45 protein-coding genes (2 of these 45 only partly in view) are annotated in these 57,671 nt (G+C 48.2%); 33 read left to right on the forward strand and 12 right to left on the reverse strand.

Going from position 1 to position 57,671, the window contains the following annotated elements; translation table 11 throughout:
* The 6 genes from ABWV76_RS00580 to ABWV76_RS00605 form a co-directional block, all read left to right on the forward strand.
* Positions 1-1,402 carry the 3' portion of a DUF8614 domain-containing protein gene (locus ABWV76_RS00580; protein ID WP_020411706.1) on the forward strand. 317 nt of this gene lie to the left of the window's left edge, so only the last 1,402 of its 1,719 coding nucleotides appear in the window; the start codon falls outside the window, past its left edge; the stop codon is at positions 1,400-1,402.
* Positions 1,403-1,751: 349 nt separating this feature from the next.
* The gene (locus tag ABWV76_RS00585; RefSeq protein WP_353374956.1) at positions 1,752-2,405 is read left to right on the forward strand and encodes a glutathione S-transferase family protein; all 654 of its coding nucleotides are present in this window, start codon (positions 1,752-1,754) and stop codon (positions 2,403-2,405) included.
* Positions 2,406-2,739: 334 nt separating this feature from the next.
* On the forward strand, positions 2,740-3,291 hold the full coding sequence (locus ABWV76_RS00590) for a hypothetical protein (RefSeq protein WP_020411709.1): 552 nt from the start codon (positions 2,740-2,742) through the stop codon (positions 3,289-3,291).
* A gap of 49 nt (positions 3,292-3,340) precedes the next feature.
* Positions 3,341-3,676, forward strand: a complete 336-nt coding sequence (locus ABWV76_RS00595) for a YnfA family protein (RefSeq protein ID WP_020411710.1) — start codon at positions 3,341-3,343, stop codon at positions 3,674-3,676.
* Between the two features lie 486 nt (positions 3,677-4,162).
* The gene (locus ABWV76_RS00600; RefSeq protein ID WP_282951264.1) at positions 4,163-4,975 is read left to right on the forward strand and encodes a right-handed parallel beta-helix repeat-containing protein; all 813 of its coding nucleotides are present in this window, start codon (positions 4,163-4,165) and stop codon (positions 4,973-4,975) included.
* A gap of 517 nt (positions 4,976-5,492) precedes the next feature.
* Complete coding sequence (locus ABWV76_RS00605; RefSeq protein ID WP_282951263.1) at positions 5,493-6,458, forward strand: hypothetical protein; 966 nt, start codon at positions 5,493-5,495, stop codon at positions 6,456-6,458.
* Positions 6,459-6,979: 521 nt separating this feature from the next.
* Here the strand turns inward: ABWV76_RS00605 and ABWV76_RS00610 are convergent.
* Positions 6,980-8,308, reverse strand: coding sequence for a serine hydrolase domain-containing protein (locus tag ABWV76_RS00610; RefSeq protein WP_353374957.1), 1,329 nt, complete (start codon positions 8,306-8,308; stop codon positions 6,980-6,982).
* Positions 8,309-8,703: 395 nt separating this feature from the next.
* A complete protein-coding gene (locus ABWV76_RS00615) occupies positions 8,704-11,292 on the reverse strand; it encodes a thrombospondin type 3 repeat-containing protein (protein WP_353374958.1) in 2,589 nt (862 codons plus the stop codon).
* A gap of 632 nt (positions 11,293-11,924) precedes the next feature.
* Here ABWV76_RS00615 and ABWV76_RS00620 point away from each other — a divergent pair.
* From ABWV76_RS00620 to ABWV76_RS00655, 8 genes are all read left to right on the forward strand, one after another.
* On the forward strand, positions 11,925-13,391 hold the full coding sequence (locus ABWV76_RS00620) for a DNA-3-methyladenine glycosylase 2 family protein (RefSeq protein ID WP_353374959.1): 1,467 nt from the start codon (positions 11,925-11,927) through the stop codon (positions 13,389-13,391).
* Positions 13,388-13,909, forward strand: coding sequence for a methylated-DNA--[protein]-cysteine S-methyltransferase (locus tag ABWV76_RS00625; protein WP_020411716.1), 522 nt, complete (start codon positions 13,388-13,390; stop codon positions 13,907-13,909). The genes ABWV76_RS00620 and ABWV76_RS00625 overlap by 4 nt, the downstream gene beginning before the upstream one ends.
* Before the next feature lie 97 nt (positions 13,910-14,006).
* On the forward strand, positions 14,007-14,543 hold the full coding sequence (locus ABWV76_RS00630) for a gamma carbonic anhydrase family protein (protein WP_282951260.1): 537 nt from the start codon (positions 14,007-14,009) through the stop codon (positions 14,541-14,543).
* Positions 14,536-14,751: a DUF1289 domain-containing protein gene (locus tag ABWV76_RS00635; RefSeq protein WP_020411718.1), complete on the forward strand. Its 216-nt coding sequence runs from the start codon at positions 14,536-14,538 to the stop codon at positions 14,749-14,751. Before ABWV76_RS00630 ends, ABWV76_RS00635 begins: the two co-directional genes overlap by 8 nt.
* 58 nt (positions 14,752-14,809) lie before the next feature.
* On the forward strand, positions 14,810-18,328 hold the full coding sequence (dnaE, locus tag ABWV76_RS00640; RefSeq protein WP_282951259.1) for a DNA polymerase III subunit alpha: 3,519 nt from the start codon (positions 14,810-14,812) through the stop codon (positions 18,326-18,328).
* Between the two features lie 93 nt (positions 18,329-18,421).
* Entirely contained in the window at positions 18,422-19,378 is a 957-nt protein-coding gene (locus ABWV76_RS00645; RefSeq protein WP_020411720.1) for an acetyl-CoA carboxylase carboxyltransferase subunit alpha, read from the forward strand.
* A gap of 353 nt (positions 19,379-19,731) precedes the next feature.
* Positions 19,732-21,063 (forward strand): sugar MFS transporter, encoded by a 1,332-nt coding sequence (locus ABWV76_RS00650; protein ID WP_353374960.1) that lies wholly within the window; start codon positions 19,732-19,734, stop codon positions 21,061-21,063.
* 390 nt (positions 21,064-21,453) lie between these two features.
* Positions 21,454-24,477, forward strand: coding sequence for a di-heme oxidoredictase family protein (locus tag ABWV76_RS00655; RefSeq protein WP_353374961.1), 3,024 nt, complete (start codon positions 21,454-21,456; stop codon positions 24,475-24,477).
* Between the two features lie 338 nt (positions 24,478-24,815).
* Here ABWV76_RS00655 and ABWV76_RS00660 read toward each other — a convergent pair whose 3' ends face one another.
* Both ABWV76_RS00660 and ABWV76_RS00665 read right to left on the reverse strand, forming a co-directional pair.
* Positions 24,816-25,664, reverse strand: a complete 849-nt coding sequence (locus ABWV76_RS00660; protein WP_020411722.1) for a LytR/AlgR family response regulator transcription factor — start codon at positions 25,662-25,664, stop codon at positions 24,816-24,818.
* Positions 25,661-26,833, reverse strand: coding sequence for a sensor histidine kinase (locus ABWV76_RS00665; RefSeq protein ID WP_020411723.1), 1,173 nt, complete (start codon positions 26,831-26,833; stop codon positions 25,661-25,663). Before ABWV76_RS00665 ends, ABWV76_RS00660 begins: the two co-directional genes overlap by 4 nt.
* Before the next feature lie 441 nt (positions 26,834-27,274).
* On the opposite strand from ABWV76_RS00665, the gene ABWV76_RS00670 reads away from it, so the two are divergent.
* Together ABWV76_RS00670 and ABWV76_RS00675 are read left to right on the forward strand one after the other, a co-directional pair.
* Entirely contained in the window at positions 27,275-28,606 is a 1,332-nt protein-coding gene (locus tag ABWV76_RS00670) for a sugar MFS transporter (protein ID WP_353374962.1), read from the forward strand.
* A 320-nt stretch (positions 28,607-28,926) separates the two neighbouring features.
* Positions 28,927-31,509, forward strand: coding sequence for a glycoside hydrolase family 3 protein (locus tag ABWV76_RS00675; RefSeq protein ID WP_353374963.1), 2,583 nt, complete (start codon positions 28,927-28,929; stop codon positions 31,507-31,509).
* A gap of 455 nt (positions 31,510-31,964) precedes the next feature.
* Here the strand turns inward: ABWV76_RS00675 and ABWV76_RS00680 are convergent, their stop codons facing one another.
* Positions 31,965-34,550 (reverse strand): glycosyl hydrolase family 18 protein, encoded by a 2,586-nt coding sequence (locus tag ABWV76_RS00680; RefSeq protein WP_353374964.1) that lies wholly within the window; start codon positions 34,548-34,550, stop codon positions 31,965-31,967.
* Positions 34,551-34,767: 217 nt separating this feature from the next.
* Between ABWV76_RS00680 and ABWV76_RS00685 the strand changes: the two genes are divergently transcribed.
* Positions 34,768-34,947 carry a hypothetical protein gene (locus ABWV76_RS00685; RefSeq protein WP_157533316.1) on the forward strand — a complete coding sequence of 60 codons (180 nt, stop codon included), beginning with the start codon at positions 34,768-34,770 and terminating at the stop codon, positions 34,945-34,947.
* A gap of 158 nt (positions 34,948-35,105) precedes the next feature.
* On the opposite strand, the gene ABWV76_RS00690 is transcribed toward ABWV76_RS00685, so the two are convergent.
* Positions 35,106-35,312, reverse strand: a complete 207-nt coding sequence (locus tag ABWV76_RS00690; protein WP_020411727.1) for a transposase — start codon at positions 35,310-35,312, stop codon at positions 35,106-35,108.
* Positions 35,313-35,730: 418 nt separating this feature from the next.
* Here ABWV76_RS00690 and ABWV76_RS00695 point away from each other — a divergent pair, with 418 nt between their 5' ends.
* From ABWV76_RS00695 to rpoS, 14 genes are all read left to right on the forward strand, one after another.
* Entirely contained in the window at positions 35,731-35,913 is a 183-nt protein-coding gene (locus ABWV76_RS00695; protein WP_353375457.1) for a carbohydrate-binding protein, read from the forward strand.
* The gene (locus ABWV76_RS00700; protein WP_353374965.1) at positions 35,856-36,080 is read left to right on the forward strand and encodes a carbohydrate-binding protein; all 225 of its coding nucleotides are present in this window, start codon (positions 35,856-35,858) and stop codon (positions 36,078-36,080) included. The genes ABWV76_RS00695 and ABWV76_RS00700 overlap by 58 nt, the downstream gene beginning before the upstream one ends.
* A gap of 337 nt (positions 36,081-36,417) precedes the next feature.
* Entirely contained in the window at positions 36,418-37,728 is a 1,311-nt protein-coding gene (gene tilS / locus ABWV76_RS00705) for a tRNA lysidine(34) synthetase TilS (RefSeq protein WP_353374966.1), read from the forward strand.
* A 125-nt stretch (positions 37,729-37,853) separates the two neighbouring features.
* Positions 37,854-39,488: a CTP synthase gene (gene pyrG / locus ABWV76_RS00710; RefSeq protein ID WP_282951248.1), complete on the forward strand. Its 1,635-nt coding sequence runs from the start codon at positions 37,854-37,856 to the stop codon at positions 39,486-39,488.
* A gap of 56 nt (positions 39,489-39,544) precedes the next feature.
* Positions 39,545-40,390 (forward strand): 3-deoxy-8-phosphooctulonate synthase, encoded by an 846-nt coding sequence (gene kdsA / locus ABWV76_RS00715; RefSeq protein WP_020411730.1) that lies wholly within the window; start codon positions 39,545-39,547, stop codon positions 40,388-40,390.
* A 142-nt stretch (positions 40,391-40,532) separates the two neighbouring features.
* Complete coding sequence (gene eno / locus ABWV76_RS00720; RefSeq protein WP_353374967.1) at positions 40,533-41,819, forward strand: phosphopyruvate hydratase; 1,287 nt, start codon at positions 40,533-40,535, stop codon at positions 41,817-41,819.
* A gap of 85 nt (positions 41,820-41,904) precedes the next feature.
* Entirely contained in the window at positions 41,905-42,192 is a 288-nt protein-coding gene (locus tag ABWV76_RS00725) for an FtsB family cell division protein (RefSeq protein ID WP_020411732.1), read from the forward strand.
* The gene (ispD, locus tag ABWV76_RS00730) at positions 42,189-42,908 is read left to right on the forward strand and encodes a 2-C-methyl-D-erythritol 4-phosphate cytidylyltransferase (protein WP_020411733.1); all 720 of its coding nucleotides are present in this window, start codon (positions 42,189-42,191) and stop codon (positions 42,906-42,908) included. Before ABWV76_RS00725 ends, ispD begins: the two co-directional genes overlap by 4 nt.
* Entirely contained in the window at positions 42,908-43,393 is a 486-nt protein-coding gene (ispF, locus tag ABWV76_RS00735) for a 2-C-methyl-D-erythritol 2,4-cyclodiphosphate synthase (RefSeq protein ID WP_353374968.1), read from the forward strand. Before ispD ends, ispF begins: the two co-directional genes overlap by 1 nt.
* Positions 43,386-44,348 (forward strand): tRNA pseudouridine(13) synthase TruD, encoded by a 963-nt coding sequence (truD, locus tag ABWV76_RS00740; protein WP_353374969.1) that lies wholly within the window; start codon positions 43,386-43,388, stop codon positions 44,346-44,348. Before ispF ends, truD begins: the two co-directional genes overlap by 8 nt.
* A 53-nt stretch (positions 44,349-44,401) precedes the next feature.
* Positions 44,402-45,073, forward strand: coding sequence for a protein-L-isoaspartate(D-aspartate) O-methyltransferase (locus ABWV76_RS00745; RefSeq protein ID WP_020411736.1), 672 nt, complete (start codon positions 44,402-44,404; stop codon positions 45,071-45,073).
* A complete protein-coding gene (locus tag ABWV76_RS00750; protein WP_020411737.1) occupies positions 45,070-46,032 on the forward strand; it encodes a DUF368 domain-containing protein in 963 nt (320 codons plus the stop codon). Before ABWV76_RS00745 ends, ABWV76_RS00750 begins: the two co-directional genes overlap by 4 nt.
* Before the next feature lie 254 nt (positions 46,033-46,286).
* Positions 46,287-46,991 carry a peptidoglycan DD-metalloendopeptidase family protein gene (locus ABWV76_RS00755; RefSeq protein WP_353056844.1) on the forward strand — a complete coding sequence of 235 codons (705 nt, stop codon included), beginning with the start codon at positions 46,287-46,289 and terminating at the stop codon, positions 46,989-46,991.
* A 202-nt stretch (positions 46,992-47,193) separates the two neighbouring features.
* Entirely contained in the window at positions 47,194-48,243 is a 1,050-nt protein-coding gene (rpoS, locus tag ABWV76_RS00760; protein ID WP_040628155.1) for an RNA polymerase sigma factor RpoS, read from the forward strand.
* A 93-nt stretch (positions 48,244-48,336) separates the two neighbouring features.
* Here rpoS and ABWV76_RS00765 read toward each other — a convergent pair whose 3' ends face one another.
* From ABWV76_RS00765 to ABWV76_RS00785, 5 genes are all read right to left on the reverse strand, one after another.
* Positions 48,337-48,663 (reverse strand): YdbL family probable chaperone protein, encoded by a 327-nt coding sequence (locus ABWV76_RS00765; protein WP_020411740.1) that lies wholly within the window; start codon positions 48,661-48,663, stop codon positions 48,337-48,339.
* Positions 48,664-48,674: 11 nt separating this feature from the next.
* Positions 48,675-48,869: a YnbE family lipoprotein gene (locus ABWV76_RS00770; RefSeq protein WP_353374970.1), complete on the reverse strand. Its 195-nt coding sequence runs from the start codon at positions 48,867-48,869 to the stop codon at positions 48,675-48,677.
* Between the two features lie 186 nt (positions 48,870-49,055).
* The gene (locus ABWV76_RS00775; protein ID WP_502914759.1) at positions 49,056-51,992 is read right to left on the reverse strand and encodes an intermembrane phospholipid transport protein YdbH family protein; all 2,937 of its coding nucleotides are present in this window, start codon (positions 51,990-51,992) and stop codon (positions 49,056-49,058) included.
* Positions 51,993-52,248: 256 nt separating this feature from the next.
* Positions 52,249-52,389, reverse strand: coding sequence for a hypothetical protein (locus ABWV76_RS00780; protein WP_353374972.1), 141 nt, complete (start codon positions 52,387-52,389; stop codon positions 52,249-52,251).
* 132 nt (positions 52,390-52,521) lie between these two features.
* Entirely contained in the window at positions 52,522-52,821 is a 300-nt protein-coding gene (locus ABWV76_RS00785) for a hypothetical protein (RefSeq protein WP_353374973.1), read from the reverse strand.
* Between the two features lie 169 nt (positions 52,822-52,990).
* On the opposite strand from ABWV76_RS00785, the gene pepN reads away from it, so the two are divergent.
* Positions 52,991-55,624, forward strand: coding sequence for an aminopeptidase N (gene pepN, locus ABWV76_RS00790; protein ID WP_020411744.1), 2,634 nt, complete (start codon positions 52,991-52,993; stop codon positions 55,622-55,624).
* A 182-nt stretch (positions 55,625-55,806) separates the two neighbouring features.
* Here the strand turns inward: pepN and ABWV76_RS00795 are convergent, their stop codons facing one another.
* Positions 55,807-56,844, reverse strand: a complete 1,038-nt coding sequence (locus tag ABWV76_RS00795) for an AraC family transcriptional regulator (protein WP_353374974.1) — start codon at positions 56,842-56,844, stop codon at positions 55,807-55,809.
* 179 nt (positions 56,845-57,023) lie between these two features.
* Between ABWV76_RS00795 and ABWV76_RS00800 the strand changes: the two genes are divergently transcribed.
* On the forward strand, positions 57,024-57,671 hold the 5' portion of the coding sequence (locus ABWV76_RS00800; RefSeq protein WP_020411746.1) for a DUF3604 domain-containing protein. 1,269 nt of this gene lie beyond the right edge of the window; 648 of the gene's 1,917 nt are visible here — the first part of the coding sequence; its start codon is at positions 57,024-57,026; the stop codon falls past the right edge of the window.

Raw genomic sequence — 57,671 nt, forward strand, 5'->3', positions numbered from 1 at the left:
CGCAGAAGTACTGCTGCCGGAAATCGAAGATAGCCGCGCGCGCAAGTTCGCCGATATTAACTATGGCCCCTGGGATCGTCTAAACGACAACAAACCGTTTATTGTTGGCTATGGCTCTAAACCCCTCGGTGCGAACTTCTATCCAGCGGATATGACGCGTGAGGAGTTTGAGGACTGGGATCAGCCTGGCAAAGATGGCCTCTATTCCCTGGTCCGTCGCAATGATGCCGGCAAGCTGGAGCTGATTCCTTACAACAAAGCGTATAACGCGGAATTGAAAAAAGCCGCTGATATCCTGCGCCAGGCTGCCGCACTGGCTGAGAGCAAGGAGTTTGCACACTACCTGACCATGCGCGCCGATGCGCTGTTGACGGATAATTTCCGTCCCAGTGATATGGCCTGGATGGACATGAAGGAAAATGAGATCGACGTAGTCATCGGCCCCATTGAGAACTACGAAGACCAGATGTTTGCTTACCGCACCGCTTATGAGTCTTATGTATTGTTGAAGGATAAGGAGTGGAGTGAAAAGCTGGCTAAGTTTGCCGCACTGCTGCCTGAGCTTCAGAAAGGCCTGCCAGTTGAAGAGAAGTACAAATCGGAAGAGCCGGGCACTGATTCTGACCTGAATGCTTACGATGTACTTTTCTATGCAGGGCATAGCAATGCTGGTTCCAAGACCATTGCCATCAACTTACCCAATGATGAAGAAGTGCAGCTGGCCAAGGGCACCCGTCGTTTACAGTTGAAAAATGCCATGCGCGCTAAGTTCGACAAGATTCTGGTGCCTATCAGCGATGTACTGATTGCTCCTGAGCAGCGCAAGCATATTACTTTCCCAGCTTTCTTCGCCAATACCATGTTCCATGAAGTAGCCCATGGCCTCGGGATCAAGAAAACCGTTGATGGTGGTGCGAATGTACGCACTGCATTGAAGGAAACCTCCTCCTCCCTGGAGGAAGGCAAGGCGGATATTCTGGGTCTGTATATGGTCACCCGCCTGCATGAGAAAGGTGAAATCGAAGATGGCGAGCTGATGGATAATTACGTTACCTTCCTCGCCGGGATCTTCCGCAGCGTACGCTTTGGTGCGGCAAGTGCGCATGGTAAGGCGAATATGATGCGCTTCAACTTCTTCAAGGAGCAGGGCGCTTTTACCCGTGATCCTGAGACTGGGCAATACAGTGTAGACTTCGAGAAGATGCAGCAGGCAATGACTAATTTGTCTCGCCTGATCCTTACCATCCAGGGTGACGGTAACTATGAAGAAGCTAAAGCGCTATTGGCCAAGCAGGGCGTGATTGGTCCCGAATTGCAAGGTGACCTGGATCGGTTGTCTGAAGCGAACATTCCTGTAGATGTTACTTTTATCCAGGGGAAAGAGGTACTAGGCCTTAAATAACAGAGTTTTAGGACTGGAATTAAAAGCCCGGCATCGCCGGGCTTTTTTATTCTTTCTTAAAGCAGATCATTGATTTTGAAGTAAAAGCTATTAAATAATTTTTTCTACTTTGATAACAAATGTTATCTAGAGCTTTCAGTGATTCTCTTCTCCCCCAGGCTTTACTTGTAGTTCTCATTAAGCTTGTTCAATCAAGTCAAACCTGTTGCACTTTGGCTTAAATTTGTTGGTACGTTTGTGCCCTTAAACTGATAGAAAATAAATAGCTTTTTGCATTCTTTCGTTGCTAAATAAGCGCCGGTTATTATGAGGTGGAAATTACTAGTCTTCAGTTAGGTGGAGAGAAAGGATGCGCCGTATTTTATACACCGGTACAAAAAATGCCTCCTCTTGGGCATTCCGCGCTTGGCTCGCTATGCGGGAGCTTGGTATTCAATTTGAAGAGCGAGTGGTGGATATAAGAAAGCCCCAGAGGTTCGAAAATCTGCGGCGAATTGGAGAAATATCACCATCTGCATCCGTACCAGTGTTGGTTGATGGCGATAACATCATCTTTGACTCTTTGGCAATTATGGAATATGCCAATGAAGTAGGTGGGGATGCCCTGCTCCCCGCTGAGCCTTTAGCCAGGGCAAGGGTCCGCTCATTTCTGAGCTGGCAACATGCCGGGTTATCGGGGCTCTGTCCCCGCCTGTCATTTGAAAGTGCTTTTTATCCCAATAAGCGTGAGATGACCTCGGATGAGCATAAGGATACGGAGAGATTATTTTCTGTGTGGGAGTCGGAACTGAAATCCAATGGTGGCCCTTATCTATGTGGGGAGCTTTCTCTGGCCGATCTGGTACTGGTGCCTACAGTTATTCGGATTTACTCACATTCTCCCCAACTGAATACCTGGCCCCTAACTCACCAATGGATAGTGAAACTGCTGGCAAGAGAGAGTGTGGAAGAGTGGGTGTCCCAAGCCAGGTCTTTACCGCCCGTGATTTTGGACAATTATTGACTGCCAGCACATTGATTAACGAGTTTGGAGCTGGGCTGGCGTTGTTTATTTCGTCAATAACTGGTCACTATTGGAACTGATGCTGGCCTTCCTTTACTGCCCCTTCATATTTTTAGGTACTGATGAACTGGCAGTTACTACCTTTTATCTGTTTATGGCGTTTATAGCTTGTAAAAAGAGGGACGCCGCGTACATTTTGCAGGAAATTCCTCAAATGTGAACCTATAGAAACTCGGTTGTAAAAAGGCGACTAAAATATCCTTGGGGTAAAGGAAGGTTTGCCCGCTGGAATTGGGCGGCCAATATAAAAATGTTAAGGATAAACATTGGAACAATGAAAATACCAGCCTTGATTCTCGCCTTTGTATTCTGCCAAAGTGTGCAGGCCTCTTGCCAACTGGAGGAGTATGAACGTTTCCTGAATACGCAAAGCCTGGTGATGTTGGAAGCTTCCGTTAAATTGTTCGAAGAAGATAAAGATAAGTTCAAAACAATAAAACCATTCGTGAAGCTGGAAGTCAGGAATAACAAGCTGAAGGTATATATTGCCAGAAAACTGAGTGAGCTGAATCCAGAGGTACTCAATCTAACCGGGCCAATTGCCAATCTGGTTCCCAGTGTGTCGGTGCAAATTATGCCTGACGGGTCCATAAGGGATAAGGTGGATTTGGCGATGTCTGCAGATTCCCACTACCGACAAGAAAAGGCAGCAATGAAGCCTGTAGAACAGTTATATCTGTATCATGAAGGAATGACAGAGTCAGAAAAAAAGCGTTTTCTTGTCGCCAGAAGCTCATTGAGTAAACTTATGGAGACCAATGAGCAATTTGAATTTATGAAGCGTGCATTTACTACTTCGCTTGAAAGTCTTTGTCCCGTTGATTAGTAATCGCTAGTGAACTTTTGGTGATAAGGAAAGCGGTAAATCTCCGGTAATGTTTGAATTAAAAACAATAGCTTTGTTTTTTGTAACTGCACTTGCTGAAATTGCCGGCTGTTATCTTCCTTATCTCTGGATCAAGCAGGGAATGAGTGCTTGGCTTTTGCTACCTGGCGGCATTAGTCTCGCGCTATTTGTCTGGCTGTTAACACTTCACCCGACCGCGGCAGGGCGGGTTTACGCAGCTTATGGCGGTATTTATATCTTTACGTCCATTATGTGGCTATGGTTGGTGAATGGAGTCAAGCCAACTGTCTGGGATATAACCGGTGCCAGTGTGGCAGTGGTGGGGATGAGCATTATTATGTTCTCCCCGCGACAAATGCATTAATATAATGGATTTGCTGTAATAGTATCCGATTTTTTCTTCATAAGAATAAGTTTTATATATAAATCAAGTTTCGTTTGTATTCTGGTTAACATATAAATCTTTAATGAATTGACGCTTTAGCTGTTTTATGGTTTTCAGTGCTTCTGTTTTTTGCTGTAAAATGGTGCGCTTATCTTTTTATGGCTGTCGTGTTGTTTTACGTTTTATGCCCGGAATAAAAGTTTTTCTCATAGGCTTATAATTTTTTTAATCTTCCTAATTTACCTGGGGTCGGGCATTCTACTTACCTGGGCCAATTGAAAAATAGTAAATGGTTATAACAGTATCTGTTGGGGATATTGATTGTTTTGGCTGTTGATAATCCAGGTTGTTTTGCTATCTATTTAGGAAAAATTTCCTATGGCCCTTTCTCAAACCTAGGTCAAACTCTCCTTGGCTTTGGGTGTACTCTCCTTTGAAACAATCAATAAATGAAGGGAATCTAATATGAAAAATGTAAGTGTTAATCCTTTAAAAGCAGTACTGCTCACCGTTGCCGGAGCCGCCAGTATTTCGGTGTCGGGTATAGCTTCAGCTGTCAGCTGTGGTGATGTTCTTACATCCGCAACTGTTCTGTCTGGGGATATTCTTTCATGCGCGATAAATCCTGCAGTAACGTTAAAAGAAGGTGCAAGCCTGGATTTAAATGGTTATACCATTAGTTGTGATACTCCCGTTGGAATCGGAGTGAGGTTAGTTGGAGCAGGCAGGGTTCTTGAGGATACTGCAGGCGGTGGAAGCATTGAGGGTTGTGCCACTGGAGTATCTGCAGAGGGTGATGGTGGCCATTTTATTATGGGAGTAAGTACCACTCTCAATAGTTTGTCCGGAGTTACCCTTTGGAGCACTGGCAACACCTTGGAGGCTTCTTACGCGAATGGCAATACAGGCATGGGTATTCGTCTGATGGGTGACGGAAGCCAGGTGAGAACTACTGAGGCGACAGGAAATACTCTTATGGGAGTAAAAATTGTCGGTAACAATTCATTGTTGAGAGATAATGATACCAGCTCTAATGGGGCGAGTGGCATCGTAGTTGCCGAAGGAAATGGCGGTATTATTGCAGAGAACTTATCAACAGATAATGGTGTAAATGGAATCATGATGCAGCCATTTGCTCAGACAGGATGGCTTATTATCGGAAATGATGCGGCAGGTAATACAGGAAATGATCTTATGGATCAGAATGTTCCTGCCTGTACTGGCAGTGTTTGGGTACTTAACACTTTTGATAATGCAAACGACGCCTGTATTCAGTAGATGTAAAATCTAATCTTTGGATGGGCCTATGTATTGAGATCGTATTTGATATGTAGGTCCATTATATCTAAATTTGACTTTTCATTCGTTAGCGGTTTGACTTAAGATGGCCAGGCCGCGACATTTGACTGTATTTATACTTGGTAAATAGTCAGTCTATATTGCACCTCCCTTTGTTACGCTCTAAATCTTCACACCTTTATTTTGTAATCTGGCTGGGCGATTACACCATTGTGTAATATTTTTTCCTGATTTTGAAAGCTTTCTTCAAGGTCTTAATCTACCTGGGTATTTTTTCCTATATTTTCGGTACTTATCTCCTATTGCGCAAGCACGGCCTGGCTACAAAACTCATCACAGCATCAAGCTGTGGCCATATATAAGAAGTAACTCGTTGTGTGTTTCTACTGTGAGGAAATTTACAAGGATAGTTGCCAGAGTATCGGTACAACTTTTGTTGAGTATTACGCAGGAAACCCCTTTAAGCATTTGGCGTTTGCTTTTGTGCTAGGGCGTGATGTTGATTAGATTCATCTTTAAAGCAGTAACAAGAAGTTTAAGTTTGCTAATTTCATTTCCTAAGGAGATAAACGTGAAAAGATGTACCCCCATAGCAGCCGCTGTTTTGTTCGCTATTGCCAGTCAAGGTGTTTTTGCTGACAATAACACTGCTATTGTTAACCAAAGTGGCAATGCGCACACTAGTGTTGTGGATCAGGTGGACCCAACAGTTACCCATAGCTTGATTTCCCAAACCCAGATTGGCACCAGTAACAGTGCCTTTGGCCAGCAGATAAATAGCACCTCATTTGCTTCTATATTTCAGCTTCAGGATGGGCAGTCAAATACAGCTAATTCTGTTCAGGATTTTGCCACTCTTGGAACGACTGCCGGTATTGCGCAAGTTGGTAACAACAATACCGCAACAACATCTCAGATTACTGCAGAAGCCACTGTAGCGACGATCAACCAGTTTCAGCAAAGTAATACAGCGACAATTATTCAAGCAAATACTTTCGGTGGTACTACTGCGGTAGCTACTCAAGTAGGCACTTCCAATGTAGCCACGATTGGGCAGTTTGTTGTTGTAAGTAGCTCTGCGGATTCAAGTCAAGTTGGTAATACCAATACAGTAAATATCAATCAGTCCAACCTTACAGGTGGATTTATTGATGCGGATCAGTTAGGAAATAATAACTTGTTGAATGCCTCACAGGTTGGCATTGGCCATATTGCCTTTGTTAGACAGGAGCAGGAGTCGAACACTCTGAATCTCTTGCAAACTGGTACTTCTAACTTTGCAAACTCCTTCCAGCTTGGAACCAGTAATACGGGACTCTTAGCCCAGTTTGGAATGATGAATGTTGCAGTTGCTTCGCAGAATGGGCAAAGTAATAATTTTAGTGTGACTCAAACCGGCACTATGGATACTGCAACAGTCGGACAAATTGGTAATAACCATAACAGTACAATAGTACAATAGTTAATCCTTGCCTCAAGAAGTCCCTGGCAATTTTTAGTTTAATTGTTAGGGATTTCTTATTGTTGTGATCTATATTTGATAGCCCATTTCTTGTTGGGCTATTTTTTTACCTGAAAGTAAAGGTTAAGGTTGATTTGGGAAGTTGAGCTCTTTGCTATTTCCTTAAATCCTGGTTGATATGGTTTCTTTAATGTTAGGGTTGAGGGTTTATTTGCTAATGCTCATTGATAGTTGGAAGAAGAGGTTTTAAGAAATAGCTTTGTAGTGTATTTTTCTAATCGGGAGGGAGTTCTCTTATAAGGTCTAAAAAGATAATTTTTTCTGATCATAAACCAGAGAATCTTTTTTTTTAATTTCAGTTAATTGTTGAAGCTATTGTTGCTTCATATACTGAAGAGGGGGTGAGGTCAGAATGGTGATCTATATTTATAGTTTCCGACACTCACCGTAGTGCTTGCTGTATACTCCTAAGAACAACCTACATTATAAGTCGAAGGCCGTTACTTAAAGAGATAGTTATACTATTGTATGCTTGTTTGTAGCCCTGAGGCGGCTTCGAAGAGTTTAGTTATGAGTTTGTTGACTTTGATTTTGTTGATATTCTCAAGGTTGCTGTTAGCCAATAAAACTACTCCAATTTTATCAGCTGGATTATAGAGTAAGTAAGAAAAAGAGCCTGGATCCCTACCATTGTGGCCATTAAGTTTGTGATTTTTTCCATTGTAATTCCATAGAAAATCAAGACCCCAGAAAATGCCGAAACCATCTTCAATTGGTGTCAACATATTAGAAACAGTTTCAGCCTCTAGAATTCTACTGCCCTGTTTTCTTGATACTAATTCACCACCATTCATAATAGTGGTGAGGAATAGTGCCATATCATAGGCGCTACTCCTTAATCCTCCATCTGGCCAGGTTGCAAGGTCGTAGTGTGGTATAGGTGTTAAATTATTTTCGATTGCATAGTGTGGGCTGGCGATATTTCCTGGGATAAAGTCGGGGAGCTTCCAGCTTGTGTTAATCATACCTAGAGGGGTAAATATTTCTCTATCCGCATAGTCAGCGAGAGAAAATCCGCTGGTGAGTTCCAAAGTATATCCAGCTAAGGCTGCTCCTATATTAGAATATTCATATGCTTCTCCAGGTGTCTGCGAGAGAAAGTTGTGCTCTAAATCATAAAACTCTCCCTCGCTGTCGAGGTACGCTCCTAAAAAACCGGCCAAGGTGATTGGGCTGTCTTCTGGACAGATTCCAGGCTCTTTGAGGTTCATCAGTTTTGAGTGGGTACCATCTCCATGATTGATATAGTAACTACATTGATATGCGGGGCCATCATTAATGCCAGATCTATGGGTGACAAGATGCTGGAGTGTAATAGGTTGTGAGCCGGGGTTATCAATGTTGAAATAGCCCCCAGCAAGAAGGTTTTGTACTTCCTGATCCAGGCTCAGGATTCCGTCTTCTTGCGCTTTTGCAATCGCTGTTCCCATAACAATTTTACTCACTGATGCTAGCCAAAAGGCCGTATTCCGGGTAACCAGGCCACCCTCCTCCAGGCTTTTTACTCCATACCCTTTAGACCATATGATTGGCATTTCAGGTCTGGCAACCAAGGCAATAGCCATGCCGGGAATTTCGATATCCCGCATGGTGTTTTTAACGGCTTCATCAATTTTGGTGTGGTCAAAAATGCGAGGTTTATTTGTATAAGTTACTGTGGAATCAGCTTTAGTGTATTCAGTGTAGTTGCTGGTATCACTAGCATCCATTGCATTTGTAAGCACGGTTATAGATAGACTCGCACAAATAAAAAGATTAGACAGAATTGAAGTTATCTGTTTTCCTTTCATGGTAAAACCTCCTTGATTTATTTTTGGTTTGGTTACTCCAGTTTTTTACGTCCGCTGTCTATTTTCCTATATTTTTGCTGAAAAAAATTGGAATCAAACAGCGGTTTAATGCTTCAGAGGATTGTTTCTTTCCTGCTATAGAAGAGGTAACCCTTCCAGGAAGGGTGTTGCCAGTATGTGAACCGCTGACTTAACCTGTGCTGAATAAGATAGGTTTGAAATTATTCTGGCGGATTTATCTATTAATTAGGCGTAACTGCAGGCTTAATAGTAATCGGCGATTAAATTAAGCTAATACCTTGAAGGGGCTGTGTAGAAAAAATGAAAGGTACTTTTTATGGCGATAGTGAAAGCAGCAGCCCTTTTTAGGGCTGCTGCTTCGATGATTAATAAGCTTATGGTTGCTGGTCAATCGGTACCGCGCAGGCTAGATAAACATCCAGCTTGTTATTAATAGAGTTCAGGCCTTTCAGGCTTAGGCGAACCTGATCAAAGTCAGCCTGGGTATTTGCTAGGAGTAGACGGTGATAGTGCGCTCCGTTCACTTTGAAGGGGGCGAGCATATAACCGCTTGTAGTCTCGCCAGTGGCTATGCCATCCAGGTAAGTACCGATAACAATGCTGTTCAGTTCGATCTCATCGAGCGGTGAATTGCCATTTTCCACCAGGAAGCCAATCATGTAGCGGCCGCTCTTAATATTGTCGTGATTTATCTGGATATAGGCGCTGCCTCCAGCACCGCTAACTACCTCTATTCTGGCTGCATCGGAGAGTATTCCGTTGGTTACCTTGTCGATAGATGTTACTGAACATCCATCGCAAGGTGAGGTTATGCCGTTGACCAACTCAGCACTCACACCATCCATAACTTCAAGACCTTCGAAAGAGGTACAGGAAAGTACACTATCAAAGTCACAGGCATCTCCTACGCCATCATTATCTGAGTCTTCCTGGTGAGGGTTGATGGTTTGTGGGCAGTTATCGATATCATTTTCTACACCGTCATAATCCACATCCGGGTCGCAGGCATCTCCCAGACCGTCACCGTCAGTATCAGTCTGGTTTGGGTTGGGAATAGTGGGGCAGTTATCTGCGCCGTCATCTGAGCCGTCGTTATCCTGGTCATGATCACAGGCATCACCGACACCATCGTTGTCGCTATCTTCCTGCCCACCATTTGGTACTGCTGGACAGTTGTCGACATTATCTTCAATGCCATCTCCATCAACGTCATCATCGCAGGCATCACCAGTACCGTCGTTGTCACTGTCGGTTTGGTCATTTGGAGTCAGAGGGCAGTTATCGAGATCGTTGATTACTCCGTCGCCGTCGCGATCGTTATCACAAACGTCGCCGATATTGTCTCCATCTTGGTCTGCTTGATCGGGATTTGCATCTGCCGGGCAATTGTCCTCACCATCGTCATGGCCATCGTTGTCGCTATCACTGTCCAAGTCACAAGCATCACCAATACCATCGCCGTCCTGGTCCTCCTGCAGTGTATTGCTGACAAGGGGACAGTTATCGACCTCATTTAATATGCCGTCGCCATCTAGGTCGGAATCACAGGCGTCACCAATGCTATCGCCATCGGTATCTGTTTGATCGGAGTTGGGAACAAGCTGGCAGTTATCGGTGAGGTCATCAACGCCGTCATTGTCATCGTCGGAATCGCAAATGTCTCCCTGGCCATCACTATCATTATCCGCTTGATCCTGGTTGGGAATATAGGCGCAGTTATCGCTATTGTTGTCGACGGTATCTCCATCGAGATCGCTATCACAGGCGTCGCCTACGGTGTCACCATCCAGGTCTAGCTGGTCGGGGTTGGGTACATTAACGCAGTTGTCGATACTATCTGGAATTAGGTCCCCGTCGCTATCGGTATTGTCGTCACAGGCATCACCGTAGCCATCTCCGTCTGTGTCGGTCTGGTCTTCATTGGGTTCCAGCGGACAGTTATCATTGCTGTTTTCTACACCGTCATTATCGCGGTCGCTGTCACAGATATCTCCGGTGCCGTCATTGTCGGTGTCGGTCTGGTCCTCATTGGCATCTGCGGGGCAGTTGTCGGAGTCATCGTCAATACCGTCAGCATCATCGTCGCTGTCACAGGCATCCCCTTCGCCGTCAGAGTCGATATCACTTTGGTCGGGGTTGCTAATAGAAGGGCAGTTGTCGGTATCGTTTTCAGTGCCATCATTGTCGAGGTCGGAGTCGCAAGTGTCACCAATACCATCGTTATCCTGGTCATCCTGCGAAGCGTTGGGGACATTCGGGCAGTTGTCAGAGTCGTTATCAAAGCCGTCGCCGTCTCTATCGCTATCGCAGGCATCGCCTATGCCGTCTCCATCGGCGTCTTTCTGGTCGGGATTTGGTGTATGTGGACAATTGTCGGCGCCATCGTCCAGGCCGTCATTGTCACTATCACTATCGGCATCACAGAGGTCGCCAATGCCATCATTATCCTGATCCGCTTGGTCGGGATTGGCTGTATCCGGACAGTTGTCCAGGCTATTGGTGTAATCGTCGCCATCACGGTCATTATCGCAGGCATCACCGACGCTATCGTTGTCTATATCGCCCTGCTCATGATTTGCGTCAGCGGGGCAGTTATCGCTGTCATTATTAATTTCATCGCCGTCAAGATCTTCATCACAGGCATTGCCAATGCCATCGCCATCACTATCTGCTTGGTCAGAATTGGCTGTTAGCGGGCAGTTGTCGTCGGAGTCTGAATGGGTATCACCGTCGTCATCGCTATCGCATGCGTCACCATTGCTGTCTTTATCGGTGTCATCCTGGCTGGAATTGCTGATGCTTGGGCAGTTATCCCTGCTGTCTTCAATCCCGTCTCCGTCAGTGTCCACAATACTGGCGCCTGGCAATAGATCTTCGGCAGCATCTCCCCGGCCACCGTCGGATCCACAGGCACTTAAAAATAATATTGAGAGAAAAAATATAATTAGCGGTATTTGGGGCATGGTTAAAGTCTCCGAAAACAAATTTTATTTTTGTTATCTGTCGGAGAAGAAGAGATGGATCTCGTCGGTTAACGTCGGAAAAGTATAAAAATTATTTTCACTAGTTTCCCGGTCTCTACTTCCCTGTAGATAGTTCCGGGGTCGTGCAGATAAATCGCTAATACTTTTGTATGTAACTACGGCACCGGACTTTGTGCCGTTTAATATGCGTTGTTTTGGTGTTGGATGTGTGAAGGTCGATGAAAAAATGGCGGGCTATTTTCTGGTTTATATCTCTTGTAATTTTAAAAAATAAAACTCCGCCATTTGGTTGGGAATGTTCGCGCAGATGTTGTGTTAAACATGTTTAGGCAAAAGTGTCAGGCAGATATAAGAAAAGGACTATGAGTCGAAGATACTTTTAAATTCATACTTGTATTGTTATTTATGCTTTAGCCTGATTTTTTCCAGTAAGCGAAAAAATTTATGCATTCTCTGCGCAAGTGTTACTGCCGTTATTGCTACTGATATATAAGCCTGCTTCCAATTGAGTGAGACCAGTTAGTCAGTTTTTTAAAAATGGCCAGTTCCGTTTTTGACTAGTTCCATGGGCGTGGAATCCATACACTGGTAGTCAGAAACGGGAGGGGTTTATGAAAATTGATGCTGCAGTTTGCTCCAGTGCGCGACTGGCTCGCGATCGTCGTTTCGATGGACGTTTTTTTACAGCGGTGAAAACCACCGGGATTTTTTGCCGTCCCATCTGCCCCGCACGCCCCCCCCTCGAGCAGAACGTTACTTACTTTGCCACTGCGGCAGAGGCCGCGAGTGCTGGCTTCAGGCCCTGTTTACGCTGCCGGCCAGACTCTGCCCCAGGCAGTCCGGCCTGGGAACTGGTCTCTACCACCGTACAGCGGGCACTGAAGTTGATGCGCAGCGAACGGGAGCCTCATTCAGTGGAACGGCTGGCGGAGCGCCTTGGGGTCAGCAGTCGTTACCTTCGACGTTTGTTTGCTGAGCACTTGGGTGTGAGCCCTTTGTCGGTATGGCAGACTGAGCGGGCGCTTTTTGCCTTTCGTTTATTGCGTGATACCAATTTGCCGGTAGCAGAAATTGCTTATGAATCGGGATTTAACAGCTTGCGTCGATTTAATGGTGTGTTTAAACAGATTTACCAACGCACACCATCCGAGGTGCGCAGGGAGGGCCATAATAGGCGGCTGAAATATGGTGTTTCTACAAAAGTACGGCTCTATCTCGATTACCGCCCACCATTGGATTGGCAGCAATTGCTGGCATTCCTCCGTACCAGAGCCCTGACGGGGGTAGAGCAGGTAAGGGACTGCGAGTATTTACGCAGTTTTGCGTTGGAGGGGGGGCGTGGAGTGATGCGGGTGACCCACGATCCAGAGAGAAACCGCTTGGTAGTGGAGGTATCCGGGCAGGAGGGTGGTACCGGCTTGTACCTGCTTAATCAGCGTCTTCGTCGATTGTTTGACCTGGATGCTGATACAGCGGAGATCCAGGCAGTGTTAAATGAAGACCCCTTGCTGAAGAGACAGCTGGCACAGCGACCGGGCCTGCGCTTACCCGGAGCCTGGGACCCATTTGAATACGCTTTGCGGGCAATACTTGGGCAGCAAATCAGTGTGGCAGCGGCTACCACGATTGCGGAGCGCCTGGTGGCTCGCTATGGGGAGTCCTTTGTGGATGACTCTGGAGTTGAGAGGTTCCTGTTTCCCACTGCAAAACAACTTGCTGAGGCGGATTTTACCGGCTTGGGGCTGACACGTACCCGGGCCAATACTTTGCGAGAGTTTGTTGACGCAACACTTGATGGCCGGGTTAATTTTGGCGAGCAGTCCTTGGAGGATTGGTGTACGCAGGTCACTGCATTGCCGGGTATCGGCGATTGGACAGCACAATACATTGCCATGCGCGGGCTATCCATGCCGGATGCCTTCCCATCTTCAGACCTGGGAATTTTGCAAGCACTGGGCAGTAAAGGTCTAAAGGCAAAACCAAAAGAAGCCCTGGCGAGGGCTGAAAAGTGGAGGCCCTGGCGGGCTTACGGGGCAATCCTGCTGTGGCAGTCCCTGAAATCTGGAGAGCAGAAATGATTTTTTATGAGAGTTACACCACAGAACTGGGTGAAGTTGCCATAGCGGCCTCTGGTCAGGTAAATGAGGGTGAAGCCAGGGGTATTGTTTCGTTGCAGTTTTACGATAGTGAGCGCCCGCTTCGCGCTGGGCCGGGTTGGAAAAGAGAAACCTCTGATCTTATCGAAAAAGCTGCTCAGCAGTTGCGAGAATATATTGCCGGGAAGCGGAAAAATTTCGATCTGCCCCTGGCCCCGCGGGGGACCGAATTCCAACGGCGAGTATGGGACGCCCTGTTGCAGATTCCCTTTGGTGAGACCCGCAGTTATAGCCAGCAGGCACAGCTCTTAGGGCAGCCTCGTGCTATTCGCGCGGTAGCGCGGGCCAATGGTGCCAACCCGGTAGCGGTGATAATTCCCTGTCACCGGGTAATTGGTGCGAATGGCAGCCTTACCGGTTATGCCGGAGGCCTGCCACTGAAGGCTCGGCTTTTGAAGCTGGAAGGAGCCAACTTTGTAAGTCAGGGTGAGTTGCTTTAGTGCTCGGAAAGTGAAAAGCACAAGTGCCACCTGCTAGCCATAGGCCCTTTGGCGCGGGATAATAAACGGTTCATAATCATATTGAGCCGGAGGCCAAATGCTGTACAGATTGGGGGATAAACAGCCGCAACTGGAAGGTGAGGGCCACTATATCGCGCCCGGTGCCCATGTGATTGGCGATGTGCGTATGCTAGCGAACAGCTCTGTGTGGTTTAATGCGGTGGTGCGTGGTGACTGTGCGCAGATCACCATCGGTGAAAATAGTAATGTGCAGGATGGCTCTGTGCTGCACGCCGATCCGGGTACGCCGCTGACAATCGGTACCGGTGTCACTGTAGGCCATAAAGTGATGCTGCACGGCTGTGATATTGGTGATTACAGCTTGATAGGTATCAACGCCGTGATCTTAAACCGGGCCAAAATCGGTAAGTGCTGTATTATCGGCGCCAATGCGCTGGTGACTGAGGGCACGGTGATTCCCGACTATTCGATGGTTGTGGGTACTCCCGGTAAGGTGATAAAAACTCTCGATCCCGCTGCCTATGCGCTGCTGAAAGCCAGCAGCGATCACTATGCGGCCAACGGTAAATATTTTGCCAGCGAGTTGGCTCTGCTCGAGGCTGAGGATGTCTGAACAATCTGTAAAAACTGCGGTGCCTGAAGAGCACCCGGTTAAGTCCCCCTGTATTTCCGTATGTGCACTCAACGACCAAGATGTTTGCGAGGGTTGCTTTCGCAGTGGTATGGAGATCAGTCGTTGGGGCTCCATGAGCAACGATGAGCGCCGTGCAGTTCTGAAGCTCTGCACCGAGCGAGCGCGGCAAATGGGCCGACTCTGGTAAATCATTGAATGCGCTTTGCGGGGGCCTAGCTCCGCAGGGCCTGGAATCAAACGCGAATATGACCCAACCTTTTGTCCATTTAAGAATCCACTCTGAATTCTCTCTGATTGATGGCCTGGTACGTATTAAGCCGGCAGTTGCACGAGCGCAGGAGCTCGAAATGCCTGCCCTGGCTCTTACCGATCAGTGCAATCTGTATGGCCAGATAAAATTCTACCGGGCCTGCCTCGGGACCGGCATTAAACCTATAACTGCTGCAGATTTCTGGCTCAGTGAGGGCGGCGAGGGTAAGCCTACGCTGATCACCCTCTATGCCATGAACGGCGATGGCTATCGCAATATCACTGAACTGATTTCCCGCGCCTGGATGGAAGGGCAGTACCACGGCAATGCCTATATCAAACGTGAATGGGTGAAAGAGTACAGCGAAGGGGTGCTCATGTTGTCCGGGGCCAAGTACGGCGATGTGGGCCGCGCCCTGGTTGCCGGACGCCGTGCTCAGGCTGAGGAACTGGCCAGTGAATGGGCGGAACTATTCCCTGGTCGCTATTACCTGGAGCTGCAGCGCACTGGTCGCGCCGGGGATGAAGATTACCTGCACGCTGCAGTGGAATTGGCCCGGGCCCTGAATTTACCTGTGGTTGCCACTAACGACGTGCGCTTTATGGAAGAGAGCGAGTTTGAGGCCCATGAAGTGCGTGTATGCATCCATGAAGGCCGTGCTCTTGATGATCCACGCCGTGAGCGCCGTTATTCCGCCGAGCAGTATTTCCGCACATCGGAAGAAATGTGGGAGCTGTTCAGCGATATTCCCGAAGCTTTGCAAAATACTGTAGAGATCGCTAAACGCTGTTCCGCACCGATTCAGCTGGGTAAGTACTTCCTGCCTGAGTACCCGATTCCCGAGGGCATGACTGAAGACCAGTTCTTTGAGAAGGTGTCCTATGAGGGAATGGAGCGGCGACTGGAGAAGATCCTGGATAAGACCGCTGCCGATTACGCCCAGCGGCGCCAAGTGTATGAGGATCGCCTGCGTTTTGAACTGGATATCATCATCCAGATGGGATTCCCCGGCTATTTCCTGATCGTGATGGACTTTATCCAGTGGGCCAAGGACCACGATATCCCGGTGGGGCCGGGGCGTGGTTCCGGTGCAGGCTCCCTGGTGGCCTACTCTCTGGATATTACCGATCTTGACCCGCTGCAATACGATCTGCTGTTTGAGCGATTCCTCAACCCGGAACGGGTTTCGATGCCCGACTTCGATATCGACTTCTGTATGGAGAAGCGCGACCGGGTTATTGGTTATGTAGCGGATAACTACGGCCGCCAGGCGGTGAGCCAGATTATTACTTTCGGCACCATGGCTGCAAAGGCAGTGGTGCGTGATGTGGCGAGGGTGCAGGGCAAGTCCTACGGCCTAGCCGACAAGCTGTCTAAGATGATCCCCCCCGATGTGGGTATGACATTGCAGAAGGCCTACGATCAGGAGGATGTACTCAGGGAGTTCCTGGAAAGTGACGATGAGGGCCAGGAAATCTGGGAGATGGCCCTGCAGCTGGAAGGGGTTTCGCGCAATGTGGGCAAGCACGCCGGTGGTGTGGTTATCGCCCCCACCAAGCTCACTGATTTTGCTCCGCTTTATTGTGATGAGACCGGCGCTGGCCTGGTAACCCAGTTCGATAAAAACGATGTGGAAGATGCCGGCCTGGTGAAGTTCGACTTCCTCGGCCTGCGGACACTGACCATTATCGACTGGGCCAAGCGCATGGTGGATGAGACGCGCGCGCGCGAGGGGTTGGAACCTCTGGATATCGCCGCGCTGCCGCTGGACGATGATGAAACCTTCAAGATGCTCAAGCGGGCAGAAACTACAGCGGTGTTCCAGTTGGAATCCCGGGGTATGAAGGATCTGATCAAGCGCCTACAGCCGGACAACCTGGAAGATATGATCGCCCTGGTGGCCCTGTTCCGTCCGGGTCCGCTGCAATCGGGCATGGTGGACGACTTTATTAACCGGAAGCACGGTCGCGCCCAGGTGGCCTACCCGGATGCCAAATACCAGCATGAAAAGTTAAAGCCGATCCTGGAGCCCACATACGGGGTAATCGTTTACCAGGAACAGGTCATGCAGATCGCCCAGGAGTTGGCGGGGTATACCCTTGGTGGCGCTGACCTGCTGCGCCGGGCAATGGGTAAAAAGAAACCGGAGGAAATGGCCAAACAGAGGGCCACTTTTGAAAATGGGGCAAAAGAGCAAGGAATTGACCCCGAACTTGCGATTAAGATCTTCGACCTGGTAGAGAAGTTCGCGGGTTACGGTTTTAACAAGTCTCACTCGGCAGCTTACGCCTTGGTGTCTTATCAGACTGCCTGGCTGAAAGCGCACTACCCAGCCCAGTTTATGGCTGCGACCATGTCTTCGGATATGGATAAGACCGATAAGGTGGTGACCTTTATCGAAGAGTGCCGTGCCATGGAGCTGGTGTTGGTGCCGCCCGATGTGAACCTGGGTAGCTTCCAGTTCTCGGTGGATATCGACAACCGAATTATCTACGGTCTTGGTGCCATTAAAGGGCTTGGAGAGGGGCCTATCGAGAATATTATCGCGGCGCGGGAGGAGGGTGGGCCCTTTAGTGATCTGTTCGACTTCTGCTCGCGGGTTGATCCTCGCAAGGTAAACAAGCGTGCTCTGGAGGCGTTGGTTCGCTCTGGTGCTCTAGACAGTATTGGGCCGGATACCGGCGGCAATGATGGTCTGGATTATTCTCGTGCGGTGCTGTTTAACGCCCTGGACGAGGCAGTGAAGGCTGCTGAACAGCAAAAGGCCAATGCCAATGCAGGCATGATGGACCTTTTTGGTGAAGTGGTACCCCAGGCATCCGATGGTGATGTTTACGAAGATTTTCGTCGCACCCGTTGCTGGAGTATTCGTGAGCGCCTGGAGGGTGAAAAAAATACTCTGGGACTTTACCTGACGGGCCACCCTATTGATGAGTACGCTGATGAGCTGCAGCACTTGGTTAAGGCGCGCATTGCCGACCTGAAGCCGGGGCGCGAATCGCAAAAAGTGGCGGGGTTGGTTGTCGCTTTGCGAGTGATGAAGACCAAGCGTGGCGACTCCATGGCAATTGTCACCCTGGACGACCGCAGTGGCCGTATTGAGGCGGCTATGTTCAGCGAGGCTTTTGGTGAGCATCGGGAAAAGTTAGCCAAGGATGCGCTGCTGGTGCTGGACGGGCCTGTGGCGAATGATGATTACAGTGGCGGTCTGAAAATGACGGTCAATGGAGTGTCAACTCTGGATGAATTGCGCCAGAGCAGCGTGAGTGGTTTGCGTTTACAGGTTGTCAGTGGCACTGCGACGCCGGGTTTGGCAAAACGATTGGCCTCCTGCTTGCAGCCTTATACCGGTGGTAAATGCAGGGTCAGCCTGGAAGTCGTGCGTCACGATGCGCGAGGTCTCTACCGCCTTCCACCCGAGTGGAATGTTGAGCCGAATGACCAGATGGTTCAGTCCCTGCGAGAGTTGTTGGGAAGAGAGCAGGTGGCGCTTCAATACGCTGAAAGGCGTTAAAGTCCACCGGACTCGACTGGTCGGTTCTGTACAGTTAAGCTATGCCGCTGTGAATGCCCGGTGGCGTTGGAAAGAGTTAAAGGCGCAGATTTCATGAATTTCAACTTTCTCGAGTTTGAGCAGCCAATTGCAGAGCTGGAAAGCAAAATTAAAGAGTTGCAGCTGGTCGGTGACGACAACGAACTGAATATTGCCGAAGAGGTTACCCGGCTGAGGGAAAAAAGCAGAAACCTGACTGAGTCTATCTACTCTGAGCTCACCCCCTGGCAGGTTGTGCAGGTAGCGCGTCACCCACAGCGTCCCTATTCCAAGGACTATATAGAGCGCTTATTTACCGACTGGGATGAGCTGCATGGCGATCGCCACTTTGGCGACGATAAGGCAATTATTGCCGGTATCGCCCGCCTAAACGGCAAACCGGTGGCGGTGATTGGGGAAGAGAAAGGCCGCTCCGTCAATGAAAAAGTTGCGCGCAATTTTGGTATGCCGAAACCAGAGGGTTACCGCAAGGCTCTGCGTATCATGGAAATGGCCGAGCGCTTCAAAATGCCGGTGCTCACCCTGATTGATACCCCGGGAGCTTACCCCGGTATTGATAGTGAAGAGCGCGGTATTAGTGAAGCCATCGCCCAGAATTTAGCTGTGATGTCCCGTTTGCGCACGCCGATTATTTGTACCGTGATTGGTGAAGGCTCTTCAGGTGGTGCATTGGCTATTGGCGTGGGAGACCAGCTCAATATGCTGCAATACTCCACTTACTTTGTGATCTCCCCGGAGGGCTGCGCCAATATTATCTGGAAAACGGTGGAAAAAGCCCCGTTAGCTGCTGAGGCTATGGGGGTGACCTCCAGTGTGCTGGAAGAGCTGGGTATCGTAGATGAAACAATTCCCGAGCCCCTCGGTGGTGCACACCGCGACCCCGATGCCATGGCTTTGAGTCTGAGAGAGCGTCTCGGTGAACAGCTGGATCAGCTGAGCAGTATTCCAATTGATGAATTGTTGGAGAAACGTTATCAGCGCCTGATGAGCTACGGTAATATCGTTTCCTAACCCCTTAAGAAAAGAGTTTTGTGGCCGGCGTCTTACTGGAGAATCGAGGGCCGGCTACAGACCTTCCCCTTCTTTTTTTTCCTCTGTTAATGGCCCTTAGCTAGCTTCTCAGCTTGCAACTTGGCGTTGTCTTTTGATTGTTTCCCAAGACATTAAGCCGCTGGTTTTGTCTTCCTCCAAACGATCTGCTCCTTAACTTGCTGGTTTCAATTGCTTTTGAGCGCTTTTCTTAAGCAGCTGGGTATGGCTAGCGGAATAGTTACCTGCGTGTCCACATTGCCCCTGTTTTGACCCCCCTTATCGAAAAGACCTGCGGAGTTGATGTAGCTCCATGTTAGAAAGCTGGAAGAATAATGAGTGGTTTGATTGGCAATGATCTCCAGCTATGGGTGGGCGATATTGCTGAGGTCTGTGGAACAATAATTATGGCAATTTTGCAGAGTAATACAGCAACGGATACCGAGCAGTTGCAAACTGGTGAAAAACCTGGAAATAGTTTTGCGTTGGTGGCTTTAACCTCCCTGTTTTTTTTGTGGGGGTTTATTACCTGTTTGAATGATATTCTGATTCCCTACCTCAAAGAAATATTTAGTCTGAGTTATACCCAGGCAATGTTAGTGCAGTTCTGTTTCTTTGGGGCCTATTTCCTGGTTTCCTTACCTGCTGGTTTTTTACTTTCTCGTATCGGTTACCAAAAAGGGATAGTAACTGGGTTAGCTGTTTCGGTAATTGGATGTCTAATATTTATTCCCGCTGGGCGTATGGAAACCTATGCGCTATTTCTGGGGGCGCTTTTTATTTTGGCCTCTGGTATTACCATTTTGCAGGTGTCGGCAAACCCTTATGTCGCTGTGCTAGGTAAAGAGAGTACTGCTGCCAGTCGTTTAACAATGACCCAGGCATTTAATTCTTTGGGAACAACTGTGGCTCCACAATTTGGGGCGCTGTTAATTCTTCCCGCTGCAGGTGTTGCTGCTGGTGCCGTCGGCGCCACTTCCGTAGAAATCCCCTATTTGATATTGGCCGTGGCCCTGGCATTGTTGGCAATTGTATTTGGATACCTGAAACTACCTAATATCGTCAGTGCCAACAGGCTGCCCGAACCTGAAGAGATTACCGGGTCGGCTTGGAACCATCGCCACTTGGTACTTGGTGCTGTAGCCATATTTCTTTACGTGGGTGCAGAGGTATCCATTGGTAGCTTTCTGGTGAATTTTATAGCGGAGGACTCTATTGCCGGGTTGGAAGAGTCCGAAGCCGCATTTTATATTTCCCTTTATTGGGGCGGTGCAATGGTGGGACGTTTTGCTGGTGCGCTGGTGATGCACTATATATCTGCCGGAAAAGTGCTGGCTATCTGTTCTATTGGCTCTTGTTTACTTCTAATGATCACGATTACCGGCAGTGGGCATCTCGCAATGTATGCTGTGTTGGCGGTTGGTTTGTGTAACTCCATTATGTTCCCGACAATATTTAGCCTGGCCCTGGCGAAACTGGGCACGGCTACCAGTCAAGGGTCTGGTATTTTATGTCAGGCGATAGTTGGCGGGGCTGTTGTGCCATTGTTGCAAGGAGTACTTGCCGATCAAGTGGGTGTGCAGCTTGCGTTTGTCCTACCGATTTTTTGTTATCTGTATATCCTTTACTACGGTGTGATCGGACACCAGCCAAATAAGTGCGCTTAAGTTGTTTTTATACTCTCAACTGAGCTCGTTTTGCCGGCATTTTATGTCGGATTTTTTCTGTTCCTAAGAAAAATATTAGGCTTAGGGTTGATTTAGATAAGCGAGCTTAAGCTCCTTGATCAGGTAGGTTTAATGATGTCCACCCGCGTGCATTGATTGACGGGATTTATCTTTATGTGACATTGATTTTTTATTGAACTCTTGTGCCTCCCTTGACACTAAGCTGGATTAAATTTTTGAGTGAAGCTTCTGGATAAATATTTTGGTTCCGTGTGGCCGCTTTCTTTCGTGAGAGCTTTGTGAAAAATTTCCTGTTTTTTGATTTTTCGTAGGTTGAAGTTCCAATATAAGAGTAAGTCAAGAGTGATTAACCGGGAAGGAAAGATAATTATGAATATCTATGATGCTCGGAAGGCTAGAGTGCAATACCTTTCAACCAAACTGTTTTTCAAGTACTTAAACCAATTGCGCAAGCCGATTAAGGTGGGTGTTATTTTTTGTGCTGTGTTTTTTCTCTCTGCTAACCATGCCGTGGGTTTGCAGGCGATACAAAATGGAATTGGCGGTATTCAATTTACAGATGAGGGCTCAGCTGAATTTTTTGTTAATGTCGGTAGTTGGGCCGATGTGCATTACCAAGTAAATGGTGGTGTGCAACAAAATGTACGGATGCAACAATCCGGTAACCGCCAAACACTCTTTCTGGATGATTTACATCTGGGTGCCACGGTGAGGTACAGCTACACCTATTTCGATCAAGAGTGTAATTGTGCTATCGATAGTGATTTACGAGATTATGTTCATGGCGATGGCGATGGCGATGGCGATGGCGATGGCGATGAAACTGATGGGCAAAATAGTGATACAGGTATACAAGCCCAAGATATCAACAGTGCACGGTTTTTTGTAAATGGCCAGGGCTGGGCCGATGTGCACTATACACTCAATGGCGCTGGTCAATTAAATCACCGTATGACCCAGGCGGGAGGCATAAATAAATTTGATATTACCGGCCTCTCAAATGGTGATGTTGTCCGCTATCGTTTCACCTACTGGGATGTAGATTGTAATTGTGCCAAAGTTACTGAGTGGGCAACTTATACTCACAACGGTGACGGTGACGGTGACGGTGACGGTGACGGTGACGGTGACGGTGACGGCGTAGTTGATAGTGTCGATCTCTGCCCTAATACGCCACAGGAAACATCTGTAGATATCCACGGCTGTCCGCTGGCGGTTGATGTAGCTGAAGTCAGCATAATGAATGGCTTCCTGGTTGGGGGTAGAGGCAGTGAATTTCCCGGCTATGCGCTCTACTTTTTTGATGGCGATTTAGGGTCACCAAATAGTAATTGTAGTGTTGAGTGCTCTGATAGCTGGCCTCCATTGTTAGTAAATGATACGGCAGCTTCAGGTACTTCTGGCCTAGACGTTATTGTACGTGATGATGGTCGTCAACAGGCTGCTTACAATGGCCGTCCTTTATATTTCTTTTCTGGTGATTCCCAACAGGGTGATCAAAATGGTCATGGTGTAGGTGGAACTTGGTGGCTTGCAGAGTTGTTTGATCGCAGTGACATTGTTCCCCTGTTTAACGGTGATACCCCCCTTGAACCTGATACGGTTATCGAAACGGGAGATGCGATCATTACTCGTTTTGCTGATAGAGCCCGGGATAGACATGCCAGGGAAGATCAATTCCAGGCTTATGACCATTACCTTACTTTTTATTGGGAGCACCGCACAGCGCAAGTTGAGATTATCGACCGGGTTGCAAAGGGTGGTAATGATATTACCATCAACGTGATCACAGAGTGGGAGTTGGGCCAACCCGAGTTCCGCGCTTTTTATCGGGGAATCAATACCGTTGCTGAGTACTACCATAATGTCTTTTTAGACCGCGATCCTGAGGATGTAACCCGGTATAGCACAACGATCCATTTTAACAGTAAAGAAGGTCGCCCCCTTCAAGCTGGCGATCGTATGGAAATGGAGGTGAGTCAGTTTTTACTTAATCCACCCAATGGCCGGGCCAATTATTATGGATCTACCGTGCTTTATATTGTGGGACAAGGAGGGTTGGTGCCTTGGGAAGCAAAGGGCACCTTTGGTGACCCCGCCACAGAACGAGAGGATTCCTATCCTATCCCTACTAAGGGGTGGTTGGGAGGGGGCACTACTCTCCCCTATCAATATTCAGGTGAAGCAGATAACCATTTTATGCAAATGGCTTCGAATCTTGCTCCGCAAAACGGTCAAATCTTTGTGCGGGGTCGTCGAATTCATCATAGCGATTTTGGTGATGGATCCCACAATGAGAGTAGTGAAAATCCTGGGCTCATTGAGGTTGCCAATAAATTAGGCCCTCAATATATAAACCGATCCTGCGTTAGCTGTCATGAAAAAAATGGCCGGGCCCCATCTGCAACTACCGGCTCTGATCTATCCCAGTATGTAGTCAAAGTGGGTTCTGTTAGCGGAGAAGCGGATCCACTTTTAGGTCATGTATTACAGCCTAAAAATATCAATGGTAGCCCGGAGGCCACAGTTACTCTCAGCGCGTGGGTGGAAAATAACGGCTTACGCCGCCCCGTCTACAAGTTTAGTGGAAATAGCCCTGCGTATTATTCCGTCCGTATTGCTCCACAATTAGTAGGCATGGGTCTATTGGAAGCAATTCCTGAAAGCGCTATCGTGGCCCAAGCGGATCCAGACGATAGTAATGGCGATGGTATTAGTGGTCGTTTGCAGGTTGTCAGTGACCCGCAGAGTGGGGAGCAGCGAATTGGTCGTTTTGGCTGGAAAGCGGCTCAAGCCAGTGTTGCTTCGCAAGTTGCCGCAGCTCTCAATACCGATATGGGAGTAATGACTTCGATATTTCCGCTACCTGATTGCGGTAGCGCCCAATCAGGCTGTGGCGCTGCTGGTAGTGAATTAAATGAACAGAATCTTAGTGACTTAGTCGACTATGTATCACTATTGGGCGTTAGTGCGCGCCGAAACCTGAACAACAATACTGTGCTGAAGGGTGAAGAGTTGTTTACTAATGCTGGCTGTAGCAGTTGCCATACGCCTACCGTGGTTACCAGCGCTTATCATCCAAAGGCGGAACTTCGTAACCAAATAATTCACCCTTATACGGATTTATTGCTCCATGATATGGGTCCAGAGTTAGCAGATAATCTTCCGGAGGGGGTAGCTTCAGGTTCTGAGTGGCGAACCCCTCCACTTTGGGGGATTGGGCTGGGAGTCGATGTTAGTGGAGATGAGAGTTATCTTCATGATGGTCGTGCCCGCACCCTTGACGAGGCAATTTTGTGGCATGGGGGAGAGGGGAATAATTCGAGACAAGCTTATGAGCGAATGTCGGCGGATGAGAAGAATGCGTTAATTATGTTCTTGCAATCACTCTAATAAAAATAGCCCCTCTCAAGTAAGAGAGGGGCTATTTTTAGAATATTTCCGGCCCCTATGCTGCTGACCAAGTACTAGAGAGTGCTAGCTTACTGTAGTAAGGGAAACCCATATGAATTTGATGATCCTTATATGGCAGTTAACATTGACACCTGGAATGTAAGTTTTTCGAATGATTCGTTTTATAGGTGCGTGTAATCGGAAGTGCTGGAAAGTTGACTATATGTGAAAAAGAAATTATTTGTCGTAAAGATATTTCGATTTTATTAACAGATAGAAATACCAGCTAATCCCTGTCGGTATTTCTCGGACTCGAATTATCTTTTGTCAAAAGAATACTAGGAAGCTTGGGGAGCGGCTAAATTTTTGTGCCGATTGGACTCCAGGAACTCTTTGATTGGCAAGCGATAGTTTCTGCTAACCTTTACTTTCGCGCCACTGGTCAAGGTGAGAAAATATTCTCCTTTGGTAAGAACCTTAATGTGCTCAATAAAGTTAAGGTTTACCAGCGTGGAGCGGTGAATACGTTTGAAGTTCTTAGGACACAATTTTTTCTGTAAGTCTTTAATAGTGCTACGCATAACATGTGTCTCTCCTTTTACATGTACGCACATATAATCCCCGGCGGCATCAATCCACTCAATATCCTGCTGGCTCACCATAGTGATACTACCGCGGTCTTTGATGGCCAACCGGTTGGAAGCGTTTTGAGGCAGAGTAGCCCCTCTGTGGGCGTTACCCTGGTTTACAGTATCGTCAATGGAGCGCATCAGCCGGTTTTTCTCTGTCTGATGGCTATGTTTAGTAGAGGTATTCACCAGTTGTAGACGTTGCCGAGCCCGTTCCAGGGCTGTGCGGAGACGCTTACCATCTAACGGCTTGAGTATATAATCTACTGCGTGGACTTCGAAGGCTTTGAGAGCGTATTGATCAAAAGCAGTGGCGAATATAATTTGGGGCATAATGTCTCCCTGCAGGTTATAAACTACATCGAAGCCATTCATTCCCGGCATTTGCACATCCAGCACCAGCAAGTCGGGAGTGTGATCGGATACTGCTTGCAGCGCTTCTCTGCCATTTCGGCAGCAGGCAACAATTTTTATATCGGAAAACTCCTCAAGCATGCTTTTTAACAGCCGGAGGGCCAGGGGTTCATCATCCACTAGCACGACGGTGTAATTATTCATAGGGCTTCTCCCTGTGTCTGGTTTATGGGGGAGGTGGAAATTTCCAGCGGGATATCAATATGCACCATCATCCCGCAACCGGTCTTTTGGAACTGCTTTATTTGGAAGTCTTGTGGATAGAGGCTGGAGAGTCTCTCGCGCACGTTCTTTAATCCAACGCCGGTAGAGGTTGTGTGGCCGTTCTGCTGCTCTGGAGAATCATTCGAGCAGCCTGAATCATTGACTTTCAGTACTAGGCGGTTACCCGACCGGTGGGCGCGAATTGCTATAGTTCCACCTTTTTCATTGGGGGCAATAGCGTATTTAACTGAGTTTTCGACCAAAGGCTGCAGTAGCATACTGGGAACCCGAGCTTTGCGGACTTCTTCATCAATAGCGATATCTACACTGAGCCGATCGACAAATCGGGTCTTCTCAATTTCCAGGTAGAGTAGAACGGCTTCAATTTCCCTTTCTAATTCTACTTTTTGCATTGGCCCTTCTTTTAGGGATAGGCGCAGGAAGTCGCTTAGCCGGATTACCATCTCCCGGGCTTCGTCGGCTTGCTGAAAGCGAATTAAGGCATTAATGGAGTTCAGGGTGTTAAAAAGGAAGTGAGGGTTCAATTGATAACGTAGCATCGTCAGTTGGGCTTCGTTGGCAATAGCTTCCGCCCGGAGTCTACGCAGCTGCTCGCGTTCGTTGACTGCAGCTACATCAAGCATTTTCCTGTGCTCATCCTGCAGGAGCATATAGTATTTCACTCCACAGTACAGGGCGCTCCAGAATAAAAACACAAAGAGTGAGGCGTAATACCAACCCCCGAATTCGGACCAGATAGAATGCTCACCGCTCAGGCGGATATAAGCCTCCATTCGTACCAGTGTCCATATGCCTGAAATTACCGCTACAGCGAGCAGGTAGATGACGGTTCGTACCGCGAGCTCCGAGTCCCAAGCTATATCAAAAATGGGCCTGAGAAATAGCGACAATACAAAAGCAACTGCGCATTGGAACACGGTGTTTGCTGGTTCAAATTTCGGCCATTCAGAAGGGGAGTGCCATAGTGTGAGTGAGAGAAATGTAACCAGCAGGATGCCGGCCCAGCTGACCAACTGTAACTTCCAAAACCAGCGAGTCGACTGAACATCAGCGTTAAGTTCTATAGTTTGACGGGGGGAGTACTGCATGATGTCCCGTTTATTTAGTATTGTGAAAATGACGGGATAGGCGCTGATTATTGCGCTTATTATTATCCAATAGATACTACCTTGGCTTGGCGGGCCCCGCCATAGCTGGTGAGCGCCAGCTTTCCGGCTTACCTTTTAATTGGTCCTACTTGTCGCTTTTTGGGGTGATTAGTCAAGTAACTTTCGGCAATCTGGGTCCATAAGGCAAATATACGTGTTGAATGATATTTTTACTGGTTAATACCCTAAACCCGTTAACCATTTTTAATGGTGATGCGATATTTTAGATTGGAATCAAGGACAAAAGAAGAAAGTCGATGACTGGAATAGGCCATTCTGCTGCATTAATTTTCCTTGTTTATCCTTAAGCGACTAAAAAGGGTTTAGGATAAACAGTTTCATTGCCGATATATAAAGAAGAGATTTGGGGATTGGTTTCTAATGAGCCAGATGTTGCCCGGGTCGAGGCTTCCCTCGAACGATATGGCTGTAAATGGTATTGGTGCTTCGGAACAATCTGCCGTGGCTCCAGGTCCTTTCAATTTGGCCGCCTTGACTTCACTGTTTTTACTTTGGGGCTTTATCACTGGTCTGAATGATGTACTGGTGCCCCACTTCAAAAATGTTTTTGAGCTGAGCTATACCCGCGCAGTACTGGTTCAATTTTATTTTTTTGCTGCCTATTTCCTGGTATCCGTTCCAGCAGGCCTACTATTACGGCGGGTAGGTTACCAGTTAGGGTTAGTACTGGGCTTGTTAGTAGCTTGCGCGGGTTGCCTGATATTTATTCCTGCTGCGCGCCTCCAGATCTATGAAGTTTTCCTGCTGGGATTATTTGTGCTGGCTTCAGGCATTACAGTACTTCAGGTGTCGGCAAATCCCTATGTTATTGCCCTCGGACACAGTAGCACGGCACCCAGTCGATTAAACCTTACCCAGGCATTCAACTCTTTGGGTACCACGTTGGCACCTATAGTTGGCGGAGCTGTTTTTTTTACCGCTTTTTCCATCACTTCTGATCCGGATACAGCGGTTACTCTGTCTGACTTCCGTGCGCGGGAGGCAGCCCTGGTAGAGAAGCCATATTTTTGGCTGGCAGTTATCTTGTTGCTGCTTGTGGCTTTCTTTTCCTGGATACGCCTGCCCGTTATTCCAGGGCATCAATTAGCTCCCGGGGCTGAGGCTAATAAAAGTGATGTTTTCTCTATATGGCGCTTTCCGAGATTGACGTTGGGTGCGGTGGCGATTTTTGCCTATGTTGGAGCTGAGGTGGCTATAGGCAGTTTCCTGGTCAGTTTTTTTGGCGAGCCCTCAGTTGCGGAAATGCGCCCCTTAGAGGCTGCACACTTTGTCTCCTATTACTGGGGAGGTGCCATGTTAGGTCGTTTTGCCGGCGCTTTGTTATTGCGATATATACCCGCGAACAAAATGCTTGCAGTCTGTGGGTTAGGGTCGGTTGTTCTGATTGTAGCGGCAATGCTTTTCTCCGGGCTGGTGGCAGTTTGGGCGATTGTTGCTGTAGGTCTGTGTAACTCCATTATGTTTCCAACCATTTTCAGCCTCGCTCTTCGTGGTTTAGGTAGGCATACCAGCCAGGGCAGTGGTGTGTTGTGTATGGCCATTGTCGGAGGAGCGATGATTCCGCTTATGCAGGGTGTTCTGGCTGATAATGCTGGTATTCAACTTTCATTTTTAGTGCCGATGTTGTGCTATTGCTACATCGTTTACTACGGTGCTTTTTCTCCAACTTTACGCGGCGCGGCAGTGGAATAGGGTATGTCTATATTTCCACTTTGTCCGTATTTTGAACCAGTCCATCGGATTTCTATTGGCGCTTCAGGTCAAGTATTGCACTTTGGTTGAATTCATCCTTTTCAGGCGGTTTCTGGTTAGAGTGGGTTGTTAAAAGTTGTCAGATATTTACCTGTTTGTATTTTGGACATTCTGTAATTATCCAGAGCCGATAAATTTATAAAAGTAATAAAATTAGCCTGTTTCCAATTTTCTAAAATTGAGCTTGAAGCCCGCAATACCAGTGGGTAGCTGGAAAATAGTAGCTGGTTAACAAGATAGGAAAAACTTGGGAGTTATCTGTGAAATTTAGTAAAAATTTTTCACTGGGTATTGTGCTCTGTGCGTCAGTATTTGCTGGTTGCCAACAGCAGAATAATGAGAGCCAGGCAAGAAAAGGTGAATCCCTGGTAAGTGATGGCGGTGGCAATCTCGAGAACTGGCCTGTACTTGCACCAGCGTTCATACGTGATGAAAAACTGGAAGCGCGTATTAATGAAATAATGTCTCGCATGTCTCTGGAGGAAAAAGTAGGCCAGTTAATTCAGGCGGAAATTCGCCATGTAACCCCAGAAGATGTGAAGAACTATCACTTGGGCTCGGTACTCAATGGTGGCGGTGCTTTCCCGAACAATGACAAGTTTGCTACTCCCCAGGATTGGCTGGCACTCTCGGATGCTTTCTTTGAGGCGTCTATGGACACCTCCGATGGCGGTGTCGCTATTCCTCTGATTTGGGGTTCCGATGCGGTTCACGGTCACAATAATGTAATTGGCGCTACCCTGTTTCCTCACAATATTGGCTTAGGTGCTGCCCGGGATCCAGATTTGATCGAGCGTATCGGTCGTGCGACAGCTCGCGAGGTCGCTGTTACTGGAATTGACTGGACCTTTGCACCAACAGTTGCAGTTGTTCGCGATGATCGCTGGGGACGAACTTACGAAAGCTACTCTGAAGATCCTGTGCTAGTTGCCGATTATGCGAAAGCTATGGTTAATGGGCTACAAGGAATAAAAAGCAGCGTGGGTTTTTTGCGCGGTGAGAACCTGGTAGCCACTGCCAAGCACTTTGTCGGTGATGGTGGTACTACCCGAGGAATAGACCGGGGTGATAATGCGGTACCCGAGCGTGAACTGGCTGAGGTGCACGCCGCTGGTTACCTGACGGCGCTCCCCGCGGGTGTGCAGACTGTGATGGCTTCTTTTAATAGTTGGAATGGTGAGAAGTTGCATGGCCACAAGTATCTGCTGACAGATGTCCTGAAAGGGCGTTTGGGCTTTGATGGCTTTGTTGTAGGCGACTGGAATGGCCACAGCTTTGTGCCAGGTTGTACCTTGGAGAGCTGTGCCGCAGCAATTAATGCCGGTCTGGATATGTTTATGGTTCCGGCAGACTGGAAAGCGCTCTACAAGAATACGCTTACTCAAGCCAAGAGCGGTGAAATTCAGCCTGAGCGTCTAGAAGATGCGGTGCGTCGTATCTTGCGAGTGAAGCTTCGCGCAGGCCTATTTGAGCGTAACATGCCGTTGGCTGGTAAAGGTGGCATTTTAGGAAATAATGAGCATCGCGCGATTGCCCGGGAGGCGGTGCGCAAATCTCTGGTGTTGTTAAAAAACAATGAACAGCTACTGCCGTTGGCTGCCAACCAGAATGTGCTCGTGGTGGGAGACGGGGCGGACAACCTTTCCAAGCAAAGTGGTGGTTGGACTATCTCCTGGCAGGGAACTGGAAATACCCGAGCTGATTTTCCCGGTGCAACCTCGATTTATGAAGGGATTGCTTTGGCAGTAAAAACGGCTGGTGGTGAAGCTATCCTGAGTGTGGATGGATCTTTCGGGGCTGATACCTTTGCAAATGGCAAGCCACCTGGAGTAGCGATCGTCGTTTATGGTGAGGATCCCTATGCAGAGTGGCACGGAGATATCACCAATATTGAATACCAGCGCGGCGGTAAAAAAGATTTGGCACTACTGAAAAAACTTCGTGAGCAAGAAGTGTCGATAGTCAGTGTTTTCTTGTCTGGACGTCCACTATGGGTGAATAAGGAGCTAAATGCGTCAGATGCCTTTGTAGCGGCGTGGTTGCCGGGCTCAGAGGGCGCGGGTGTAGCAGATGTATTGTTCAGGGGAGAAAATGGTGAGGTGCGCTATGACTTTACTGGCAAACTACCTTTTAGCTGGCCTGTGTATATTAACCAAGCCGTTCTCAATCCTTACCAGGAACACTATGAGCCACTTTTCTCGTTGGGTTATGGTTTAACAGCTAAAGAGGAGTCTCTGGTGAGTAATGAATTGCCTGAAGTCAGTGAAAATTTTGCTGGGGGAGTCCTTGAAGATGCCTGGTTAATGGTTTCCCGTCCCAGGGCTCCCTGGGTATTGAATATCGTTGAAAGGGATTCCAAGACAGTTCCAGTCACGGGTAATTACGCAGCTAGTGACGATGATGAAAATGTCGTTGTTACCTCAATTGACATGTCCTCTCAGGAGGATGCCCGTCTGATCAAGTGGAAAGGTTTACGTCCTGGAGCCGTAGAGTTGTCTGCAGAATATATGCAGAACCTGAATATTTACCTGGAGGAAAAATCTGCTCTTAGCCTAAATATCCGGGTTGACCGGGAGGTGAAAAAGCCGGTATTTGCCGGGATGACTTGTGGTGAGGGCTGTATTGCCAAGGTACCTTTACATTCTGCCTTGAAAACCATGCCTCTGAAAGACTGGACTCGTATCTCTGTGGACCTGCAGTGTTTTGCTAATGCGGGCGCTGACTTTGGAAAAATTTTCAGTGTTTTCCGCTTGGAAAGTGAAGGCGCTATGGAAATTGCGGTGGCCAATGTGAAATTGATTCCAGAAGCGGCAAAAACTGCAACTGTTCAGTGTAAAAGTTAATAGCGAGATATTTGAGGGGGTCAAGTAGGTTCAATAAAATGGACTGGTTCAGGCCAAATCTGAACTACTACAAATAAAAGCTTGATTCCCTTTAGAGATTTTGAAAGCCCGCATTCAACTCTGAGGTGCATCACCCTCTAGGCCGCTGTAGCACTCGCATTGTCTTCCATAATCTGTCGAGGAGTTTTATAACCTCAGTGGTTCAACCATGGAAGATGCACTTTACGAAATTGAATCAACAATTAAATTTGTCAAAGTAACCTTGCGGAGCCGATCCCCAGAGTAAACAACCATCCTTGACAATTTTTCCTGCTAGCCCATTAACCTCCTAAATGCCGTCAAGGCTTTCAGGAAAGCTTTTTCATGTTCTCCAGCTACAAGGAGTATCAGTAAGTCCCTGAGTCAGGGGCGCGTCAGCGCCCCAGGAACATCGGGTTACCACCCTGTGAGAGTGATCAATTGCAGGTTGCAGGACCAATTTCCTCCCAAACTGTGGAAGCACCAGGTTCGTCACCCTGGGTCCACCACTTGGCACGGTAACGGGCATCGCCGTGATTTACTTCGTCCCCACCGTTGTAACTGGTCGTTGCATTCCATGGCATTTCGACTTCACTGACCAGTATCCAGTCAGCTGCAGTTATCCCCGGCTCCATCTGGGTCCAGTACTTGGCCTGCCAAACGAGATTCTGATGGCTTACCTGGTCACCGCCCAGGTAAGTGCCCCCCATTTGCCAGGCAGGGTAATTATCTGCGTTGGGGTCGGACTGGTTGCAGCTATCCCCTGTATCGGTCACATTCACCTGCACTGCGGCAGAGACACTGGTGAGGCCATCGCTGACGGTCACTGTCGCGGTGAAAGCAGTATTCGCTTGAACCTGGGGTGCAGTGAAGGTAGCACTGGCACTATCGCCATTGGCTACAGTAAGACCCGGTGCATTCCAGTTGTAAGTAAGCGTATCGCCATTGGGGTCACTAGCATTGGCAGTAACACTGACACTCCCTCCTTCAGCAACAGAGACACTGCCTGGGACGGAAACGACGGGGGGCGCATTATCTCCCTCTGGTAGCAGAGTCACTAAGACATTATCGGTACTCGATAACTCACCATCGCTCACAGTGAGTTCAAATTCCAACTGCGTCTCCATAGTAACCTGCGGAGCGGTAAACTCTGGAGAAGCACTATCCGTACCCTGTAGGGGTACTGTGGGGGTACCGATCTGAGTCCAGGAGTAGGTCAAAACATCACCATCTGGATCACTGGAAGCACTACCATTCAAAGTCACTGAAGTACCGCTCACCACAGACTGATCAACTCCCGCATTGGCTGACGGTGCTCGATTGGCCATGCCATCATCGTGGCCTAAGCTCTCATGCATGGCATTGAGTATGTCACCGTTGTCTGCATCAATTTCCCAGGCAAACAAACCTGCGAGACCATTGCTTCGTGCGTAAGTACCTTTTTGCATGACGGAGGTGACATTGTCATAGGTAATCAGGTCACCGGTATCAGCCTTGAAGATATAGGCGCCCTGAGCAGTACTGTCGTAGTGCTCCTGCCACTCACCGCTGGCAATCTTCCCGGCAATATCACGGTAGTCCACAATGCCGGCTTCCCAGGTGCCTGGAGTCGCTCCGGTCGCTGTTCCTGTCAGGTGATCAGCACCCGTCCAACCGGTAACCCCGGTCCAACCGCGACCATACATTGCAGTACCCAACACCAGCTTTGACGGTGGTACACCTGCGCCAATCAATGTCTGGATACCGGAATGAGCATTGTAGTCATCTGTCGGATTCCAGCTCGGAGCATAAATCGCCGTCTGATGCCCAAGAGTCTCGTTACTCCAGGCTCCGTAGAAGTCATAGGCCATCAAAAACAGATAATCCATGTACTGTTCGACATTCGAGTAATCGACATCTTCGATCTTGTCAGCCCCAGCACCAATAGCAGAAGTGAGCTCGTACTCACGGCCGGTTTCCTGCTCGAGCTGGTCCAGCATTGCGCGCAGTTCTTTCATCAGTAAGCGGTAAGTCTCACCATCGGTATTGGGATCGCCAAGATTAGGGTTCGCGCCCTGGCCACCAGGGTACTCCCAATCAATGTCCACACCGTCAAAGAATTTCCAGGTACGCAGAAACTCCTCTACTGAATCCACAAAGCGGGTACGAAGTTCAGGATCATCAAAGAAGTAGAATGGATCGGATAGGGTCCATCCACCGATCGACGGTAGTACCTTGATATCTGGATAGGCCTGCTTCAACGCCATCAACTGGCCGAAGTTACCCTTGTAGGGATCGGACCAGCTGTGCCCTGCTTGTGATTTCTGCAGTGCCGCAAATGGGTCGTGAATAGCAACTTTGAAATCTTCCCGCCCAGAGCAAGAGCGCTGTAGTGCCTGGAAGCTGCCTTCAATTTCCTTGAGGCTGTCGTTGATGCCGTCGCCGCCGCAAATAGGAATAAAGCCGTACAAGATATGGGTGAGGTTATAGGCTGGGATTTTGTCAACCGGGAACTTTCGACCGTACACACCCCACTCTACAAAGTAAGCACCCACAACAGATCCGCTGGTATTAGTGTAAGGTTGGTTATTCTCTCCATCATTGAGCACGATTGGGTCCAAGTGGCTCCCGTCAGTATCAGCTACGACGATGTCAGTTACTTCTGAACTGCTGCAACCGGAGAAGTTACATAGGGCGACCTGCAGTTCGTATCGGCCTCCTTCAGTGATCTGTAATGTGGCAGTTCCGCTCTGGTTGCCGGCGCCATTTACTGGCTGCTCGAATACAACTTGTCCATCGAGCAGATACTGTGCAGTGTCGGCATCGTCGCCTGAAAATTTGGACCAGGACACAGGTATTTCAGCCTGGTCTTTGATGGTCACCAGCTGCTCGTAGGCGGTAGCTGTGTCGTCAACTTCAATAATGGCAAAGCGGGTTTCCATATTGTTAATGGCGGGTACACCGGGGACTGCGAGTGCGGTCGAACTGACTAAAGCAAATATCAATGGAGTTTGCGACCAGGTCAGGAATTTAGGCGTTTGCATAGGGTTTACCTTGAGCAAGTTATTTTTATTGTTGGCCATCGGCAGTTAGGTGATGCGATTGCCAAAATGACACCGCTGTCAAAATATCATCGCTTATGGGGAGTCGCAATGCAGAAAGGGATGAATTGCCACGGGGTAAAGAGAATTCGAATGAAAGTGCCGCCATTGGAGGTGATATGAGACCCGTATCACGAAAAAAACGGAACTTTACGAGAATATGACTGAGGCAAGACATTGCGCCTTTTCCCAGGGGGGGAGGTTTGATCAACCCGGATCAAGGGGAGAAAACGAGGAGTACTGGTGGGCGACTTTTCTGCATCGAGCAGGAGCTTTACCGGTGGTGATCGTTACGGTTCACCGACCAGCTTGCCAGCCGGTAAGGGAGGTGCAGGAATAACAAAGTTAAGGAACCTCTGATTAACGAAGCATTTTTCTAGAATTAAGCTGAATCAATTATAAAACTCACTTTTTTACGCGCAAACGCTTAATTTTCGCGTACTAGCTCCCTGATTTTTCACCAGAAGTCCTCAATAGGCGAATCACGGGCGCCCCCCCCTAGGCGGCCAAGTATTTTTTCCCTATTAGTAAGTAAGTGAAGCCTGCGAACAAGCACAGCCGCTCAGTATTTTTTACCAGTCCTCGATAGCGGACCTTGTCATAACCCAATACCCGCTTGATGTAGCGAAAGGGGTGCTCGACCTTCGCTCTTATCTGCGCCTTGATCTTTTCCGCAAGGCGCGACTGTGGAACTAAAGTGTCCATTTCTTCAAGGAATTTTTCCCTACGGGTCTTGCGGCGCTTATTCAGAGGTTCCTTAAATCAATATCTAATATGGCATAACAACGTCAGTTCGAACTGTTTACGAATATCTTAAGCTCTGTGGAGGGGGTACGCTAAAGAAATCTGCCTAACAGGCCTGTGAGCAAAACACAATTCCTGCATGAATTAATTTAATATGTAGTGTAAATGCTCATAAAAAATAAAAGCATGATTATGTTGGAGGTTGGTAATCTTCTGTTTGTGTATGTTAATCGTTCCTACTCAAATCATTACTTTCCAAGCAGAAGATTACACCTGATTTTGTGATCGGACACCGGGTAACAGCGGGGGTGCCTATAAAAACGATCACGTAGATATAGAAATTACTAAAGATCGTGGCGACGGCTTCAATGTTGGCTGGATTGATCAGGGAGAGTGGCTTGCCTACAAAAATTTACAAATACCCAGCACAGGAAACTACAAAGTTCATATGCGTGTTTCCAGTCCCTCAGGTGCCACAGTATCTGTTGATTTAAACGGTGTGCAATGTATTGGATCGAGCCGTCACCCCCAATACCGGCCGTTGGCTGGCAGAAATGGCTGACTATCGAATTCACCGCCAAAATAGAGGCGGGTAATTATAATTTACGCGTTTATGCAGAGTTTGGAGGTTGGAGTTTCAATTGGATCGAAATAATTGCCGTAGACTTTAAGAGTCTTGTGTCGGCCGACGAGCTCAATAGTACCGATAGCAGCAGCTGGAGTTTCTAAACCAATTATGGTGGTTGCGAGATACAGTATTACACTAACGGGCAGAATGTGACGATTCAATATGATCGCGCTGTGGGTTGTAAGGTGCTGGCAATCGAAGCCGGATAAGAGGAGCACAACAATTAGAATTGCTGATAGGGGCCGTGACCTTCAACTCCTTTTCCAGTGGAATGGTGGGGGTGGCGACGACGGAATATCGTCGGCTTAATGAAGGTGAAGTCAGTAAAGGAATTTGCTTCTGTTGAGGTGGGTTAGTGGTTTAACGGTTATGGTGGGTCCTCACTTTCTGCCCGGGTAGGTATACTGTTGCGGATTTTACTTCCAGGCTTTCCTGTCAGTGACAATTTCAACTTACCAAAAACGGCTACCAGAGCTTATCCAAGCTTCGCTGCAGTGCTATCCCGCACAGGGGCGTCTTTGGGTGGGGTTCTCTGGTGGCCTCGACTCCACTGTGCTTCTTCACGTATTGCATAAATGTGAGATTCCGGTGCTGGCTGTGCATGTACACCATGGTCTTAGTGAAAGCGCGGACAGCTGGCAGGCCCATTGTCAGGCATTTTCCAATGGGCTAAATATCCCTTTTACAGCGCTTCGCGTGGCAGTAGATAAGAAGGGTGGTGGGCTTGAGCAGGGCGCACGCCTGGCCCGTTATCGTGCCTTTGGCGATGTCATGTCCCCAGGTGATCAAATTTTGCTCGGTCATCATGGGGATGATCAGGCGGAGACCTTCTTGCTTCGCTTACTGCGAGGTGCCGGTGTGCTCGGGCTTGCTGGTATGGCCAAATGGCGCCCATTGGGGAGTGGCGCATCCCTGCTTAGACCTCTGCTTAAGGTTGGTCGGGCTGAACTGGAGGATTGGGCCCGGGAGCATAACCTCAGTTGGATTGATGATGAAAGCAACAGTGATGAAGGCCTGGATCGCAATTTCTTACGTCATCGCATCATGGCTCCGCTTGGTGAGCGCTGGTCGGTTAGGCAGAGGGTTGCTCAGGCTGTGGATAACCTCAGGGAATCCGTCGAGCTGTTACAGGAGTTGGCACTTGCTGACCTGAATACATGTGACCTAAAGCGAGAGCGTTTAGGCGAAAGCCTGTCCCTGAAAGTATTTTCCGCCTTGAGTATGGCGAGACGTAAGAACCTGTTGCGATACTGGGTTCAACGCCAGGGGGGGATGCCACCAGAATCTGTCTCGCTGCAAGAGGCTCTGGCGCAAGTGAGTGGTGCAGCACAGGACGCCCAGTTGGTTGTGCATTTGGGGGGGCAGGTAGTGAGGCGATATCAAGACCGGCTTTACCTGACCCCGAAGCTGGCTCCTCTATCTTCCTGTAAGAATACTCTTTTGGCTTGGGATGGTATTTCCAGCCTTGCGCTGCCAGGAGGGGCGGTATTGGAGCCGGTGACAGGGTGGCCGCAGGCAGATTACCTGGTGCGCTATCGCAGCGGTGGAGAACGCGCACTGCCAATAGATCGTACCCATTCCCAAACTCTCAAAAAGATTCTGCAAGAGCGGGGCTTGGAACCCTGGCTGCGCGACAGGGTGCCACTGGTATACAGGGGAGAGGAGTTGGTGGCTGTTGCCGGGCTCTTTTCCTGTAAAGTAAATAGCGATATCCCCGATCGGCCTCCAAGCTGGCGGTTTTTCGATTGAGTGGGAAGGGGTTTTCTGCTACTCTGGCGCCCCGTCTCAAAGGCACCGGGAGAAGCTGGATTATCCGCCCGGGCCAGCCCTGTAAGCTCGACATTCATCGAGCGCTCAACTGACCAAGGTTTTGCATGACGCGCTATATTTTTGTAACTGGTGGCGTGGTTTCCTCGTTGGGGAAAGGTATCGCCTCCGCCTCTCTGGCCGCCATTCTCGAGGCCCGCGGCCTCAAGGTTACCATCCTAAAACTGGACCCTTACATCAACGTAGACCCAGGTACCATGAGCCCCTTCCAGCACGGTGAGGTGTATGTCACCGAGGATGGTGCCGAGACTGACCTGGACCTGGGTCACTATGAACGCTTTATCCGTACCCGGATGTCCAAGCGTAACAACTTCACCACCGGCCGTGTGTACGAGACCGTACTGCGTAAAGAGCGCCGTGGTGACTACCTGGGTGGTACCGTACAGGTGATCCCCCACATTACCGACGAGATCAAACGCCGCGTCGTGGAAGGTGGCCGCGATGTCGACGTCGCTATTGTTGAAATCGGTGGCACCGTAGGTGATATCGAATCCCAACCGTTCCTGGAATCTGTGCGTCAGCTGCGTGTGGAAATGGGCACCAACCGCGCCCTGTTGATCCACCTGAGCTATGTGCCTTTTCTTGCCACTGCTGGTGAAACCAAGACCAAGCCGACCCAGCACTCTGTTAAAGAGTTGCGTTCTATCGGCTTGCAGCCGGATATTCTGCTGTGCCGTTCCGAGCGCGAGATCGATGAGGACTCCCGCCGCAAGATTGCACTGTTCACCAATGTTGAAGAGCGCGCTGTGGTACCGCTGCCCGATGCCAAGACCATCTACGGCGTACCGCGTCTTCTGCACAGTTACGGCCTCGACGATATCGTTGTGGAAAAGCTGCAGCTGGAATGCCAGGCTCCAGACCTGTCCGAGTGGGACCAAGTGGTCGATGGCAAGCTGAACCCACAGCACGAAGTGAAAATTGCCATGGTTGGCAAATACATGGAGTTGCTGGATGCCTATAAGTCCCTGATCGAGTCCCTGACCCATGCGGGTATCAAGCATCGCTGCAAAGTGGATATCGACTTTATCAACGCTGAAGACGTTGAGGGCGAGAACGGCATTGACCTGATCAAGGATGCCGATGCAATCCTGGTTCCCGGTGGATTTGGTGAGCGCGGTTTAGAGGGCAAGCTTGAATCTGTTCGCTACGCCCGTGAAAACAATATTCCTTACCTGGGCATCTGCCTCGGTTTACAATCTGTGGTTATCGAGTTCGCGCGCAATGTGCTCGGCCTCGAAGGTGCCAACAGTACTGAATTCAATACTAAAACCCCGCACCCTGTTATCGGCCTGATCACAGAGTGGATCGATAGCGAAGGCAATATCGAGAAGCGCGATGAGCAGTCCGATCTGGGCGGCACCATGCGCCTGGGCGGCCAGGAATGTCGCCTGGCTAAAGACACCAAGGCCCGCGATATCTACGGTGCAGACGTGATCGTAGAGCGCCACCGCCACCGCTACGAAGTGAACAACAACTACGTTGATCGCCTGCAGCAAGCCGGTTTGAAAATTGGCGGCTGGTCTGCAGACGATACCCTGGTAGAAATGGTTGAATTGCCGAACCATCCCTGGTTCGTTGCTTGCCAGTTCCACCCGGAATTTACTTCAACCCCGCGCGACGGCCATCCTCTGTTCGAAAGCTTTGTTGCCGCGGCAATGAAGCAGCGTGAAAACCAGGGTTAATCAGTAATTCCATCCCCGGCGCCTGTGGCTGGGGGTGAGATGACAGGGAGCTGACAGTGAAAACCATTGAAGTCGGAAATATTCAGGTCGCCAACGATAAGCCTTTTGTGCTGTTTGGCGGTATGAATGTACTGGAATCCCGCGACCTGGCGATGCAGGTGGCTGAGCACTATGTAAAAGTCACTGAAAAACTGGGTATTCCCTATGTTTTTAAAGCGTCTTTTGACAAGGCCAATCGCTCTTCCATCAACTCTTATCGCGGACCGGGAATGGAAGAAGGCCTGAAGATTTTTCAGGAAATCAAAGATACCTTTAAGGTCCCCTTGATTACCGATGTCCACGAAGTACACCAGGCTGCTCCGGTTGCCGAAGTCGTGGATATTATCCAGCTGCCGGCCTTCCTGGCCCGTCAGACTGATCTGGTCGCCGCTATGGCAGCGACTGGTGCAGTGATCAACGTCAAAAAGCCCCAGTTTATGAGCCCGCCGCAAGTTAAAAATGTGGTGGAGAAATTTGCTGAGTGCGGCAACGAAAATATTCTTTTGTGTGAGCGCGGTGCCTGCTTTGGCTACGACAACCTGGTTGTCGATATGCTGGGCTTTAGCACCATGATCAATGCCTCCGGCGGTGCGCCGCTGATTTTTGATGTTACCCACTCACTGCAAATGCGCGATCCTTCCGGCGCAGCCTCCGGTGGTCGCCGTGCACAGGTCACTGAGCTGGGCCGCGCAGGTTTGGCTATCGGGATTGCCGGCCTGTTCCTGGAAGCACATCCGAATCCAGACAAAGCATTGTGTGATGGCCCCAGTGCATTGCCATTAGAGAAGCTGGAGCCATTCCTGGCGCAGATGAAAGCGGTAGATGACCTGATCAAAGGTTTTGAGCCGCTGGATACGAAATAAAAAAGAGAGTTTTTTGCGCGCCCTGATCGGGCGCGCGGCACTTTCCCCTCTGCTATTTAGCTTTAGTGCTGTAGCAAAAGTGCATAACGTCTGATTTACGAAAACCTATTTTCAGTAAGTACCAATACGGAGCCCATTGTAAATGAGCAAGATTGTCGCTGTTAAAGCCTTTGAAGTAATGGATTCTCGCGGTAACCCTACCGTTGAAGCCGATGTAATCCTGGAAGACGGTTCCATTGGCTCCGCCTGTGCTCCTTCTGGTGCCTCTACTGGTTCTCGTGAAGCTCTGGAATTACGCGATGGTGATAAGAGCCGTTACCTGGGCAAAGGTGTATTAAAGGCGGTTGAAAATATCAACACCACTATCGCCGATCTGCTCAAAGGTATGGACGCAACTGATCAGCGCACCCTGGATAAAGCGATGATCGATGCCGATGGTACTGAAAACAAAGCCAAGCTGGGTGCCAATGCTATCCTGGCTGTTTCCCTGGCGGCAGCCAAGGCCGCTGCAGCCTCCAAGAAAATTCCACTGTATCAGCATATTGCTGAGGTGAACGGCACCCCCGGTCAATACTCTATGCCGGTGCCGATGATGAATATTCTCAACGGTGGTGAGCACGCTGATAACAATGTGGATATCCAGGAATTTATGGTTCAGCCCGTTAAAGCTGAGTCTTTTGCCGAAGCCCTGCGTCAAGGTGCTGAGATCTTCCACTCCCTGAAAAAAGTACTGTCTAGCAACAGCCTGAATACGGCAGTTGGCGATGAAGGTGGCTTTGCTCCGAATCTGCCTTCCAACGAAGCAGCTTTGAAAGTCATTGCTGAAGCGGTAGAAAAAGCCGGTTACACCCTGGGCGATGACATCACCCTGGCTTTGGACTGCGCTTCTTCCGAGTTCTACAAAGATGGCAAGTACGACCTGTCCGGTGAAGGTAAGCAATTCGATAGCGAAGGTTTTGCCTGCTACTTGGCCGAGCTTTCCGCAAACTACCCAATCCTGTCTATTGAAGACGGTATGGACGAAAGCGATTGGGACGGCTGGAAAGTGCTCACCGACAAAATTGGTGACAAAGTACAGCTGGTAGGCGACGATCTGTTCGTAACCAACACCAAGATCCTGAAAGAAGGTATCGAGAAAGGCGTGGGTAACTCTATCCTGATCAAGTTCAACCAGATCGGCTCCCTATCTGAGACTCTGGACGCGATCAAAATGGCAAAAGATGCCGGCTACACCGCAGTGATATCCCACCGTTCCGGTGAAACCGAAGATACCACCATCGCCGACCTGGCTGTTGCTACTGCTGCTGGCCAAATCAAGACGGGCTCCCTGTGTCGCTCCGACCGCGTAGCCAAGTACAACCGTCTGCTGCGTATTGAAGCTGAGCTGAACGGTGCCGCTCCTTACCGTGGCCGTGCTGAATTTAAATAATCAATATTTGAATCGCACATTGATATTGCAGAGGACTTCCTCTGCAATATCTATAATACGAACAAGCGAAATATCGTAATCTCGTATGAAATGGCTGCTGGCAATTCTCACTATCATTCTGCTTACCACCCAATATCGACTTTGGGTTGGTGGAGGCAGTCTCGCCGAAGTTACCCGTCTTAAACGACAACTCGACCAGCAACAGGAAAAAAATGCTGCTCTCGCTCGGGAAAATCGTCAGCTATTGAGGGAAGTAAGGAGCCTCAAAGTGGGCACCGATGGTGTTGAGGCTAAAGCACGCTATGACCTGGGACTCATAAAAGAGGGGGAAACCCTTTTTATCTTCCTGGATTCGGAAGAGGGTAAAAAGTGATTACAGATTATTGGGTGATTGTACCCGCTGCGGGAATTGGCAAACGCATGGGCGCGGATCGGCCAAAGCAATATCTGCCTTTGCTTGGGCAACCCCTGTTATCCCTAACCTTACGTAATATTTTAAGTTGGCCCGGGCTCGCTGGAATTGTCGTAGCCCTTTCTGGTGATGATCAACTCTTCCAGCACTTGAGGGAGGCGGAGCATCCATTCGTGCACACTGTTACCGGTGGTGCTGAGCGTTCTGATTCTGTTCTTGCTGCATTAGAGTTTCTTTCTGAACGGGAATTGGCTGATACCCCTGTGCTGGTTCACGATGCTGCACGCCCCTGCGTGACCCTGGATGACATTAGCGCACTTCTGGATGAGAGTGTTTCCCCTATGGCTCTCCTGGCAAGACCTGCCAGTGATACGGTAAAGCGCGGTCATGAATCGAGTGGTGTGCCCTGTGTGGAGCAAACTCTTGACCGCACACAGATATGGTTGGCACAGACACCCCAGCGCGCCCCATTGGGAGTGTTGTATTCCTGTCTCAATCGCGCGCTGGAGCAAGGTGAAGCGGTGACGGATGAGGCGAGTGCACTTGAGACTTTTGGCCACTCGCCGCAACTTGTTGAGGGGCAGGGCGATAACATTAAAGTGACCCATCCTTCAGACATCATGGTAGCTGAGGCCATACTCCGCCTGCGTTATGCACCCACTGAGGATAAACGATAGTGAGTTTTCGAATTGGTCAGGGCTTTGATGTACATGCATTCTGCCCTGGCGATCATGTTGTGCTTGGTGGGGTAAAAATTCCCCATACGTTTGGCTTAAAGGCCCATTCAGATGGGGATGTGCTTTTACACGCCCTAGCAGATGCTCTACTTGGAGCTCTGGCCCTTGGAGATATTGGTTACCACTTTCCTGATATGGATAAACGCTATGCGGGTGCTGATAGTCGCACATTGCTGCGGCATGTCCTGTCCTTGGTTAATAGTAAGGGTTATCGTTTGGTGAATGTGGATACCACCCTGATTGCCCAGGCCCCCAAGATGGCACCATATATCCAGTCCATGCGAGAAAATATTGCCGGGGATTGTGATGTGGATGTTGAGAGCATCAGTGTAAAAGCCACAACCACTGAAAAGCTTGGTTTCACTGGGCGTGGAGAGGGAATTGCTGCTCAGGCTGTGGTATTGCTAGAGAATAGCCATGCCTGAGGCCTGGAACCTAAATTGGCCCCGGGCTTTGGGAGGGGCAGAAATCTCCGCAGATTTCCGTACTGAGCCGGAAGACTTTGTTGTCGATGAGTTGGCCTTTCCAGAACCCTGTGATGATGGCGAGCACGTATACCTGCACATCCGGAAGCGAGGTGCCAACACTGCCTGGGTTGCGAAACAATTGGCCAAACTCGCCGGCGTACGTCAACTGGATGTCAGCTATTTTGGTTTGAAAGATCGGCATGCAGTTACCACCCAGTGGTTTAGCGTGTGGCTTGGACAAAAACCTGAGGCCGATTGGTTGCAGATTAATGGTGATGAGGTTTCTTTACTGCAGACATTTCGCGGTGCCCGCAAGCTACGTCGCGGCGAACATGCCGGTAACCGATTCAAAATTCGCCTGTGCAATATTCGGGGAGATCGCCAAGCTGCAGACAAGGTTCTGGAGCAAGTTAGGGAGGGTATACCGAATTATTTTGGTGAACAGCGCTTTGGTGTTTCTGGCGGTAACCTGGATCTGGCGCGCCAATTGGCGGAAGAAGAAGGTCGATGCCGCAAAACTGAGAAAGCCTTTGCCATGTCGGCAGCGCGCAGTTGGTTGTTCAACCAGGTTCTGGCGGAGAGGGTTAATTCAAAAAGCTGGTTCGAGTGCCTTGATGGGGAGCCAGAGGCCACTCCCAGTGGTCCCTTGTGGGGGCGCGGACGCAACCCAACTGTAGGTATTGCAGGTGAGCTTGAGGAAAGGGTTCTTGGAGAATGGCAACCCTGGTGCAACTGGCTGGAACATTGTGGCCTAAAGCAGGAGCGTAGACCGCTGGTATTACGTCCGGAGGCTTTTCGCTACCAGTGGTGTGGCGATAACCTGGAACTTGAATTTGCTCTTCCACCAGGCGCGTTCGCAACCGCCTTGCTGAGGGAAGTCGCCAATCTGGTCAATGTGAACTCGGGCACATAAAATTCAGTAATGGAAGCGACGGCTGCGATACAGGGGATGGAATCAAACAGCTTATGGACCGCTTGAGACACGAAGGTTTGGGAATGACTTCCCAGCGTACCCGCAATCGCCTGATACAGCGATTGCGTGAAGAGGGCATCAGTAATGAAGAAGTCCTCAATGTAATGGCATCAACACCGCGACACCTGTTCCTGGATGAGGCTCTGGCCATTCGCGCCTATGAGGATACGGCCCTGCCTATTGGTTACGGGCAGACTATTTCTCAGCCTTACATTGTTGCGCGAATGACAGAGCTACTCTTGAGCCGAGCCAAGTCTTTGCACAGCGTTTTGGAAGTGGGGACGGGTTCCGGGTACCAAACAGCGATTCTCTCTCGTTTGGTGGAACAACTTTATTCTGTAGAGCGTGTCGAACCATTGCTGGAGAAGGCACGTAAGTGTTTGACAGAGCTGGGTCACCATAATGTTGAATACAAACTTAGCAATGGCGGCTTTGGTTGGCCAGAAAAAGGTCCATATGATGCAATCCTGGCTGCGGCAGCACCGGCAGTAGTTCCCGATGAGCTGAAGCAACAGTTGGCACCTGATGGTGTGTTGGTGATTCCTGTTGGTTCAGAGCATCAGTATTTGACGATGGTGACCCGTCGCCAGGATAGTGATCAATTTGATGTGGAAAAATTGGAGGCGGTTCGCTTTGTACCGCTGCTCAGTGGTGTTGTTCGATGAAGTTATATGAAACCCTCAGAGGTCGCTATCCTGGGGTGGTGTTACGAGGTATGGCGATGGGGGCTGCAGATGTGGTCCCCGGGGTTTCTGGGGGAACTATCGCCTTTATTACGGGGATTTACCAGGAGTTACTGGACTCTCTCAGCCGAATAGGCCCACACTGTATCACTCTCCTAAGGAAGGAGGGCGTTGCAGCAACCTGGAAATATATAAACGGTGGTTTCCTGTTGTCCCTGTTTTTGGGAGTGCTGATTAGTATTTTTAGTCTTGCCCGATTAATAAGTGGACTGCTGGAGAATTACCCGATTGTTGTCTGGTCTTTCTTTTTTGGTTTGGTTCTGGCATCCACTGTTCCGGTTATACGAAATATTCCGCGGTGGTCCCCTTCAGTTATAGTTTTTTTGTTCCTGGGCATAGCTTTGGCGGTTACAGTCAGTGAGCTACGTCCGGGAGAAATCCCGGCAACGCCTCTGACATTATTTTTATCTGGAGCTTTGGCTATTTGTGCAATGGCACTTCCGGGTATTTCCGGCGCCTTTATTTTGTTGATGATTGGGATTTACCCCAAGGTGCTTTCCGCCGTTCATGAGTTACAGATAACAAATTTAATTTGTTTTGCCGCAGGTGCAGCCATTGGGTTGATGTTATTTAGTCGATTACTTTCGTGGTTGATGCATAGGTTTGTCGCTCGTACACTGGCTTTTCTTGCTGGAATCTTGCTGGGAAGTTTGAAAATAATTTGGCCTTGGAAACTGCCTATGCCCGGAGAGGCAGAAACGTCCAGTAAGCTGGCACCGCTGTTAACAAATACCACTCCGGCAGATTTTGTGACTCAAACAGGGGATTCGGCACAACTTGGTGGGGCTATTACAGCTGCCCTGGCGGCCATGGTGTTGGTTCTCACAATAGACTTTTTGGGAGGGGCTCATCGGGGAACATCTAGCGCCACACCGCAATAAGATCTGGAAAATCTCGGTATGGCAGCGTTTTATGAAGCGTTCACCGGAATTTTTGGAGCTTTTCTTTAGACACTTTTTCCATAAATGCCGTGGTCTGATGTAAAAAGAGAATAATGGAATGTCATCTTTTGCTACGCTCTAAAGGCCTGTTTTGGCGGAACAATTCCCCCATTTCTGGTCATTTTTTGTTTGGGGTGTTAAAAATATTAGGCATCAGTATCCTGTTATTGCTTCTGGTTTCCTGTAGTAGCCATATGGCTCCCACCAGTTCCCTGAAGCAACCCCCCAGTATCAGGCTCAACTATCACACAGTGAGTAAGGGCGACACCCTCTATTCAATTGCCTGGCGATACGGCAAGGATTTTCGGCAGCTGGCGGCGCTTAATGGCATTAGATCTCCCTATAATATCTATCCTGGTCAGCGGCTTAAACTGACGGGAAAAGTACCTCCAAGTGCCTCCTCAAAGGCTCCCATCGCCGCAAAGAAAACTGTGAGTAAACCGGTTTCCTCAAAGAAGCCAGCCGCGACAGCAAGTAAAAAATCCTTAACGAAAGCTCCTCGACGCCAAACGGCTCAAACCAAGCGCGCAGGCTCTATTCGCTGGCGCTGGCCTGTACAAGGCCAACTGATCAGCCGCTTCCGCTCAGGGGATCCTTTGCGTAAGGGTGTTGATATCGCAGGAGAAAAGGGTGAGTCTGTATTGGCAGCAGCCGATGGCACCGTTATCTACGCGGGAAGTGCATTGAGAGGTTATGGAAAGCTGCTGATCGTTAAGCACAGTGAAGTTTACCTGAGTGCTTATGCCCACAATCACCGTTTGTTGGTGAAAGAGGGCAGCAAAGTCAAAGCTGGGCAACGGATAGCGGAATTGGGTTCGAGTGGTACCGACCGCAACAAGCTCCACTTTGAGATTCGCAAAAACGGTCAGCCAGTAGACCCTCTTGCTTACTTGCCGTAAGCCGGATGGGTGCAGTAAAGCTCTGTAAATAAAAATGGACTTTTAACTAATACCACTTGAGGTAGTCACTGTAATCGTGACGACTGAAGGGTCTGGCCGATTCAGTGGCTGTCGCCATACACTCATGGTGTCTGATTGTTTTTTGATCAGCTTCTTGAGTGTTTGGGCGGCTGATATTGGCAAAGTACAAGGAGCAGGGGAAATGGAAGCACAACGGCAAGACCAGTCTTTGGCTGGCCAGGCAGAAGACTTTCCTCCTGAGTTGGCGGTAGAGAATGAAGAGCAGAAACTAAGTAGCAGCGAAGAGAGAGGTAAAGGCCGTACCCGGAGAAATGCGGCAAAAAATAACTCCGTCTCCTCCCCCGGAGAGAAGAGTAGGGTCACCAGATTGGATGGCGACAGCCATCTGCAGAAGAATTTGGATGCTACTCAACTCTATCTGAATGAAATTGGTTTTTCCCCCTTATTGACCGCTGAAGAAGAGGTGTATTACGCACGTAAGGCTCTGCGTGGTGACGCTGCGGCGAGAAAGCGCATGATTGAGAGTAATTTGCGCTTGGTAGTAAAGATTGCTCGTCGTTATGTCAGCCGTGGCCTGGCGCTGCTAGACCTGATCGAAGAGGGTAATTTGGGGCTTATCCGCGCTGTTGAGAAGTTCGACCCTGAGCGGGGTTTCCGCTTTTCTACCTACGCTACCTGGTGGATACGTCAGACAATAGAACGAGCCATTATGAATCAGACTCGGACTATTCGCCTGCCAATTCACGTTGTAAAGGAATTAAATGTGTACCTCCGGGCATCCCGTGAGCTGGCGCAGAAGCTGGATCATGAGCCGTCCGCAGAAGAGATCGCTAATTTATTGGAGAAGCCGGTTGAAGACGTTGAGCGGATGTTAGGGCTCAATGAGCGGGTAACTTCAGTAGATACTCCGATAGGTCCCTCTTCGGAAAAGACACTGGTGGATACGATTCCCGACCAGCAGGAGTCTGATCCGGCTGAGTTACTTCAGGACAGTGATCTCTTTGATAGCATTAATCGCTGGCTCGGGGAGCTTCCCGACAAACAGTGTGAGGTTGTTTCCCGGCGATTTGGGTTGCGTGGCTTTGAAGCGAGCACCCTGGAAGAAGTTGGTAGGGAAATCGGCCTAACGCGTGAGAGGGTGCGCCAGATCCAGGTTGATGCACTTAAGCGCCTGCGTGAAGTCATGGAAAAACAAGGACTTGATGGACTGTCTTTGTTTGGAAACCTATAAACTTGGTCCTTAACCGAGGAAACCCCACGAAGACAATGTATCCGTGGGGTTTCCGTTAGCGATTCAATTTGAGGTTAATAGATTGGGTCTGATCTATTTCCTGACCCAGCGCCCAAGATTGTCTTGGTAATACTCCCCAGGAGAAAGGCGAGCTTCCAGTTTTTCCGCGGCACGGGCCGCTACTTGAGCAATATCGACATTATTGCGTTTGGCAATTTGCGCATAAGAAGTTTTGCGCTTTGCATTGATCTCTTTGACTAACTTCTCAAGCTCCGGGGAGCTAGCGTCTACGATAGCGATATAGCCGCTATTTGCCTCTCCAACCAACCCTTGACTCTTGGCTTCATTGAGTGAGATCGCCATTGCTGGAAGTGCGATGACGAAGCCTACGAGTAACAGGGCCTTCTTTAACATATGCATACGTTGCCTCCTCAAAAAATGCCTTCTTTGTCTTCAAACAAGGTATCTAGGTCCCGATCAACTTTTACCCGGATTTCGTGTTCAATCTTTACGTTTAAGTTTACAGTGATTGGCTCACTGGGAGCCTTTACCGCCACAGTAGGGGTGCACCCTGTGGCAACCATAGCGTACAACAGCCCTATGGAAATCAGCCGGCTGGCTCTCATCTGCTACTCCTTTCCGTACCTTCAGGTACCTTCTATTTGTTGCTGTTACAGCAGTTATCTCAATATCTGGGCCAGGTTTGCCAACCATATTGGGAGTTACCATATTCCCCATATAGTATTCGCTTAACCTTAACCGGCTCTGAATTAGCCAGTCCCCAATTTCGAAGAGCCTACTTTAATCCAGACCTATTGGTCCAGCTGCTTTTCCAAGGCTTCTGTCAGATCGCGGCTGGCCTGAAGAGAGCGAAGCATGGCTGGAATATTATTCTCAAGATTGAGGTTAATAATCAGATCCCGCTCTGAATCCACGGAATCACTGCGCCCTACAAGCTTTAAGCTTAGCTGCAGGTCACCACTGGGAGGGTACTCCATACTGCCTTCCAGGGTACGGAAATCGTAATCTTCGAGCGCATTCGCAATCAGCTTAAGTTGCGGGTTCCCCGACAGTATCTGAGGGGAAAAAGCTCCGTAATATCTCAGTCGTCCTCCCGGCTCCACTGCTTCCAAATGGCCGTGCTTTACTGTGATGCCGTCGGGGCCAGTTATAATAGGAATCACCAAATCTAGATGTCCGCCAGCTTCAAAGTTTTCTGACTCAGTTTCCTGAGCCAATTGTTCCAAGGACACATTCTTGGCAGACAGGATACTGCTCCGAGTTTTATCGGCCAGATTCCAGGTGAGCGCTTCTGAACGCAGCTCCCCGTCAAGAAATTCAGCTGAGAAATCCCTCAGCGACAGATCCTGCTCCCTGTCCAGAGACAAAGAAAAAAGGACTTTATCCAAAGTGAGTCCTGCATTGATAGATCGTATTGATAGCGGCTGAGGCTTCGGCGTAAACCAATGTTCCTCATCGTTTTCCAGTAGAATTGTCCCTTCTACTCCAGTAGCAAAACTTTCCCCGTAGACTGCAGCAATATTGGTAAGTATTAACTTGAAGGAATTTTTTGGTTGTAAAGGCCAGGATACATTGCCATTGGCAGAAAATGCCCCTGAAACTATATCTAAGGGCAAACCTTGAACTGCCTTGCTGAGGGGGTTATTTGTGGTGAATTCAACCTCTGGTAAGGAAAAATGAATATTACCGGTGGCCTGCTCGATATTATGATACCAATTCGAATCAAGCCTCAAAGCCCCAGCATTGAGCTGGCTTTTTCCCTCAATCTTATCTCCGTTCAGGGAGAAAACCCCAGTGAGGGTTGGTGTCATTGAATAATTTTCAGGAGTAATAACTTTGAGGTTTTTGCTGGAGAAGTTGGCACTTAGCTCAGTGTTTCTTTTGGTAGTTTTTAGGTTAAAATCACTTAAGACCAAATCTCCAGATAACGAAATAGATTCACTGTTAAATGCATCAAGTTGATTTTTCCATTTCGGACTAATACAGCTTGTAGAGAGTGTTTTTATCTCACAGTTCATTAGGGGTTGTTGAATAACACCCTTCTTTAGCTTGAATTCTCCCCCTGTAATTTCTTCAAATGTGGTATTTATCTGCTCAAGTTTAACTTTTCGAATGTCACCGTCCGTTTGGATTTTGATTTTTGCAGAAGAATGAAGCTCCTTTACGACGGTATTTATCGTTTTGTTAATAATGGTTGGTGCCATTAAGTCCAGGTTGAAATCGCATTCAGAAGTCCTATTATAACTGCAATTAAGCTGTCTAATTTGTAAAACAGCTGAGGTGGTTGAACCAGATGCTTGTAATTTTGAATTAACCCCACCATTGCTGATAGAGGCCGCAAAAGTGTTGGTGGCAGATGGCTCCAATATAAGTTGTACCGTATCTACAATCTCTACATCTGCTTGGCTTTGGTCCAATCCGGTGGACTTTAAAAGGGAATTTTTTTCCTGGTTTGATATTGAAGTGTTGAGGTGTATCTCACTGCCAGGGAGAAAGTTGATGCCAATCCTTTCTAGCCAGCTTTGCCACGCCGAGGTTGAGTTGACAGGCTTAAAGAAAATCTCACTCTGAAAGTTCAGCTTGCCCCCCAAGTTGGTTACTGTAAATGAGGGAGCAAATATCTTCCGGTGAAGCGATTGTAGTATAGGCTCTGCTGCATCGAGATAAGCAGAACCCTCCGCGTGTAGTTTGGGGCTTTGTGCTTCGTCAGTAGCGGACTCAAATTTCAAGTTGAGCAGGGGTTTATCAGCTTCGTTATCATGTTTAGATGAAACTTCAAATGCACCGGAACCCGTGATGTACTCGAGTAGTAGGGGAGAAAATGATTTAAACTCGATCTCAATAGGCGTTGTGGTTGATAGCCTGGCCGTCGTATTTATGATTGATTTGTCGTCGAAACCTGAAATTTCCAGTGCTTTGCTCTTCACCTGTAGATTGATATTCTGGTAATCCGAAAGGGAAAAGATATTATCAGGGATAAGTGCATTTGCATTTACAGTAAGTCGTCCGCTGGAGTCAATTTCACTTTCTGGAAATAGGTTTAGTAGCCGAGTAGCCCTGATAATTGGAGTAATTACTTCCAGGTTCGAAGTTGCTTCACCATCCAACTGCCAATAGTTACTGCCCTCTTTCGAGATACTCAGTGTCGTATAGGATATTAATTCAGAAGAACCTGGAGTGATACTAGCATTCACAGAAATCTTGTCTGGGGTTAGGTCTAGCTCTAAAGAGATGTGATAGTTATCAAATCCAATAGTCTTATAGGGTAATTCTGCGAGGATGTTGCTGTCTTCTCGGACAATGCTGAGTGGGCCAGCAATAAAGCTGTTATTAATTTCGATTTCCTTCACTAGCACTTTTCCGGGTATATTTTGAGTGATATCCCGGGCGATCTTTTCTAGGGAAAAAATAATTTCTTCTGCGAGCAGATGAGACGTCGGATTCTGTGTGTCCGGTTTGCTTTCCTGATGAGTTAACTTGTCAACTGATAATTCTATTCTCTGGATGTTATCCCGGCTGATAAGTACATGGAATGGGTAGAGTATTTGAACATTATCTAGAGTCAGGTTTTTGCCACTGGTGGATGTCAGTTGAATCCGCTCAATGGAAACTTCCCTGAAACTGATGTTCAGCCCGGATAGTTGCTTGATGACGACTTCACCGGAAAATAAATTGATAAGTTGAGGGGCGACGATATCCCTCTTCCACCAGCTGCCGAATAGCAGCATAGCCAGGATAGTTAAAAACGTAAAAATAAGAATACGGGGCTTTCGCACGCTAAACCTCAAGCTCCAGGAAAGGAGGTAACTTTGTTATCTCGCTTATGGAGTGCAGTAGGTGGCATACAATGCAGGACAACTGCTCCCATAAAGTTGGTAAAAGGCTATTTTATCAAACTGGCCGGATAATCATTGGTGCAAACGTTGGATTATTCGTGAATAGGATGGTTCACTCATTCATGGCTGAAAAAATGTGAACAAGCAGTCATGGTGCTTCTACTATGGTCTCCTGCAGTAGCTTCAGGCGCCATAGGCCCTGTTCCTTGACCCAGAGGCTGGATGTAAACAGCCAGGCGGAAACTGGCTTATCCTCGAAGCTGCCCTCAAAAGATGTATACATGGTCATAAGTGCAGTCTTTGCGCTCAGAGGTGTTATTGAGACCTTATAAGAGGAGTGTTTCTTAATATCCAAGGTTCTGAACTTTTCAACAACCTGTCCGGGACCGAGGGCTTCCTTGTAATAGGGAGTAACTATCAATCAGTCTTTAGTCATTATTTCTTTGATGGCATTACCATCATGTTGCATAAAGGCCACTTTGAGAGCTTCCATCCGGGAGTTCAGCTCATCGTCCAGCTTTGCTGCCGAAGCTGGCGTAGCAATGAAAAGCAAAATGCCAACGATAAACAGTAAAGCGATAAGCTTGTTACCCATAATGACCACCTGAGTGAGAAGCAGCCCACCGACCGTTTGTTGCTTTAAAGATAACTGTGAAAGTAAATGGCCGCAAAATTGCTGAATGCTAGTGTCAGGGTGAGAGGCTTCCAAACCAGCCGGCATGGAGAAGGTCTTGTTATTCTGATCTACTGAGTGATAAGTGGGAATACAAGCCCATAAGAAATGCTAATAGTTAAGCTTATTATTTCAACTTGTAATACTGCTTTTTACCCCAATTTATTTATCCCCTTACCGTTCCGATAGGAACATACTTATTGAGGATGTTTCAACAATGCAAGATGCCCAGCCGAAGACTACTTACCTGAAGGACTATCGTGTGCCGGATTACCTGGTGGATAGTACCGACTTGTGCTTCGAACTGGAGCCAAAGGCCACCCTAGTGAAATCCCGTCTCAAAATTCGTAGAAATCCGGAGGCCGAAGAGGGAATACCGCCTTTACTTCTGGATGGAATCGACCTGGAACTGCTGTCTATTGCTATTGACGGCACCATGCTGTCTCCCGCTGACTATCAGGAGTTACCGCAGGGATTGTCGATTATTGTTGAGAAACCAGATTTTCTCCTGGAAATTCACAATCGGATAAACCCTGAGGATAATACATCCTTAGAGGGCCTGTATCTCTCCAACGGTATGTATTGTACGCAATGTGAGGCCGAGGGTTTCAGGAAGATTACCTTCTATCCAGACAGGCCTGATGTAATGTCAAAATTCACAACTACCATTGTGGCCCCAATAGATCATCCTGTGTTGCTTTCCAACGGTAATGAAGTGGACCGGGGCTATATTGAGGACGGACGTCAGTTTGTTACTTGGGAAGACCCTTTTGCCAAACCGGCTTATCTCTTTGCTCTGGTTGCGGGAGATTTACAGCATGTTGATGATACTTTTACCACTTCCAGTGGACGTGAAGTAAAGCTGCAGATTTTTACTGAAGCAAAAAATATCGGCAAATGTGATCATGCGATGCGATCCTTGAAAAGTGCCATGCACTGGGATGAGGAGGTGTATGGTCGGGAATATGATCTCGATATTTTCATGGTTGTTGCAGTTGATCACTTCAATATGGGGGCAATGGAAAATAAAGGGTTGAATATCTTCAATTCTGCCTGTGTTTTAGCCAGCCCGGAAACCGCTACCGACTCGGCATTCCAAAGAATTGAATCAATCGTTGGTCATGAGTATTTTCATAATTGGTCGGGTAATAGGGTTACGTGCCGCGATTGGTTCCAGCTTAGTCTTAAAGAGGGATTTACGGTTTTTCGCGATGCAGAATTTTCCGCTGACTTGAATTCGAGGGCCGTTAAACGTATTGAAGATGTGACCTTGCTGCGTACTAATCAATTTGCGGAAGATGCCGGTCCAATGGCGCACCCTATTCGCCCGGACTCCTATATGGAAATCTCTAACTTCTACACACTTACTGTGTATGAAAAGGGCGCAGAAGTTGTGCGTATGATCCATACGCTTTTAGGAGCGGATGGCTTTCGCAAGGGGAGTGACCTGTACTTTGAGCGGCATGATGGGTGTGCCGTTACCTGTGAAGATTTTATAGTTGCAATGGAAGATGCTAATCAGGTGGATCTCACCCAGTTCCGTCGCTGGTATAGCCAGGCTGGCACGCCAGTCTTGGATGTGACAGATCAATTTGATGAAAGTACGGGTGTATATAGGCTTGTCATTCGCCAGTCTTGCCCTCCTACACCTGAGCAAAAAGACAAACTCCCGTTCCACATTCCCCTTACGGTGGGGTTACTGGACTCAACAGGGAGCGATATCGCGTTGGATAAAGCGGGCTCCACCCAGCTTGTTCTGGAGATCACTGAAAGTGAACAGATGTTTGAGTTTAATGGGCTGAATGAGAAGCCTCTACCTTCCCTTTTACGAAGCTTCTCTGCACCAGTGAAAGTACGCTATGACTATAGTCTTGAGCAGCTTCTATTCCTGATGAGCCATGATTCGGATACTTTTAATCGATGGGATGCTTCTCAAAGATTAGCGTTTAAGGCTATGAATCTGCTTCAGGGTGCATACCAAGAAGGTTTAACTTTAAAACTGTCTCCAGAGCTCATTTTGGCTTATCGGAATATATTGTTGGATAAAGAGCTAGACCCGGCACTGGTTGCGGAAATTATGCTTTTGCCCAGTGAGCACTCCATTGCGGAGGAATCAGTATCTATTGATGCTGAAGCTATTGTCGCTGCAAGAGCTTTTGCTCGTAAATCGCTCTCCTGCGCGCTTATTGATGAGTTAAAAGAACGGTATGCTGAGCTTGATATTGAAAGGCCCTATAGCCCTAATGCCAAGGATATCGCTGAGCGCAGGTTAAAGAATATCTGCTTGGAATACCTCTGTATCACAGAATCTGCGGATGCTCTAGATCTCGCTCAGCGACAATTTGATTCGGCTGGAAATATGACAGACAGAGCAGCGGCGTTAAGTGCATTGATTAACTATGGTAATGATCAATACGCTGAACAAGCCATTCATCAATTTTATGACCGCTGGAAGGAAGATACACAAGTTACTGAGCTTTGGCTTGCACAGCAAGCCTGTAGCGCGAAAAGAGGCACCCTGAATAATATCAAAGCGCTTATGCAGCATCCCGCCTTTGAGTTGAAAAACCCAAATAAAGTGAGGGCAGTAATTGGTGGGTTTGCCAATCGAAATTTCCAACAATTCCACAAAAATGATGGTAGTGGTTTTGAGTTTGTTGCAGACCAGGTTATTGCTTTAGATAAGTTAAACCCCCAGATAGCCTCCAGAGTGGTAATTCCTATCACGCGCTGGAAGAAATATCAGGGGGATTTGGCAGATAAAATGAAAGCTGCACTATTACGAGTGTCAAATTCCGGGGAGCTCTCCAAAGATGTTTATGAAGTGGTGAGTAAGAGTTTAATGAATTAGCAATTAGTCAGAAAAGAGCGGTGGTCGTAATACGGCCCCGCACAAACAGTCACACATAATGTACCTTATGGTTGGTGGTGTGTTTCTTCTTTAGAGATATTTTTGGGTTGCGTTCCGATATGTAGCTATGAACGGCCTTTAAAGAGTAAGCTATATGCGATTACACATTGATGAGATAGGTTTTATTCACTGGTGCTATGCTCTTCTTGTTGGCCATGTTTCCTGAATTCACGTGGGGATTTTCCCGTCCATTTTTTAAAGCTCCTCGAAAAGCTACTGGTGTCATTGAATCCAAGCTTATAGGTAATTGATGTCACGGGTAACTCTTGTTGCTTCAGGTACTGAATAGCCTGGTGTTTACGCGTTTTGTCCAGTATTGCCTGATAGCTGGAACCTTTTTCCTTAAGTTTTCTGTGTAGACTGCGGCAACTGATTCCGATGGTTTTGGCGACAATTTCTTGGGATAGGTCACCGGTAGGCATCAGATCTATTAAAACTTTATTTGTTATATTGATAATGTCATTTTTTCTTAGGCGTGATAGATAATTCGTTAGTGCCTGTTCGTTGATATTAGCCAACTCACTATTTCCTGAGCAGATGTGCCGATCTACAAAATCGCGTTCTAATCGAATTTCACAGGTGCTTGCAGAAAATCCCACTGGGCATCTATACATCATTCGATGGTGTTCAGGGTTGACTGGCTTCGTGCGCGTAAGGTTAATTGCAATCAGATTTTTGTGGATATCCGGGGATATTTTCCTGCATGATTTTATTAACAAGGCGATAAAGGCATCCACTGCATGGATGCTGGGCTCATAATGCAAGTCTTCGACCTTGTGCCAGGAGACTATTACTTCGTGTCGCTCATTGCGAATACTGATTTTCATGGCAGTGCTGACTACCTCTGAGAATCTCGATGACCGCTCCAGGCTTTCTCTGATGGAACTACTGGCCAAGTGAGCATAACTTAGAGCGTGGAGGTTTGTGTGGTTAACATGCTTCACAACCTCTAAACCTATGCAATCATTGCCGGATAAGGACTCTGCCAGATTCCATAATTTTTTCATGTTTTCCAAAGGGATACGTCTATTTGTATCCTCTATGCTACAGGCTGAGATACCGGCCTTTCGCAGGACTTCCCGGGGGGGACAATAAGGTTTTAAAGCCTCAATAATGGGTAAAACCCAGGTTGCAATGGTTGTGTGTCCATTCTCAGCCATTTGCCAGCTTGTCCTAATTGGTCAAGAGTTTGGCCAGTTAAGTAAAGAAGTGCATAGGCCAAACTATTAGCATCAAAATCAGTATTTCTACATTCTTCCAAGATTAGCCTAACAGTCTTGGTATGTTAAGGAAACCTGCTGCTTTTAAAGTAAGTCCCGATACTCATGCGATGGGAACTATGCACAATTTAATTAAAAGAATAGTGGTACTTACTGGTTTATCAGCCTCCGCATTATATGGAAGTGTGAAGGCTGATGAGCCCACCCAGCTTTTCTGGGGAGATATGCATTTACATACCTCTTACTCATTCGATGCCTTTTTAAGTCAAAATTACTCGGCAACACCTGATACTGCTTATCGGTGGGCCAAGGGACAACCGGTTATTCACCCTTATACTCATGCTAAGGTACGAATAGATACACCGCTGGACTTTCTTGTGGTCTCCGATCATGCAGAGGGATTGGGGGTGATGAGGGCGATAGTTAACGAAACAGACCAGCTAAATACAGAATTACCCATTTCCCAATCAATAAAGCGCTGGTTCGCCAAGCAGCATATTCGCTATAAAGTATCTGTGAATGAGGGGATGGATATATTTAATGAGTTGCTGCCGATACAGGCGCTCAACTCGGAGGATGATGCTGATCCAGTACAGGACCCTGCCAATATTGCCCCAGAGCCGGTGCTCGGGGACTTAAATCAAACCCGGGAAACTGCTTGGCATGAAATCATTGATGCAGCCGAGCGTCATTATCAACCTGGTACTTTCACGAGCTTTATAGGTTGGGAGTGGAGTTCAACCCCTACAGGGGCCAACCTGCATCGG

The sequence above is a fragment of the Microbulbifer sp. NBRC 101763 genome (genome assembly GCF_040371615.1).
Lineage (GTDB): Bacteria > Pseudomonadota > Gammaproteobacteria > Pseudomonadales > Cellvibrionaceae > Microbulbifer > Microbulbifer variabilis.

Coding starts and splice junctions, on each gene's coding strand:
- ABWV76_RS00585 (WP_353374956.1), top strand. CDS start 1,752: ATGCGCCGTATTTTATACACCGGTACAAAAAATGCCTCCTCTTGGGCA.
- ABWV76_RS00590 (WP_020411709.1), top strand. CDS start 2,740: ATGAAAATACCAGCCTTGATTCTCGCCTTTGTATTCTGCCAAAGTGTG.
- ABWV76_RS00595 (WP_020411710.1), top strand. CDS start 3,341: ATGTTTGAATTAAAAACAATAGCTTTGTTTTTTGTAACTGCACTTGCT.
- ABWV76_RS00600 (WP_282951264.1), top strand. CDS start 4,163: ATGAAAAATGTAAGTGTTAATCCTTTAAAAGCAGTACTGCTCACCGTT.
- ABWV76_RS00605 (WP_282951263.1), top strand. CDS start 5,493: ATGTTGATTAGATTCATCTTTAAAGCAGTAACAAGAAGTTTAAGTTTG.
- ABWV76_RS00610 (WP_353374957.1), bottom strand. CDS start 8,308: ATGAAAGGAAAACAGATAACTTCAATTCTGTCTAATCTTTTTATTTGT.
- ABWV76_RS00615 (WP_353374958.1), bottom strand. CDS start 11,292: ATGCCCCAAATACCGCTAATTATATTTTTTCTCTCAATATTATTTTTA.
- ABWV76_RS00620 (WP_353374959.1), top strand. CDS start 11,925: ATGAAAATTGATGCTGCAGTTTGCTCCAGTGCGCGACTGGCTCGCGAT.
- ABWV76_RS00625 (WP_020411716.1), top strand. CDS start 13,388: ATGATTTTTTATGAGAGTTACACCACAGAACTGGGTGAAGTTGCCATA.
- ABWV76_RS00630 (WP_282951260.1), top strand. CDS start 14,007: ATGCTGTACAGATTGGGGGATAAACAGCCGCAACTGGAAGGTGAGGGC.
- ABWV76_RS00635 (WP_020411718.1), top strand. CDS start 14,536: ATGTCTGAACAATCTGTAAAAACTGCGGTGCCTGAAGAGCACCCGGTT.
- dnaE (WP_282951259.1), top strand. CDS start 14,810: ATGACCCAACCTTTTGTCCATTTAAGAATCCACTCTGAATTCTCTCTG.
- ABWV76_RS00645 (WP_020411720.1), top strand. CDS start 18,422: ATGAATTTCAACTTTCTCGAGTTTGAGCAGCCAATTGCAGAGCTGGAA.
- ABWV76_RS00650 (WP_353374960.1), top strand. CDS start 19,732: ATGAGTGGTTTGATTGGCAATGATCTCCAGCTATGGGTGGGCGATATT.
- ABWV76_RS00655 (WP_353374961.1), top strand. CDS start 21,454: ATGAATATCTATGATGCTCGGAAGGCTAGAGTGCAATACCTTTCAACC.
- ABWV76_RS00660 (WP_020411722.1), bottom strand. CDS start 25,664: ATGAATAATTACACCGTCGTGCTAGTGGATGATGAACCCCTGGCCCTC.
- ABWV76_RS00665 (WP_020411723.1), bottom strand. CDS start 26,833: ATGCAGTACTCCCCCCGTCAAACTATAGAACTTAACGCTGATGTTCAG.
- ABWV76_RS00670 (WP_353374962.1), top strand. CDS start 27,275: ATGAGCCAGATGTTGCCCGGGTCGAGGCTTCCCTCGAACGATATGGCT.
- ABWV76_RS00680 (WP_353374964.1), bottom strand. CDS start 34,550: ATGCAAACGCCTAAATTCCTGACCTGGTCGCAAACTCCATTGATATTT.
- ABWV76_RS00685 (WP_157533316.1), top strand. CDS start 34,768: ATGACTGAGGCAAGACATTGCGCCTTTTCCCAGGGGGGGAGGTTTGAT.
- ABWV76_RS00690 (WP_020411727.1), bottom strand. CDS start 35,312: ATGGACACTTTAGTTCCACAGTCGCGCCTTGCGGAAAAGATCAAGGCG.
- ABWV76_RS00700 (WP_353374965.1), top strand. CDS start 35,856: ATGTATTGGATCGAGCCGTCACCCCCAATACCGGCCGTTGGCTGGCAG.
- pyrG (WP_282951248.1), top strand. CDS start 37,854: ATGACGCGCTATATTTTTGTAACTGGTGGCGTGGTTTCCTCGTTGGGG.
- eno (WP_353374967.1), top strand. CDS start 40,533: ATGAGCAAGATTGTCGCTGTTAAAGCCTTTGAAGTAATGGATTCTCGC.
- ABWV76_RS00725 (WP_020411732.1), top strand. CDS start 41,905: ATGAAATGGCTGCTGGCAATTCTCACTATCATTCTGCTTACCACCCAA.
- truD (WP_353374969.1), top strand. CDS start 43,386: ATGCCTGAGGCCTGGAACCTAAATTGGCCCCGGGCTTTGGGAGGGGCA.
- ABWV76_RS00745 (WP_020411736.1), top strand. CDS start 44,402: ATGGACCGCTTGAGACACGAAGGTTTGGGAATGACTTCCCAGCGTACC.
- ABWV76_RS00750 (WP_020411737.1), top strand. CDS start 45,070: ATGAAGTTATATGAAACCCTCAGAGGTCGCTATCCTGGGGTGGTGTTA.
- ABWV76_RS00755 (WP_353056844.1), top strand. CDS start 46,287: ATGGCTCCCACCAGTTCCCTGAAGCAACCCCCCAGTATCAGGCTCAAC.
- rpoS (WP_040628155.1), top strand. CDS start 47,194: ATGGAAGCACAACGGCAAGACCAGTCTTTGGCTGGCCAGGCAGAAGAC.
- ABWV76_RS00765 (WP_020411740.1), bottom strand. CDS start 48,663: ATGCATATGTTAAAGAAGGCCCTGTTACTCGTAGGCTTCGTCATCGCA.
- ABWV76_RS00770 (WP_353374970.1), bottom strand. CDS start 48,869: ATGAGAGCCAGCCGGCTGATTTCCATAGGGCTGTTGTACGCTATGGTT.
- ABWV76_RS00775 (WP_502914759.1), bottom strand. CDS start 51,992: ATGCTGCTATTCGGCAGCTGGTGGAAGAGGGATATCGTCGCCCCTCAA.
- ABWV76_RS00780 (WP_353374972.1), bottom strand. CDS start 52,389: ATGACCATGTATACATCTTTTGAGGGCAGCTTCGAGGATAAGCCAGTT.
- ABWV76_RS00785 (WP_353374973.1), bottom strand. CDS start 52,821: ATGCCGGCTGGTTTGGAAGCCTCTCACCCTGACACTAGCATTCAGCAA.
- pepN (WP_020411744.1), top strand. CDS start 52,991: ATGCAAGATGCCCAGCCGAAGACTACTTACCTGAAGGACTATCGTGTG.
- ABWV76_RS00795 (WP_353374974.1), bottom strand. CDS start 56,844: ATGGCTGAGAATGGACACACAACCATTGCAACCTGGGTTTTACCCATT.